We start from the raw sequence: 53,552 nt of genomic DNA, 5'->3' as shown, positions 1-53,552 counted from the left end.
CCGGTGCAGCACCGGGGCGGGCCGTCGTCGTGCGCGTGAGGGGGCGGGTCAGCGCTCCCGGTGCACCTTGTGCTGGGCCGCCTGGGCGCGGGGGCGGATGACCATCAGGTCGATGTTGACGTGCGAGGGGCGGGTGACCGCCCACTCGACGGTGTCGGCGACGTCGTCGGCGGTCAGGGGCTCGGCCACGCCCTCGTAGACCGCGGCGGCCTTGTCCTCGTCGCCCCGGTAGCGGTTCAGCGCGAACTCGTCCGTGCGGACCATGCCCGGGGCGATCTCGATCACCCGCACCGGGTGGCCGCACAGTTCGAGGCGGAGGGTGGCGGCGATGGCGTGGGTGCCGTGCTTGGCGGCCACGTAACCGCCGCCGCCCTCGTAGGCGATATGGCCCGCCGTGGAGGACAGCACGACGACGGTGCCGTCGCCGGAGGCGATCAGCGCGGGCAGCAGGGCCTGTGTGACATTGAGCACGCCCACCACATTGACCTCGTACATCGCCCGCCAGTCGGCCGGGTCGGCGGTCGCGACGGGTTCGGTGCCGAGGGCCCCGCCCGCGTTGTTGACGAGTACGTCACAGCGGTCCAGGGCGGCCGCGAAGGCGTCCACGGCGGCGCGGTCGGTGACATCCAGCGGGTATGCCTCGGCCTCGTGCCCGGCCTCGGTCAGCTCGGCGGCGAGGGCTTCGACGCGCTCCTTGCGGCGGGCGGCGAGGACGACACGGAATCCGGCGGCGGCGAGGCGGCGGGCGGTCGCGGCCCCGATCCCGCTGCTCGCACCGGTGACGACTGCGGTACGGGTGGTCATCGGCACTCCTGAGGCGACGTGTTGGGCGGGGTCCGCATAGGTGCGTTGTGTTTGTAATCCATACGCAGGATATGACGTACAGATTGGCCGCCAATCGGGGGACTGAAGATCGAAATCCGCTACGACGCCAGACGCCCGGGGAAGGGTGCACTGCGTCCGGCGCGCCGCCGGGCCGGAGCCTCCCTGTGCCAAGGAGTGAATACAGCCCATGACCCAGCACAAGAGATTTACCCAGATGCACCGTCGTGCCCTCCGACGTTGGGGTGTCGTATCGGCTGGCGCCATCGCCGCCGCGGCACTCGTGGCCGGTTCGCCGACGGCTGCCTGGGCGGCCGGCGCGACCCCCAGCCCCCACTCCGGGATGAGCAGCAACTGCGAGCAGGACCAAGAGGACCAGCACAACAAGCACGAGAACAAGCACGAGAACAAGCACGAGAACAAGCACGAGAACAAGGGCGAGCACGAGAACAAGGGCGAGCACGAGAACGGCCGCGAGCACGAGAAGAAGAACGAGCGCGAGAACAAGGAAGAGAACGGCGAGCACGACAACGGCCGTGAGCACGAGAACGGCGGGAAGTACGGCGGCGGCCAGGAGCGGAGCCTCGCGCAGCCCTCCGCCGACCAGGCCGTGGACGAGCAGTACGCCGCCGAGGGCGACGAGGGCTCCCAGGGCAACGACTACCGCTCGGTCCCCGGCGCCGAGCAGGCGTACGCCGCCATCGCCAAGTACACCGCCGGTATGGCGCAGCCGTACGGCGCGACCGAGTCCGAGGCCGCCACGGAGCCCCGCCACGAGGACCAGAAGCGTCAGGAGGAGAAGCGTCAGGAGGAGAAGCAGGAGGAGGAGAAGCAGGAGGAGGAGAAGCAGGAGGAGAAGCAGCAGGAAAAGAAGTGGGAGAAGAAGCAGGCCCGCCACGAGGAGGAGAACAAGGAGGACGAGAACAAGGAGGACGAGAACAAGGAAGAGCAGAAGCGCAGCGGCCCCGTGACGCTCGACGAGGCCGTTGAGATCGCCGAGTGTGAGGTCGGTGGCGAGGCCGTCAGCGCCGAGCTGGAAGACGAGTGCGACGAGGACGAGGCGCACAAGGGCGAGGAGTCCAAGAAGGACGAGGAGCGCAAGGGCAAGAACAACCACCACAAGGGCCCGCAGCTGCGGACCGGCGACAACAACAAGGGCAAGGACAAGGACCGGGAGCACAAGAACCGGGACCACAACAAGGGCGAGGACGAGGACGAGGACGAGAAGGGCAAGGACCACAACAAGGACCGTGAGCACAAGGAGTCGCGGCACGAGGAGTCCAAGAAGCAGGTCTGGGACGTCGACGTCAAGCGCGACCACGAGGTCTGGGAGGTCCTGATCGACCCGGACACCGGCTGCGTCCTGAGCGTGACCCGAGAGGCTGACTAAGCCGTCACCGGCCTCGCGGCGAATACATGATCACAGCTACGCCGACCAGGCAGAGCAGCGCTCCGGCCACATCGAATCGGTCGGGCCGGTAGCCGTCGGCGACCATGCCCCAGGCGAGCGAACCGGCGACGAAGACGCCCCCGTACGCCGCGAGGATGCGGCCGAACTCGGCGTCCGGCTGGAGCGTGGCCACGAACCCGTAGGCGCCCAGCGCGACGATTCCGGCGCCGACCCAAGCCCATCCCCTGTGCTCGCGCACCCCTTGCCAGACCAGCCAGGCACCTCCGATTTCGAAGAGGGCGGCCAGGCAGAACAAAGCAATGGAGCGTGCGATGAGCATAGGGGAAGGGTACGGGGGGTTGACCGGTGGCGGATCGGTCATTATCGATCAATAAGAAATATCGCTGGCTAACGGGCTAATTCTCCTGCTACAACTCGAATTGGGTTGGCGCTAGGGGGAGGGGCAGCCCGATGGCCGGTGGGAGCGGGGTCCACGTACACGGCGATGTCGAGGGACAGGTCGTCGTCGGTGATCGCAATGTCGTGATCAATGCCGAGCGCGGCTCCTCGGTGACCGTACGGAGCGAGCCGCCGCCCTTTGCCCGCCGCCGAGCCCGTCCCGCGGGGCGCGCCCTGCCGTACCGCATGCCCGAGCTGCTCGGCCGCGAGGGGGAGCTGGCGGCGCTGCGGCGCTGGCTGTCGCAGGGCCACCCGGTGCAGATCTACGGTCCGCCCGGCATCGGCAAGTCCCTACTGCTGCGCCGGTTCGCGGCCGACGCCGCGGCCCGCGGCCAGGACGTCGTGTATCTCCCGGCGGCCGGGGTGCCGGTCGACGACCTCGTCCAGGAGCTCTTCCAGGCGTGCTACGAGGCGCCCGACTACAAGCCCGCGCCGGCGGTGACACAGCAGCTGATGGCGTCGGTCCACGCCCTGGTCGCGGTCGACGACTTCCAAGGCTCGGCCGAGGATCTGACGGAGCTGGTGGCGGCCACGCCCGGATGCGATGTCCTGGTGGTCACCGCCGAGCGCCAGGAGTGGCAGGAGGGGCAGGAGGGACGGGCCCTGCGTCTGGACGGGCTGCTGGAGCAGCCCGCGCTCGCGCTGCTCACCGAGGAGCTGGGCCGCCCGCTGCGGGGCGATGAGCGGGCCGCGGCGGCCCAGCTGATCGCCACCGTACGGGGCCATCCCCTGACCCTGCTGCAGGCCGCCGCGGCCCTGCGTTCCGCGGGGGCGGGGCATATGGAGTCTGCGGGAGCCGCCGGTTCCGCCGGGCTCGCGGTGGACGAAGGGGCTCTTGCGGTCGGGGTGGCGGGTGGGCTCAGTGATGGGGCGGGCAAGCTGCTGCGCATTCTGTGCGCCGTCGAGCCCCTTCCGCTGTCCCCGGCGCTGCTGTCCGTGATCGCCGCCGGAATGGACCGGGCCGCCGCGGCGGAGTTGGAGGCGCTGCGTCTGGCTTCCTCGGAGGGCGGCGGCTTCCGGGCCACGGGGCGGCTCGCCCCGTTGGTCGCCGAGCGCACCGGGCCCGCGCAGGATCCGGCCGTGCTGGCCGCCGCGTTGGTGGGCTGGGCGCGCGGGGCCACCCGTCATGAGCTGGCTACCGAGTCCGCGGTGGTCCGCCGCGTCCTGGAGGCGGCCGCGCTCGCGGGCGGCCATGGAGCCGTTCGCGACCTCGCCCGCTTCACGGCTCCCGCCCTGGCCCGTTCGCTGCGCTGGGGCTCCTGGCGGCAGGTGCTGGGGCTTGGCGCGGGCGCGGCCCGCGCGCTGGGGGCCGCCGCCGATCTGGCGTACTTCACCCATGAGGAAGAGGCGCGCAGACGGGCGCTCGGGCTGGCGGTCGGGGTCGCGGCCGGGCTGTCCTTCGGCGCAGGTGCGGCGGCCGGACATCTGGGCGGCCCCGCCTCCGGCCACGCCGCGAGCCAGGCGGTGAGCCATGCCGTGGGCCATGGCTCGGCCGCGGCCGGGAAGTCGGGCTTAAGCTCGCTCGCGGCGAATCCGGTCGCCATCGGGACGGCGGCGGCCCTGCTGGTGGCGGGCGGCGTCTTTGTGGCGTTCGCGAGCGCGGGCGGTGAAAGCCCCCGCGCCGACCCCACCGCCCCCATCACGTCCTTCGACCCGACGCCCACCCTGACCCCGACCAGCGCACCCACGTCGAGCGCCAGTTCCACCACCGGCCTGCCGACCGCGACGACCGCCGTCCCGACGGCCACCACGGCCCCCGTCACCACCACTGGGCAGCCCACCTACGGCTCCGGCCAGTGCCCGCCCGTTCCGCTGGCCGTCGGTTCCTTCGGACCGGTGGCGGCGGGGGAGCAGGACAGCAAGAGCGTGACCTGGGACAGCTACTGGGAGTGCGACGACGCGAAGACCCTCGCCGTCAGCGACTCCGCCGCCTGGCGCGTCCGCGCGACCTCATGCCCCGCCACCCAGAAACCGGGCCCTCCGAGGTCCGCCTCCGGCCCCTGCGTCTTCGAGGTCGTGTTCAGCCCTCCCGCCTCGGCCGAGCCGGGCACCACGTACAGCGCGAAGGTCACCATGCTGGACGACTGGGGCCATGTGGCGATGACCCTGCCGCTCAGCGGCACCACCGCCACCGTCGGCCCCACGGGCCCAACTGGCCCAACCGGCCCCACTGGCCCCACGGACCCCTCCGGGGAGGGGCCCTCCACGCAGCCGTCCGAACCCAGCCCCGGTGTTTAGGCGACCCGGTGTTCAGGCGATCCGGTGTTGAGGCGATCCGTGTCTAGAGCCGCTTCGCGCTACGGAGCAGCTGGGCGTAGAAGCCGTTGCCGTCGATGCGCGAGGCGCCGCCCTTGTCGCCCATCGTGGGTCCGTTGACCTCCTTGCGGCTGGAGATGAACACCCGGTGGCCGTCGGTGTCCACGCCGAGATACAGCGCGACATGGTCCATGTGGTTGCCCGTGCGGTGGTCCATCTTGAAGAAGAGCAGATCGCCGGGTTGCAGCACATCGATGTTGGCCGGGCGCTGGTACCAGGGCGAGGGGCCCTGGAGCTTGATGATGTCCGCGCCCACCTTCGAGCGGGCCATGCCGTCGGCCGTGCGCGGCAGCCCGTCCCCGACGGTGTTCGAGGCCCGCAGCGGGTAGCGGGCGCGATAGCCCCACACCATGCGCATGAAGCCGGAGCAGTCCAGCGCGCGGTAGCGCTCCTTGCGCGGCGGCATCGTGGTGCCGTCGCGGAAGGTGTACGGGATGCCCAAGTAGTCGTAGAAGTCGTTCTGTTCCAGGCGGTCCACACCGTCCTGTTTGAACGGTCCGAAGACGGCGTCACCCGCGTACGGGATGCCCTCGTCGTCCTTTTTGAGCGGCGCGCCCTGGCTGTACTGGAAGGCGATCGCGAAGATGTCGTCCTCTTCGCTGCCGTAGCTCTGCTTGAACCAGTCCTTGAACCACTGCTCCTTCTCCGCCCCCTTGCGCCAGGGCTCGGGCATCAGCCGCACCCAGTCCTCGGTCACCACGCGGGAGGTGGTGTTGGCGGGTTCGGAGAAGGTGCGGCTGGGGCCCTTGAGGGTGGCGGTGCGGGCGCCGTCGGTGAAGGTGGCGAGCACCTGGCCCTTGGAGCCGCGCAGCACGGTGCGCTCCGGGTTCTTCAGCCGCTCCCAGGTCTTGGCCCCGGTGTCCTCCGCGCTGTTCTCCAGCTGCGGATTGTCCGTGACCTTCTGCACCGCGGGGGCTTTGGAGTCCTCCTCCTTCCGCAGCTCCACGGTCAGATAGGCGCTGGCGCCGAGCAGCGCGAGCACGGTCACGGCGTGCAGTGCGCCGCGTTTCTTCGAGGTCTTCTTGCCAGACATGGTCGGCTCCGGGTGTGGGGTCAGGAGGACGGCATGACGCCGAGCAGGATCCCGGCGGTGAGAACGACGTAAGCTCCGAGCGTCACCGACCCGGTGGCCAGCAGCGTGGGCCCCTTGGGCTGGCGCACCAGCTGGTAGGCGATCAGGCCGGGGACGATGAATCCGAGCGTCTGGTTGCTGTACATCAGCGGGAACTCGATGGTCAGCGCGATCATCACGGTGGCCTGGAGCAGTACGCCGGTGAGCACGACCGCCGCGAACAGCCGCTTGCCGTACAGGATCACAAAGCGCTGCAGCAGCAGGACGCACACATAGGTGAGGACGGTGACGCCGACGACCATCGCGGCGCGCTGAAGGTCCTCGACGAGGGTGAGCGCGAGCCAGCCCGGAGTGATCATGCCGCCGGGCGAGAGGTTGGTCGTCAGATAGCAGACGAGCGAGAACATGAGCCCGAGCGCGATACCGAGCGCGGCGATCTCTGGGGTGAGGACGGAGGGGATCAACGCGGCTCTCCTGAGCTGTGCCACTGCTGGTCTTCGGCGGGGGGCTGGGCTGCCGCGGCGGGCTGGTCCGCTGCGGGGGGCGGGTCTGCCATGAGGGGTGGGTCTGCCTTGAGGGGCTGGGGCGGCACTCGGGGCTCGAAGTAGCCGCGGGGGCTGTCCTGGCCGTCCCGGCCGTCCTGCGCCGCGGGCTGCCGCTGCCCGTACCGGGTCTCGTACGCCTCCGGGTACCGCTGGTAGGGGTCGATACGGGGCGCGTACAGCCGCATCGTGTCGACGTGTTCGGGCGGGGCGGGCAGAGCGGACGAGGCGGACGAGGCGGGCAGGGCGGGCAGCGCCGCCGCGGCCGGCGTGGCCGGTACGGTCGGTGCGGTCGCTACGAGGGGAGCGGCGGCCGGCCGGGTGCCCTCGGGGACAACAACGCCGTCGCCGGCGCCCGGCTCGTCGGGGGAGTCGTCGGCCGGGAGCTCGGCCAGATGTTCGAGCAGCAGTTCGCCCTGGCCGTGGATGTTGCCGATGGCGACCAGCGAGGAGTTGGGCCCGAGTATGCCGAGCATCTGCGCCATGAACTCCTCCGGGTCGCGCCGGTCGCCGCCGAGATCGACGGCGCGCGAGCGGTACGAGGCCGGGATGGCGTCGATGGCGGACTTGGCCGGGTGGCCGATCACAAAGACGTGCTCGGGGTCGAGGTCGGGGATGATCTCGCCCATCTGGCCGTTGCGTTCGACGCGGTCGGGGCGGCAGTTGATCACCACGTTGAGCGGGCGGTGGATCGCGCCGAGGTCGAGCAGCTGGTTGATGTTCATCAGCGTCGACTCGGGGTCGTTGGCCGCGAAGACGTTGGCGAAGCGCAGCCGCTTGCCCTCGTCGGTGCGGTAGCGCTCGACCGACAGCACACCGGGGTCCGGCGGCGCGTCGTACATGCCCTGCAGCGCCACCTTGCGCTCCACGCCGAGGAGTTCGGCGACGGTGAGCGCGATCGCCACGTTCTCCTTGAAGGTGAACCAGCTGAAGCCGCGCAGCTCCTCATCGCTGACCGTCTCCGGGTCCGCGTAGATCAGCCGGCAGTTCCGGGCGTCGGCCTCCTCCTGGAGGATGTGCAGACGCTCCTTCTCGGCGGTGACGCAGATCCCGTCCTCCGGCATGGAGCGGCACAGCGAGCGCGCCACATCGTCCAGGGTGGGGCCCATCTCGGCGAGGTGGTCCTCGCGGACGTTGCACAGCACGCCGATCGTGGAGCGGATCAGCTTGGACTGGTTGATCTCCTGGAGCGCCGGCATGACGGCCATGCACTCGATGACCAGCGCGTCCGGGCGGTACGCGGCGGCGCGCCGAACGATGCCGATCTGCTCGACGACGTTGGCGATGCCGAACTTGCGGTAGACCGGCTCCTCGGTGGCGTCGGGGTGGATGAACCGGGCGGCCGTACCGGTGGTCTTGGCGACGGTGACCAGTTCGCCGCCGCGCAGCGCGCCCGCGCACAGCCGGGTGATGGACGACTTGCCGCGGATGCCGTTGACCAGCACCCGGGTGGGGATGTTGTCCAGGTTGGCGAAGTGCCGCCGCTGCTCCACGACCCCGGCGACCAGCAGTATCGCGCTGCACACCATGAGCACGGTGTAAAGGAAGAGCACGGTTTTTCAGTTCCTTCCGGCGAGGGACCGGCTGCCGTCGCGCCCGCCGCGCTGCTGCTCCTGCAACTGCTGCCGGATGAGCTCCAGGCTGCGGACGACGGCGCCGACCTCGTCGTGGTGGCGCGGGAAGAGGACGGTACGCCGGTCGCCGTCCGCAAGCGCCTCGGCCTGGTCGGCGAGTGCGCGCAGCGGGCGGACGACCACGATGTGCAGCCAGCCCAGGCAGGCCGCCGCCGCGGTGAGGCCGAGCAGCCCGACCAGCACGGTGCGGTTCTGCAGGGTGTACGCGGGGATGTCGAGCCGGGACGCGGGCTGCCAGCTGACGACGCTCCAGTCGAGGACCTTCGCCGCGCCGCCGCCCGTCATCGGGGCCGCGGCCGCGATCCGTACGTCGTCGCCGCGCTGGACCTTGGCGTGTGCCTGCTTGCGGTCGACCAGCGGGGAGAGGTGACCGGGCATCTTCTCGAAGGCCAGGTAGCCGGAGTTCCCGGCGATGGTCCGGCCCTTGGCGTCGACCACCCGGACCTGGCCGAGGCCGTCGCGGCGCAGCAGCGCGTTGACGAAGTCGATGTCGAACTCGCCCACGACAGCGGCGCCCGCCTTCCCCTGGAGGGGGGCGGTGGCGCGGATGATGGGCTTCTTGCCGCCGTGCCCGGACACCTTCAGGGGCTGGTCGGCGGGGCGCTCACCGGAGGAGTGGTGCGGGTCGTGCCCGGCCCGGGCCAGCACCTCGCCGTCGCCGCTGACGACGTAGACGGACTCGTAGCGCGGGTGTTCCTCGATGGTGCGGTCCAGTACGGCCGTCATGTCGTCGGCCGAAGTGCGGTTGCCGATCAGGGCGGCGATGGCGGACAGGTCCGCGTGGCCCTCGTTGAGCGCCCGGCGCACCCGGTCGCTGATCGTCTCGGTGCGCGCCTTCTGGTCGGTGACCACCTGGGCCGGGATGTGTACGGAGGAGCTCGGGCGGTTGAGCAGCAGGGTCAGCGGGACCGACCAGGTCAGCAGCAGTACGGCGGAGACGGCGACCAGGGCGCGGGTGCCCAGGCGCCGGCCGCCGCGCGCGCCGTCCGTGCCCTGGGGGGAGCCGTCCGCACCCTCGGCGGACTCCGCGTGCAGCTGCTGCCGCAGCCGCTCCAGGGCGCGGCCGATACGGGCGGCCTCGCCGAACCGGGGCACGGTCACCGGGCGGGCCAGATCGCCGCGGGTGAGCCGGCGGCTCTCCAGGAACAGCCGGATCAGGGGGCGCTGGACGGTGCCGAGCAGCACCGCGATGGCCAGGGCGCCGATGACCAGCAGCGCGCCCGCGGCGGCCAGGCCGAAGGCCGGCCGGGCCAGTTGGGAGGCGCGCTCGGTGATGCCGACCTGGGTGACGATGCTCAGCCCGAGGCCGCTGGCCACCGTGGACTCGCCCGGCTCGGCGGCGGCGAGCGAGGCGTAGCCGGCGACGGTCCGCCGGTCGCCCGAGGCGTCGCCGGTGAAGCTGCCGCTGACGCCCGCGTAGCCGCCGGAGCCCGGCTCCTTGGAGCTGATGGGGTTCTGCCGGGACTTCTTGGCGGAGATGGTGGCGAAGTCCTTCAGCTCGCGCTGGGCCCGCTCGCTGTCGAGGGCCCCGTCGCTGCTGAGGATCGTGCCGGTCGAGTCCACGACGCCGATGCCCCGGCTCTCGCTCAGCCGCATCCCGGGCACCTTCAGATTGCTGGAGGCGATCAGGAGCTGCTGGGGCTGGCCCTTCCAGGAGAGCAGGGCGAGGGCGATCAGCCGGGTCTGGCCGTTCTGCAGCCGGACCAGCCGGGGCTTCAGGCCGTCCTTGCCGGAGAGTTTGGTGCGGTCGATCACGGTGAGCGGCACGGTCTCGCCGCGGGCGGCGAGCAGCTTGCCCGACCTGATCTCGATGACCGCGGTGCCGCTCCACTTCTGGTAGACGCTGCCCGTTTTGTCGAGGACGGCGTCGGGGGAGACGGGTTTGCCCTCGCTGAAGAGGATCGCGGTGCGGTCGAGGTCGGTGACCGACTCGTCGAGCGAGGCGCGCAGTGCGACGGCCCCGTCCTCGGCGAAGTGCTGCTGGGAGGTCAGTACGGCCTTCGGTACGAGGACGTTCTCGGTTTTACCGAAGGTGAGGGCGGTGATTCCCGCCAGGGAGAGGAGCAGAGCCGAGAGTACGGCTATAGGAGGACGAATGCCGCCTATCAGCGACATATCAGCCCGTCGGCGGATCTTTCGCCGCCGCTTCGGCGCCGAAGCGGCCACGGGGGCTCCTCTCTGGAAATACCTGGGAAAACCTGAAAATGCCTGGGGCGCCCGCGCGGCCCTCAGGGCGCGCGAATGCGCGGGCTCCGCAGGGTGCGCGGCCGCGCAAACACGCGCGACCCGTGAGGTTTGGATCGTCGGGCGGGGCTAAGGGTTGCATGAGGCGATGAAAATGTGAGTCAGATCGCTCGATCGTGATCGCCGCGGACCGGCGGCCGGAACCGGTTGCGCCGCTATCGTCCGTTTCATCATGAGAGCCGACTCCAGCATGAGAGCCGACCGCCCCCGTAAGACCACCCACGCCGCCCGGAAGGCCTCCTCCGTCGTTCGGAAGAGCGTCCTTCGGACTCTCTCCGTCGCCGCTCGGAAGAACCCCCTCGTCCTCGGCGCCGCGGCGCTCACCGCCGTGGCCGCCCTGCTGACGGCCGTCCTCGTCATACGCGCCGAAAGTGGCGAGGAGGGAAACTCCACCCCTACAGCGGGCATCGACCTGGAGCGCCGGATCACCGACTACACCGCCCGGTTCGGCGCGGACACCGGCTATCTGGAGCCCAGGCGCGCCGACCGGCAGGCCGTCGCCCGCGCCGTAGGGCTGCTGCTGGACGGCCACCGCGAACAGGCCGTGGCCCGCCTCGACGCCCTGGACTTCGACCTCCGCACGATCACCGACAGCGCCACCGGCCGGCGCTACGCCGAGATCGCCGACCGCACCGACGCCGGCCCCACGCCGCGCGGCTGGGGGCGCGTCTACATCGATCTCTCGGCCCCCGCGCGCTGGTCCGTCCAGATTCCGCACCCGGTGGCGGACGCCCGTACCGAACAGCTGGGCGTCGGCGTCCTGCGCGGCAGCCCCGGCGGCGTGCTCGTGCTCGCGGGCGCCCACCGCGACGCGGGCGTGGGAGACGCGGCCGACGTGGCGCACCGGCGCTACACCGTCTTCGCCGCGGTCTGCGCCGAACTCGCCGAGCGCGGACTCCCCGGCGTCCAGATCCACGGCTTCGCCGACGATTCGGCCCCCGACTACGACGTCATCGCCTCGACCGGCCGCGCCACCCGCGAAAGCCGCGCCGACGCCCGTACCCTCGCGAACGCCCTGCGCGCCCGGGACTTCGAGGTCTGCCGCGCCTGGGTCCGCTCCTGCCCCCTGGAGGGCCGCACCAACGAACAGGGCCGCGCCGCGGCGGCCCAGGACAGCACCTTCCTGCACATCGAATTCGCCAACGCGATCCGCACCGACCGCCGCGAGGCCGCCCGGGCCGTCGCGGCGGTGAACGTGGTGACCGCCCGCTGGGCGAAGCGGACACCCCACCCGGGCGCGACCGGCTGACCGGCCGCGCCCGGGTGGGGCTGCGCTATGCGGGCTGCGCTGTGCGGACGGGCGTTACGACGCCGTCCCCAATGCCTCCGCCGACTCGTCAGCCGACTCGTCCGGCCCCGCCGCCGCGGGCGCGCCCTGCGCGTCGGCTGCCTTCCGGCGCGGCAGGAAGGTGGCGAGAGCGAAGGCGAGGAGGGCGGCACCGGCGCCGATGGCCATGACCACCTTGAAGCCGTTCTCGGAGGTCAGGGCGTGGCCGTGGAAGTCGGTGGTCATCTGGGCCAGGATGACGCCGGAGACGGCGCTGGCGAACGAGGTGCCCAGGGAGCGCATCAGGGCGTTGAGGCTGTTGGCGGCCGCGGTCTCGGAAGCCGGGACGGCGCCCATGATCAGGGCGGGCAGCGCACCGTACGTGAAGCCGACGCCGCCGCCGATGATGCAGGACACCAGGACCAGGTGCCAGACCTCGGACATCAGCACGATGTTCAGCCCGTAGCCGGAGGCCACGATCAGCGCGCCGATCATCAGCGTCACCTTCGGCCCCTTGGCCTTGGTGATGCCCGCAGACACAGCGGACATGGCCATCATGACCAGGCCCTGCGGGGCCAGCACCAGGCCGACGGTGAGCATGGACTTGCCGAGGCCGTAGCCGGTCTGCTCGGGCAGCTGGAGCAGCTGCGGCAGGACCAGGGACATCGCGAACATCGAGAACCCGAGCGCGACCGAGGCGAGGTTGGTGAAGAGGACCTGGCGGCGGGCGGTGGTGCGCAGATCGACCAGCGGCTGCCGGGCGCGGAGCTCGTACGCTCCCCAAGAGAGCAGCACGACGACGGCGGCGGCGAACAGGCCGAGGGTGGTGGCGCTGGTCCAGCCCCAGTCGGCGCCCTTGGAGACGGCCAGCAGCAGGGACACCAGACCGGCCGACAGGCCGAGCGAGCCGACCAGGTCGAACCGGCCGCCGGTACGCACCTTCGACTCGGGTACGACCGTCGCGACGGCCGCGAGGGCGGCGGCCGCGAGGGCGGCCGAGGCCCAGAACAGGACGTGCCAGTCGTAGCGGTCGGCGATGAACGCGGCGGTGGGCAGGCCGAGGGCGCCGCCGACGCCGAGGGAAGCGCTCATCAGCGCGGTGGAGCCGGCCAGCCGCTCGGGCGGCAGCTCGTCGCGCATGATGCTGATGCCGAGCGGCACGACGGCGGCCGCCAGGCCTTGCAGGGTGCGCCCGACGATCATCGGGACCAGGGACTCGCTCAGCGCGCAGACGACCGATCCGGACACCAGCAGCACCAGGCTGAGCAGCAGCATGCGGCGCTTGCCGAACATATCGCCGAGGCGGCCGACGACCGGTGTGGCGACGGCGGCGGCGAGCAGCGTGGCGGTGACCGCCCAGGCGGCGTTCGACGGCGAGGCGTCGAGGTACTTCGGCAGCTCGGGGACGATCGGGATCACCAGGGTCTGCATCAGCGAGACCACGATCCCGGCGAGGGCCAGCACCGCCACCACGGCGTTCGGCCTCGGCGGGGCGGAACCCCCGGCGGCGGGTCGGGTGAGGGCGTCGGACATGGCGGGGCTCTCTTTCGAAGGGGTCAGGGGGCGACGGTGTCGCCGGGCCCGGCGGCGGGCAGGGGTCCCGGCCGCCGGGCCCGGGGATCGCGCCGATCCCCGTCCCCACGGGTTCGGCGCGTATCGGGACCCTCTCCGCTCTCGGTGGCCCCGGTCCGGGTGCCCACGGCGCCCTGTCGGGATGGATGCCGTGGGCTGACTTGCTTGACTCAGGCAAGCATGAAGGGGTTACTTGAGTCAAGCAACCTTTTGGACTTTACTTGACTTAGGCAATTAGCTGTTACGGTGGCCGCATGTCCACACCGCCATCGCCGCCATCACCGTCATCCGCGGGTGAACCCGTCTCGACGGACGTGATCGCGATCGAGCGCGCCCTGACGCGCATCACCTACCTGGCCGGCCGGGCCCGGCAGCATGAGCGGCTGATGGCCCTGGCCGGACTGTCCCTGGACCGGGCCGCCGTGGCGATCCTGCGGTTCATCGCCGAGAGCGAGCCGCTGCGCCCGGGGGTGCTGGCGGTCCGGCTGTCCGTGGAGGCGTCCCATGTCACCCGGCAGCTGGGGCAGTTGGAGCGGGCCGGCTATGTGATCCGTATCCCGGATCCGGACGACCGACGCGCCCAGCGCGTCCAGCTCACCGACGCCGGGCTGGCCGCGGTCGAGCGCATCCGGGAGGCCAGCCGCCGGGGCATGGCGATAGCGCTGGCGGAATGGTCGCCCGACGACCTGGGGCAGCTCGCCGGGCTCTTCCGCCGGCTGGCCGACGACTTCGTCATGCACGCCGAGTCGGACGTCGACATCCCGCCCTCGGCCTGACTCTGCCGCGCGGCGCCCGGGGAGCCGGGAGGGCCCGGAGGGGCCGGTGAGCCCGGTGATTCACAGCAGTGCCGGTGCGTGGAACTCCCCGAGTCCCGAGGTCCGGTCCCGGTCCAGCCAGTAGCGCCGAGGCTCGGCCAGCATGACATCGACGCTGACGGCGAGGATGCCGGAGATCTTGGCCAGTTCGTTGTCGATGAAGGCCGCCAGGGCCGAGCGGTCGGTGACCAGGCCGGTGCACAGGACGGACATGTCGCTGGCGACGTGGGCGGCGAGCCGGGTCTGGGGGAGCTGGTCGATGCGGTGCATGACCTCGGGGGTCTCGCCGGGGGCGACCCGCAGGCGCAGTATGAACGGGGTCTGGAAGCCGAGCCATTCCGATACGACCTCCAGGCGCGGCTTGACCCAGCACTCGTCGAGCACCCGGCGTACGACGCGGTGCGCGGTTGAGGGGGCGAGGCCCGCGGCCCGGGCGATGCTCGCGGAGGATGCCCGGCTGTCCCGCATCAGCTGGGCGACGACGGTGCGTTCGGCCTCGCTGAGGAGTTTTGCGGGGGGTGTCGCGGTCGCCGTGCCTTCCGGCCGGGCGCCGGTCAGCTTCAGCAGTTCGGCCCGTTCGGTGTCGGTCAGGAACTGCGGGTCCCAGGTGATGCCCCGGCGCAGGGTGCTGAGCGCGGGCAGGGCGTTGACCCGCCGGACGCCGGAGACCGAGAACATCCGGTCGATCGCCTCGCTGGTGGCCGCCTCGGAAGGGGCGTGGACGACGGCGTAGAGCGGGTAGTCCCCGGAGATCTGCGCCAGGAGCTGCAGATGGGGGAGTGTGCGGAGCCGGTCGAGGACGGCGAGCGGGGTCTCGCCGGTGATGTCCAGGAGTACGTGGACCGGCATCGCCGTGGAGTGCATGCCCCAGTCGGCCTGCCCGATCACGCGGACCATCCGGGCCTCGTGCAGCCGGTCGAAGCGGCGCTTGAGGGTGCTGGCGTCGGCGGACAGGATCGCGCCGATGTCGTCCCAGGTGGCCCGGGGCGCCAGGTGCAGTGCCCCGATGAGGCGCCGGTCGAGCTCGTCGAGCAGAGGGCGAGTCATGTTTCCCCACCTTAGGGCGCCCCTGAGGGTGCCGATTAATCCCAACGTTACATCCTGGGGATAGAGAATCTCTCACCTCGCTGTCATGATTCGCTGGAACGTCCCCGAATCGCACAAAGAGGTACCCATGAGTGCCACCGCGACCGAACCCCAGCCGACCGAGCCCCCCTCGAGAGTCCTGCGCGCCGCGTTCCGCGGTTTCGCGGCCATCGAGAAGGTCGGCAACAAACTGCCCAACCCCTTCTGGCTGTTCTGGATCCTCGCGGGGGTCGTCGCCGTCCTCAGCGCCGTGCTGGCGGCGGCCGATGTCAGCGCCGCGCACCCCGGGACGCACGAGACCATCAAGGTGCAGAGTCTGCTGAGCAAGGCAGGGGTCACGACGATGGTCGAGGGGGCCGTCGACAACTTCGCGACCTTCCCGCCGCTCGGCACGATCCTCATCGTGGGCTTCGGCATCGCCGTCGCCGAGGCGAGCGGGCTGTTCACGACCCTGCTGCGCCGCATGGTCGCCCGGGTGCCCGGCAAGTACCTGACCTTCGCGCTGTCGATGACGGCGATGGTCGCTCATGTCGCGGGCGACGCCGCATACGTCACCCTCATCCCGCTCGGGGCGCTCATCTACCGCGCGGCGGGCCGCAGCCCGGTGCTCGGCTGCATCGTCGCGTACGTCTCCATCTCCGCGGGCTACGACGCCTCGCCGTCCCTCACCACCACCGATGTCCTCCTGTCATCGATTTCCACCGCCGCCGCCCACACCATCGACCCGCACTACACCGTCACCCCGGTCGCGAACTACTTCTTCGCGCTCGCCTCCTCGGTCCTGGTCGCCCTGGTGATCACACTCGTCGTCGACAAGGTCATCGCCAAGCGCTCGGACCTGGACTCCGACGAGCCGGTCAGCGCCCTGAGCGCCGCCGAGCTGAAGGCGATCGAGGTCGCCCCGGAGCAGCGCCGTGCGCTGCGGGCGACCGGGCTGGTCGCGCTGGGCTTCGTCGCGGTCCTGGCGGTGGCCATGATCCCGGCGTCCTCACCGCTGCGCGGCCCCGGCGGCACCCTCATCGAATCCCCGGTGATCACGGGCATGTCGCTGGTGCTGTGCGTGTTCTTCTCCCTGCTCGGCTGGGTCTACGGCCGGATGACCGGCACTTTCCGCGCCGCCCGCGACATCGTCGACGCGCTGGTCGAGGGCACCCGCAGCTACGCCCCGATCCTCGTCCTGTTCTTCGCGATCTCCCAGTTCCTCGCGTATTTCAAGTGGACGAACATCGGCAACATCCTCGCCATCAAGGGCGCGGAGATGCTGAAGGACCTGGATCTGAGCGGCTGGACCGTGCTGGTCGGCATCGCCGTGCTGATCACCTTCATGAACCTCGTCATCACCAGCGGCTCCGCACTGTGGGCCCTGGCCGCCCCCGTCCTCGTACCCATGCTGATGCTCGTCGGGATCGAGCCCGAGACGACCCAGGCTGTCTACCGCGTCGCCGACTCGGTCACCAACTGCGTCACCCCGATGAGCCCGTACTTCGCGATGGCCCTCGGTTTCATCCAGCAGCACCGCAAGTCCGCCGGCATCGGCACCCTGGCCTCCTTCACCATCCCGATCGCCGCGGTCGTATGGGTCGCCTGGGTCGCGTTCTTCGTGGCCTGGTACCTGCTGGGCCTGCCCTTCGGCGTCAGCTGACCCCAGCCCCTTAACCAACAACGCCCGACAACGTCCGCCCATCGACCGACAACGCCACCCCCCACACCGTCGTACGAGAGATACGAGAAAGCCGATCATGACCGCATCGCACGCTGCCGCCGCCCTCACCGCCCGGGCCCAGGAGGTCTCGTCGGAGATCGTCACCGACATCCTGACCCTCGTCCACCAGGAGACCAGCAGCTACGACCTCCCCGGCCTCGCGGCGGGTCTGGACGTCCTGCGCGAACTGACCATCCGCCGGCTCGGGCAGCCCGACCACGAACACCGCTACCCCGGCGGTGAGTGCGGAGACACCCTCACCCTGACCTACAACGGCACCGGCGCCGGCCCCGGGCACGTCGCGCTCGTCGGCCACTACGACACCGTATGGCCGACCGGCACGCTCGCCGGATGGAAGCAGCCGGAGCCGGACGGCGACGGGGACGGTCGGGAGAAGCTCAGCGGGCCCGGCATCTTCGACATGAAGACGGGGCTGGCCCAAGGCATCTGGGCCCTGAAGCTCGCCCGGGAGAGCGGTGTGCCCGTCCCCACCGTCACGTTCCTCTTCAACGGCGACGAGGAGATCGGCTCCCTCTCCTCCCGTCCGGTGATCGAGGAGGTCGCGTGGAAGGCCGATGTGACGCTGGTGCTGGAGCCCACCGCGCACGGCGCGGTCAAGACCGCCCGCAAGGGTTCCGGGATCTTCCAGGTCATCGCCACCGGCGTCGAGGCGCACGCCGGGCTCGCGCCCCAGGACGGGGCGAGCGCGATCACCGCGCTGTCCGAGTTCGTCCTCGCCGCCGCGGCCGTGGCCGCCCCCGAGCGGGGTACGACGGTCAACACCGGGCTCATCAAGGGCGGCAGCGCCACCAATGTCGTCGCCGGCCGGGCCACCGCGGGCATCGACATCCGGGTGACCACCCAGGAGGAACAGGACCGCGTCGACGCCGAGTTCGACGCCATCGAGGTCGGCGACCCCCGCGTGAACATCGAGATCGTCCGGGACTGGAACCGGCCGCCGATGACCCTCAACACCGCCTCCGCCCCGCTCCTCGACCTCGCCCGTGAGGTCGCCCGCGCACAGGGCCGCGAACTGTCCGACACCGCGGTCGGCGGTGCCAGCGACGCCAACTTCGTCTCCGCCCTCGGACTGCCGGTGCTGTGCGGCATGGGCGCGGTCGGAGACGGCGCCCACGCCCAGGGCGAATTCATCTACCCCGACACCGTGCCCGCCCAGACGGCGCTGGTCGCAGGGCTGCTGGGACGGCTGGCGCGGCCGCGGCGGGGCTGAGCGCGCCCGACAACGCGTGCGGGGTTCCCTGAAAGGCACAATCACTCCGCACGCGGATCCCAGCGGAACCGCCGGACGGCCACCGCCGCACCGGCCACCCCCCCCACAGCAGCAGGACGCCGTAGGGCCGCCAGGGGAGGCCGGTGTGGTCCGTGGTGAAGGCGCGGAGCAGTGCGTCGTTGAACGGCTTGACCGGCAGCGCACCGGCGATGCCGTTCAGCAGGGCGGAGTGGATCGGCATATACGTGCCCGAGATGAACACGAGCGGGAACAGCACGAACTGCACGACCGACGGCGCCGCCTCCGCGTTGCGGACCAGCGAGGCCACCGCGACTCCGAGGGTGCAGAAAGCTGCCGCGCCGAGCACCAGGGACACCGCGAGCGCGGGCCACTGCGGGGCGGCGGGCAGCGGTACGCCGTAGAGCGTGCCGACCGCCGTGATGAGCAGGACGTGCACGGCACACTGCGCGCCGGACCCTGCTCCGACGGCGGGTTCAGCGTCGAGGCGGCGCTGCCCGCCTTCGTACCGACCGCGGAATCGTTCGCCCCGGCCGCGGAATCGGCGGGGTGAGCGTGGTCGCCACTGGGAAGTCCACCGCTCCGTCGCCGCTGTGAACGCTCATGCCATCTACGGGCGGGCGCTCAGGTTTGCCAGGTAGTCGTCTAGGAGCTCGACTTGCCGCTGTGGCGGGAACGCCGCCGGGTCGAACAGGGCCTGGACCACCAGGCCGAGGATGAAGGACGAGGCGCCGGCCGCGATGTGCGCGGGGTCGCCCGGGGGCAGTTCGCCGAGCTCTTGGGCTGCGGCCACCCGCTCGCTCAGCCTGTCGCGGCTTTGGGCGTACTTGCGGGCGTAGTCGGTGCTCAGGGCGGGGTCGGAGAGCGCGGCGTCCCAGGAGGAGACCCAGATGCGGTTGCTGTCGGTGGCCGCGGGAGTCAGCGGCAGGATGTCGAGCAGTGCGGCCCTGAGGGCGGCCAGACCTTTGCCCGCCGGGCGGCGGGGGCGCGAGACGGTGCGCTCTTCGAGCAGGTCGAGCGCGTACTCCACCAAGGCGTGTTTGGTGGGGAAGTAGTGCGTGAGCAGGCCGGTGGTCGCACCGAGTTCGGCGGCGACGGCGCGCAGGGTCAGGCCGGCGAAGCCGCGTGTGGCCATCACTTTCCAGACGGCTTCGGAGACGTCGCGTCGGCGGGCCTCGTGGTCTCCCTTGGTGCGTGGCATGCCGCCACGGTACATTGCCGTAACACTTGTTATGTGAATGAGGAGGCCGCTCATGTTCTCGCTGCCGCTTGGCGACGGTGCTCGCCTCGGTCCGCTGGAGGTCTGGCATGCCGAGGAGTTCGCCGACCATCTGGACCGGGCTCGCGAGCACATTCGCCCCTGGGTCGGGCCCACGTTCGTCACCGACGACGTGGACGGTGCGCGGGCCACGCTCAAGCGGTACGCCAAGGCCCAGGCCGACGACGGCGCCCGGATGTACGGCATCTGGCGGGACGGCGCGCTGGCCGGCGGCGTGATGTTCACCGTTTTCGATGCCGCTTTCGGTGGGTGCGAGATCGGCTGCTGGCTGGAGCCGTCCGCCGAGGGCCACGGGCTGGTCACGCAGGCGTGCGGCGCCTTGGTGGACTGGGCGTTCACCTCCCGGGGGCTGCACCGGGCCGAGTGGCACTGCCGGGCCGACAACGACCGAAGCTCGGCGGTGGCCAAGCGGCTCGGCATGACGCTGGAGGGCGTGCGACGCGAGGCATGGCCGTACGAGGGTGTGCGCTACGACAAGCAGATCTGGGCGGTCCTCGCTCCCGAATGGCGAGCCCTGAACCGGTGAGGCCGACCGGCGGCGGCTCAGCGGGAGCCGGGGCGCGGGGCGGAGAGGGTTTCCCGCAGCAGGGAGTACGGCGGGTCGGCGATGAGGTAGAAGTGGTTCCCTGGAACGCCGACCTCCTGGACGGGCAGCGTGCTCAGCGCGCTCCATGGGCGGAGGTCCGCGTCGTCGTCCTGGTCGCCGACGATGGTGGTGACCGGGCAGGTGAGCAACGGCTCGGGCGCCATGGTGTAGCGGTGGATCATGCGGCTGTCGGCGATCAGATACGGAATGACCAGCTCCTGGAAGATCGGGTCGGCCGCCATCTCCGCGTCGGTGCCGCCCATCCTGACCAGGTCCTCGAGCAGCCGGTCGGGGTCTTCGTCGGCGACGAGGCCGGTGGGCAGCGGGGCGTCACGGGAGCCCGAAGCGAACAGGCGCTCGATGTGGATGCCCCGGCCCTGCAGCGCGCGGGCCGTCTCCAGGGCCACGGGAGCGCCCATGCTGTGGCCGAAGAAGGCGAGGGGGAGATCCGCCAGCGGTTCGAGCGCGTCGGCGATGTCGGCGGCGAGCTGGACGAGGTCGTGCGGGGGGTCCTCGTCGAGCCGGTCGGCGCGCCCCGGGTACTGGACGGCGTGCACCTCCACCTCGGTCAGCGACTGACCCCAGGAGCGGAAGAAGGCGGCCGACCCCCCGAGGTGCGCGAAGCACACCAGACGTATCCGCGCTTCGGGCCGGGCCGTGTCGCGCACCAGCCAGCGCGAGGTGTACGACGTCATGGGCGGATCCCCTTCCGTGCGCGCTGCTGACGGAGCCTGGCCGTACGGGCCTTGCGGGCGGCCTCGGCCGAGGAGGACGGCGCGGTGTCCTCCCCGTGCTCGCGACTGGCGCGGATGAGCGTGGCCTGTGCTGTCACGGTGGTTTCCTGGAACAGGGAGACGACCGACGGCCGCAGTCCGCAGTGCTTCTCCAGCGCGTCCTGCAACTTGAACATGGCCAGCGAATTGCCGCCGAAATCGAAGAAGTTGACGTCCAGCGGCACCGTGGCCACACCGAGCACGTCCGTCCAGGCGGCGGCCACCTGGGCGGTGAGCGGATCGTCGCTGAGGGGCGCGGCCGACGGGCGGGCGGCGGGCGGTTCCGCGGCGAGCGTCCGCAAGCGTGCGCGGTCGAGTTTGCCGTTGAGGTTGCGCGGCAGTTCCGGCAGGACCCGCAGCTCGCCGGGCACCATCGCGGGGGGCAGCTGCTCCGCGAGGGCACGGCGCAGCGCGACCGGGTCCACACCCTCCCGCGAGGCGACGAAGCCGATCAGCCCCGTTCCCTGCGCGTCGGGCAGCACGACCGCCTCCTGGACTCCTTCCAGCGGGCGCAGAGACGACTCGACCGCACCGAGTTCCACGCGGTGGCCGCGGACCTTGACCTGGTCGTCCTTGCGGCCGATGAAGTCCAGCCGGCCGTCCGTGTTCCGGCACACGAGGTCACCGGTCCGGTACATGCGCGCGCCGGGCCCGGCGGCGAAGGGGTCGTCGAGGAAGACCGCCGCCGTGGCCTCCGGACGGCCGAAGTAGCCGCGTGTGACCCCGGCGCCGCTGATGAACAACTCGCCCTCCGCGCCCGGCGGTACGGGCTGGAGCTCGTCGTCGAGGACGTAGAGCCGGGCGCCTGGGACCGGGCCGCCGATGCTGACCGGTTCGACGCCGGTGAAGCGGTGGAAGGTGGCCCATACGGTGGTCTCGGTCGGGCCGTACTCGTTGACCAGGTCGGCCACGGAGGAGTGGGCCGCAGCGGAGTGGACCGCGAAGTGCCGGTCGACCAGTGGCTGCGGCAGGGCCTCGCCCGCCACGATCACCTGCCGCAGGGAGGCCAGCGGAGCTGTCCCGGCGCGTTCGGCGGCGTCGAGCAGCAGCCCGTACAGGGTGGGCACGCACAGCGTACGGGTCACGCGGTGGCGGCTGACGAGGGAGACCAGCCGGTCGGCGTCGCGCAGTTCGTCCGCGGACGCCACGACCAGGCAGCCGCCCGCCTGGAGCGTCCCCCAGATCCCGGCGACCGACGAGTCGAAGGCCAGCGGTGACACCAGGAGGAAGGTCGGGGTCTCCGGGTCCGGGTAGACCATGAGGCGGGCCCGGGTCGAAGCGGCGAGATTGCGGTGCTCGACGATGACGCCCTTGGGCTCGCCCGTACTGCCCGAGGTGTAGATGAGATACGCCGGATCCGCCGGGCCGGCCGCGGCGGCGAAGGAGCCGGAGGCCGCGGCGTCCGGCTCCTCGCCGGGGACGTCCGAGACCGTCACGACGGGCAGGTGGGAACCGGGCGCCCGATGCCGTGTGTGTGCCGTCGTCACGACGGCTGCCACCCGCGCGTCGTGGAGGATCGTGGCGACCCGGGCGTCCGGCTGGGCGAGATCGACGGGCACATAGGCGGCCCCCGCGCCGAGGACGCCGAGCACGGACGCGATCATCGCGGCGGAGGGCTCGGCGAGGAGGGCGACCCGGTCACCGGCGCCCACCCCGGCCGCGGCGAGGCGGTGGGACAACTGCCGGGACCAGGAGATCAACTCACCGTAGGTGACGGCGATATCGCCGCAGCGCACGGCGACCGCCGTGGGACGGTCGGCGGCCAGGCGGGCCACTGCTTCGTGCGCGGGAACGAACGCGTCTTCGGGCAGTGGTTCGCCGGTTACCGAGGCCGTCCACTCCGGTATCGCTCCGTCACTGTCTTTCGGTCTGGACGGAGAGGATTTCATGTGTAGTAATCCGGACATGAGAAAAACTCCCCAAAGCTGTCAGTTCGCTTATTACTCGGTCCGGATTCGAGAAGGAAAGTGCGGTCTCCGCTGTCGCGCGTGACCGCGGCATGGTGGTGTGATCATAGGAGGGCGGATTGATCTACGCAATGGATCAGTACGAGCGGTTCGGCTTTCGCGGAGTTCAATTCGTTCAACGTCGCAAGCCCTGCTCGTCCGCCTCGCCCTGGATCCGGCGGACCACCGCGATATGGCCGTTCAGCGTCCGCTTGGCCAGCATTTCGCGCACGGGGACACGGATGTCGAACTCGCTGTTCACCCTGCGGATGAGCCGGGTGATCAGCAGGGAGTCGCCGCCCTGGGCGAAGAAGTCGGCGTCCGCCGGGACGTTGTCACGGCCGAGCAGTTCCGCCCAGAGCCGTGTCACTCCCTCCGCCGGGTCGACCGGGGCCTGGCTCTCGGGTTCCCGCTCCTCGCTCCGCTGCTCCGGCAACGGCGCGAGAACCGGAGCCGGGGAGCGGCCGGGGTCCGTCGCGGGCGGGGCGAGCGCTTCCGGGGCCACCGAGCGCGGCCCGGCGAAGGGGTAGCCGGGCAGCCTGGTCCTGCGGCCATCGCCCGTCAGCCCGTCCGGCGTGATCGGCTGCCCCAGGGTCCACAGGGCGCCGACACCGCCGAGCGCGGTCGACCCCGGTGCGTCCCTGCCCTGGTCCAGGGCGACCACGGGGAAACCGGCCGCCTCCGCCAGTGGAGAGAGGGGACGCCCCGGACCGATCTCCACGGCCAGGGCGCCCGGCAGGTGTTCGGCCAGCGAGTCGAGGGCGGCGCCGAACAGCACGGACTGCCGGACCTGCGTGACGAACATGTCGCGCGGGAGGGCGGTACCGGCCGCGACGACCCGACCGGACACATTGAGCGCGATCGGAAGGTTCGACGGCCGGAGTTCGATCCGCGCCATCGCGTGGGTGAGCGCGGGCAGGGCGGGCTCGATCAGCCGGGAGTGGCCCGCGTGGGTGTAGCGCAGGCGCCGTACGAAGAAGGTGTCGCCGATCCGCCGCAGGTATTCCTCCACCTCCTTGACCGGCCCGCCCAGCACACAGGAGTCCGGGCCGTTGACCGCGGCCACGTCGAGGGCGAGACCCCACTCCTCGGCGAGTGCGAGGGCCCGCTTCACATCCGCCCCGATGGCCAGCATGGCGCCCTCCGGGCAGTCCTGCATGGCCGCGCCGCGCGCCGCTGTGAACGCGGCCGCGTCCTTCAGGTCGAAGACTCCGGCGAGCGCGGCCGCGGTGATCTCGCCGGAACTGTGTCCGCACACCGCGGCCGGCCGGACCCCCAGGTCCAGCAGTGCGGTCGCCGCCGCGTGGCCGACGGCGAAGAGAGCCGGCTGCGCCAGTGCCGGCCGGTTCAGCTCGGCGGCGGGGAAGGCGGGGTCGAACACCGCCTGCCGGATCCGCTCCGCGAGCGGGGCGGCGAAAGCCGCGAGGCACCGGTCGAGCGCCTGGCGGAACCCGGGGAGAGCGGTGAAGGGCTCGGCCATGGCCGGGCGTTGAGTGCCGCCGCCGGGAAAGAGAAAGACCACCGGGGCGGGGCCCGTCACCGGCGCGGTGCCCCGGGACGCCCCGGACCGGCCGGCGAGGCGCTCCGCGACCTCGGCGCTCGTCCGGCCGGTGACCGCGAGGCGTTCGCCCAGGGCCAGGCGGCCGCCCGCCAGCGTGTCGCAGACCTCGCCGAGATCCGGGCCGTGGGTCCTGAGGTGGGTGACCAGACCGTCGGCCACGCGGTCGAGTGCCTGGGGATCCGCCGCGGACAGGAGCACCAGGCGCTCGCGCGGCGCCTGTCCCTCGGGGGCGGAGGCAGGGGCAGGGGCAGCCGGTTCGCGCGGCGGTGCCTGCTCGATCACGACATGCGCGTTGGTGCCGCCGATCCCGAACGCGCTGACCCCGGCACGCCGTGGGCGCTCCCCGGTCCAGGGGACGGCCTCGGTGGGCAGGTACAGGGGGCAGTCCTCGGTCTCCAGCAGGGGGTTGCGCGCGGTGAACCCCGCGACGGGCGGGATCACCCCGCTGCGCACCACGAGCAGGGCTCTGATCAGCGCGGCGACTCCTGCGGCGGCATCCAGGTGGCCGATGCTGGCCTTCAGAGCGCCCACCGCCACACTGCCCTGCCGGGCGCCCGCCCTGCGCAGCGCGGCGCCGGCCGCCGTCCACTCGATCGGGTCTCCGATCCGGGTGCCGGTGCCGTGGGCCTCCAGATAGCCGATGGACCCGCCGTCGACCTCGGCCGCGCTCAGCGCCGCGGCGATGACCCGCTCCTGCCCCGTGGCGGACGGCGCGTAGTAACCGGCCTTCGCGTTCCCGTCGTTGTTGATCGCGGTGCCCAGGATGACGCCGTACGGCACGGGATCGTCCTCGGTGATGTCCGACAGCCGGCGCAGCACCACGGCACCCGCGCCGGACCCGGCGATCACCCCGTCCGCATGCCGGTCGAACGGCCGGCACGCACCCGTGGCGGACAGCACGCCGCCCGGCTGGTGCAGATGACCCGCCTGGGGGTAGCCGAACCCGGCGCCCACCACCAGGGCCTGGTCGCAGTCTCCGCTGAGCAGCCCCTGCACCGCCAGGTGCACGCCCACCAGCGAGGAGGAGCAGGCCGTCTGCACGGCGAAGGCCGGTCCGTTCAGACCGAGTTTGTAGGCCACGCGGCTCGCCATGAAGTCCGGCTCGCTGCCGTGGATCAGATCGTCGAGCAGGCCCGGATCGACGCTTCCGCGGCGGACCATCGCGCGCATGTACTCGCTGCCGGTCATGGACGCGTAGACGCTGGTCACCCGTGTTTCGTCGCGGACCGGAGCCCCCGCGTCCTCCAGGGCGTTCCAGGCCACCTCCAGCATCCAGCGGTGCTGAGGGTCCATCAGTTCGGCCTCGCGCCGGCGGATCTGGAAGAAGTCGTGGTCGAAGCGGTCCCAGCCGTCGAGATGACCCCGTACGGGCACATAGTCCGGGTCTGCGGCCAACGCGGTGGGCACTCCGGCCGCGATCAGCTCCTCCCGCGTGTATCTCCTGCTGTGCACGCTCCCGCGGAGCTGGGAATCCCACCAGTCGTCGATTCCACGGGGCCCGGGGAACCGCGCTGCCATACCGATGACCGCGATGTCCAAGGAGCGATCCCGACTCGTCACAAGGTCCCCCATCATGCGGTTGGAAACGGGTATTCCGTCTGATGCAGCGCTGGTGTCGCGCTGATGTAGCGCTGATCTCGCGCTGATGTCGCGTGAAATGACAACGGTCGTCGACAGTAGCCGGGGTCGGGTTTCTCGGGCCCCTGCGATCATGGCACAGCCCAACGTCCCGGAACGAGGGATCGGCCGCGGTCACATTCATGACGAAGTCAGGCTCAACCCCTTTTATGAAAGGAAAAGGAGGCTGGCAGGAAACGATCAGACATGGCAACGTCGTACGCGCCTGATGATGTGCTCGCAAACCCTCGTCGTCCGGGATCGCGAAGGGAGTCGACGTGTTGCGGTCGAATGCCGCGTGGGCTGCAGAACTCGCTGGGGAATCACCAGGAGAAGGACTGCATGACGTCTTCGCCGCACAGGCGCGCGCTCAGCCGCGGCACACAGCCCTGATCGCCCGGGACGCCCGGGTTTCGTACGGTGAACTGGATGCCCGCGCCGAGCGGATGGCCGGCCGGCTGTCCGCCGCCGGTGTCGAGCAGGGTCATCTCGTACCGATCCTGCTGCCCCGCTCCGTCGACCTGGTCGTCACGCTGCTGGCCGTTCTCAAACTCGGCGCCGCGTACGCGCTGCTCGATCCCGACTGGCCGCGGACCCGTCTGGACGCGGTGGTCGAACAGCTCCGGCCGCCGCTCGTCGTCGCCCGGCCGGGTGCGGTGGCGGAGCTGCCCGCGCCGCTGTGGACACCGGCCGAGGACGGTACGGGGGAGGACGGTACGGGGGAGGGCCCCGCCCGCGCCGCGGTGGCGGTACGGGACTCCGACGCGTGCTGTGTGTTCTTCACCTCGGGCACCACCGGACGGCCCAAAGGAGTGATCACCCCGCACCGGGCGACGGCACGGCTCTTCCGGGCGGGTACCTTCGCGCGTTTCGACCGGGATACGGTCATTCCCCTCGCGGCGGCGCTGCCGTGGGACGCCTTCTCCCTCGAACTCTGGGCCGCGCTGTACCACGGCGGCACCTGCGTCCTGACCGGCGAGCCGTTTCTGACGGCCGAGGCCCTGCGCGCGATGGTCGCCGACCACGGGGTGAACACGGTGTGGCTGACCAGCAGCCTGTTCAACCTGATGGTCGATGAGGACCTGACGGCGCTGAGCGGCCTGTCCCAGGTCATGATCGGCGGGGAACGCCTGTCCGTGCGGCACGTCGGCCGCTTCCTCGACCGGTTCCCCGACACGGCCCTGATCAACGGCTATGGCCCGGTCGAGAGCACGGTGTTCACCACCACGCACCGCGTCACCGCCGCGGACTGCGCCCGCTCCGGTGGCATCCCGCTGGGGCGGCCGGTGCCCGGCACCTCCGTTTTCGTCCTCCAGGGCAGCCGCCGCTGCGCGGCCGGGGAGCCGGGGGAGATCTGCGTCGCGGGCGACGGCCTGGCCCACGGCTACCTCGGTGAACCGGCCCTGACTGCCGAGAAGTTCCGGGAAGTCGACATCGACGGCGAGCGGGTCCGGCTGTACCGCACCGGGGACCTGGGCGCCCGGGACGAGAACGGGACCGTCGAGTTCCGCGGGCGGATCGACCGGCAGGTGAAGATCCGGGGCAACCGCGTCGAACCGGCCGAGGTGGAGCGGCAGATCGAGCGCCTGGTCCCGTACGTCGCCGACTGCCGGGTGGTCCCCCGGTGGAATGAACTCGGCGGCGCCTTCGAACTGGTGGCTTTCTGCGTGCCGGACCGGACCGGTGGCGGCGCACCGCCGGACACACCGGCGATCCTCGCCCGCCATCTGCCCGCCTACCAGCGCCCCGTCGACGTCGTCTTCGTCGACTCCTTCCCGCTGACCGGGAGCGGCAAGCTGGACGATCGGGCCCTGCTGGCGAGCGTGCCCAAGGCGCCCGTCGAGAGCCACCACGGCCCCGTCGGCGACCCGCTCGTCAGCCTGGTGGCCGAGGCGTTCGCGGCCGTGCTGGGCCGCCGGGCGGTGCCACCGGACACGTCCTTCTTCGAGCTGGGAGGCTCCTCGCTGCAGGCCGCCCGTGCCTGCACCCGGATCGGCAAGCGGGCGGGGCGGCCGGTTCCGCTGTCGATCCTGTACGAGCACGCGTCGGCCGAACGCCTCGGATCCTGGCTGCGGTCGGCGCGGGGCACGGACGCCGTACCGCCGCCGACCGGTGACATCCCGCTGACCCCCATGGAGCTGGTGTTCCTCACCCGCCATCTGACGGCGCCGCAGGACCGGTCCGGATACTGCCTGATGACGTGGCAGCTGCACGGCCGGCTCGACCAGGATGCCCTGGAGGCGGCCGTCGCCGCCGTCCACGAGCGGCACCAGGTGCTGCGCACGGCCTTCCGGGTGGATCCCCGGCCTCATGCCGAGGTCACCGACATCTGTGCCCCGCCCCTGGAGCTGCTGGACGCCCAGCCGACCGTCGACGAGGCGGTCGGCGCGCTGCGGCGGCTCTTCGCGGAGCCCTTGGAACCCCAGGACGCCGACCTGTGGCGCACCGCGCTGGTGCCGGTGACCGGGACGCGGGGCTGGCTGTTCGGTCTTGTGGTCCACCACATCGGCTTCGACGGCCGGTCGGAGTCCGTCCTGGCGCGCGACCTGTCCGACGCCTATGCCGGACGTGAGCCGCGAACCGCCCCGCCCACCCTGGCCGAGCGGGCCCGGCTGACGACGGCGGCGATTGCCGTGACGGACTTGGCGGGGCGGACGGAGCGGGTCCGGGAGGAGTTCCGGGACGTACCCGAGGTCCACTGGCCCGAAGGGCCCGGCCCCGGCCCCGGCCTCGATCCGGGGGCGACCGGGACGGGACACCTGGACGTGTCCGTTCCCGCGGCCGTGACGGCGCGCCTCGACGCACGGGGCGCCGCACTCGGCGTGAGCCGGTTCGTGGTGCTCCTGTCGGCCTGGGCGGACATCATGGCCGAGGCATGCGGGCAGCGGGACTTCGCGGTGGGCCTGCCCGTCGCCGAGCGCACCGTACCGGAGCTGGAGCAGGCCATCGGCTGCCTGATCAACATGGTGCCGGTCCGCCTGCGCGGCGCCGCGGTGGGCGGTGGCGAGGACGGTATCCGGGAGACCGGCCGACTGGTCCACCGGGCCTTCAGCCGTAGCGATGTCCCCTTCACGGCCGTCGCGCAGGGAGCGCAGGGAGTGGGGACGACGACGCCCGGCCGGCCCCCGGTGTTCCAGTGCCTTTTCGCCCTCCAGGACAACGCTCCGCCCCGGCTCGATCTGCCCGGTGTCGTCGCCGCGTATCTGCGCCAGCCGTACGCCGCCCTTCCCTTGGAGCTGCACCTCGAGGTGTGGCCGGACGAAAACAGCGCCGGCGCGCTCGATGTGGTGCTCTCGTTCCGGCGTGACGCCGTCGCCGAGGCCACCGCGCTGAAGCTGCTCGAGGGTTTCCATGACCGTCTTGCCCTGATCGCCGCGGGAGCTGCGTCATGACCGACATCACCTTCACCCCTGCCGACGTCGTCGACCCGGAGCTGCACGCCTCCGGCGAGGTGCACCGGCTGTGGCGCTGGATGAGACAGCACGCCCCGGTCCACTGGCACGAACCGGGCGATTTGCCGGGCTTCTGGTCGCTCACCCGGTACGACGACATACGGCAGGTGTACCAGAACCCGGCCGTCTTCAGCTCGGCGCAGGGCGTCCTGCTGCGGCCGACGGATCTGGGGGAGGACCCCGGCAGCGGTCTGACCATGGCCCTGACCGATCCGCCCAGGCACCGTGCCCTGCGTGAGCAGGTGGCCGACCGGTTCAGCGAACGGTGCGCCCGTTCCCTGGCGGGCGAGATGCGCGCCGAGATCCGCTCGGTGGTGACGCGCGCTGTCGAGTCGGGCAGCTGCGATGTGGTCCACGACATCGGAGCCCGGCTCTCCAGCCACAACATCGGCAGGCTGCTCGGTGTGGCGCCGGAGGACCGCGAGCGGCTGCTGACCTGGACCACGGAGGCGTTCGAGTCCGGCAAACCCCTCACCAGCCACCTGGAGCTGATGCGCTGTTTCATCGACATGATGTACGCGCGGATGGAGAAGCCCGCGGACGACGCGATGGGCATGTTGGTCGACAACGAGGTGCAGGGCGAGCTGTTGACGGAGACCGAGATCCTGCTGAGCTGCGAGAACCTGGTCGGAGCCGCGGAGAACGCGGGTCTGTCGATGGCCTCGGGGATCCTCGCCCTCGCCGCACATCCGCAGGCGTGGCAGCGGCTCGTACGGGAGCGGGACGGCGAACTCGTCAGGACCGCGGCGGAGGAGGTGCTGCGGTGGACGAGCAGCGCCACGCACAGCATGCGGACGGCCACGGCGGACACGGTCGTCCAGGACCGGCGCATCGCAGCCGGGGACCGGGTCGTGCTGTGGATCCCCTCGGCCAACCGGGACGAGTCGGTGTTCCCGGAACCCGAGCGATTCGACCTCGGCCGGCAGCCCAACCGCCATCTGGCCCTGGGCACGGGAGAGCACGTCTGTATCGGGAGCACCATGGCCCGCCATCAGATGCGGATGCTCCTGGAGACACTTGCGGAACTGGTCGCCGCCATCGAACCGGCCGGAGACGTGGAGCCACTGCGTTCGATCGCGGTGAACGGACCGGCGCACGCCGCCGTGCGCCTCGTCCCCCGATGAATGAGCCATAATCGCCCGCCGTAACCGGCGGCGGTAAATCCCGAGCCTATACCGCAAACGGACTTGAAGTGTTATTGTCGGAGTCTCGCGAATACCCCGTGGGTGTCGCCCGCGTCTGAGCTCCAGTAAGCAAGTCATCTGATTTTAGAACGTGAATTATCCGAAATTGGGGACTCCAGGTGAAGACCGCCTTTTTTATCGAGAGCAACATGTTGGACTACGGCCCCGAAGGCATGCGGCTCACCAAGGAAAAGGGTTATCGAACTCATTTCGTCGCCCGCGATCCGTCGGAGTACGCGAAGTTCTCTCCGAGTCCGGTCAGCATTGCCGATGCCCACAGCGTGGTCGACACCCATGACCTGGTGAAGCTCATGCATTTCTTCACCGACCACGCGCCGGACGCCGTGATCGCGTTCGACGACTACCGGCTGGTGCAGGCAGCCGTGATCGCGGAGCGGCTCGGCCTGCCACATGCCCCGGTGGACGGCTTGCTCAACTGTCACTTCAAGGACCGTTCCCGCAGCTTGACCAAGGGCATTGGACGCTCCGTGGCGGCCGTACGGGTGTCGCTGGACGAGCCGGGCGACGCGTCTCCACTCGGGTACCCGTGTGTGGTGAAACCTGTGGACGACGCCGGCAGCGCCGGGGTCCGGGTCTGTTCGTCCGACGACGAGTACCGCGCGGCTCTGCGTACCATCGCCGCCCACCAGGTCAACGCCCGCGGCTACCGCCGCGCACAGTACGCCCTGGTGGAAGAGTTCATCGACGGACCGGAATTCACGGCCGAGCTGATATGGGACGACCGCACCGACGGCTGGCGGTTCCTCGGATTCACCAAGAAGTTGATGGCCGAGCTCCCCTTCCGGGTCGAGCTCGGGGCCATGTTTCCGTACCATTTCGGGACGGCCGAGGAGGACGCTGGCATCGTGCGGGTGGTCGTCGACTGGCTCGCCGCGGTGGGACACCGCCGGGGAGCCGCCCATGTCGAGTTCAAGATCGTCGATGGCGTGCCGGCGCTGATCGAGATCAATCCGAGGCTGGGCGGGGACCAGATCCGGGAGCTGATGCGGCTCACCATCGGGGATGATGTCATCGACTTGTATACGCGGCTGTATCTGGGCCTTCCCCCCGGCGAACCGGTCGGCGACGTCCGCGGCGGCTATGCGACAAGCCTCTATCTGACGCCCCGGCGCACCGGACTGATCACGTCCGTGACGCCCCCGCCCGAACTGCCTGCCGGAATCCTCCGCGCCACCTTCACCTCGGGACCCATGCAGAACAACGGAGTGGTCGACAACGGCGATCGCCTCGGCCATGTCATCTCCTGGGCCGATGAATTCGATGCCTCGCTGGCCGTCGCAGAGGCATACCTTTCCCGGGTGGAGGTCGAGTACGCCTGACTCGGGGTGAATGGGCTCGGGGTGAATGGGCTCGGGGTGAGTGGGAAACCGCCGAAAAATCGGACGGGCAAGGAATTAGCTGAGGGGGATTCTTGCTGCATGACTCTATTGTGGACTGTATCGGCAGCACCCCGATGGTCCACTTGAGACGCCTTTTCCCGACGGGACCGCAGGTATTCGCTAAACTCGAAATGCTCAATCCTGCGGGAAGTGTCAAGGACCGTACCGCGCGGCACATCATCGAGACCGGAATGCGCGAGGGCCTGTTGCGTCCCGGGGCGCATATCGTCGAGAGCACTTCCGGAAATTTCGGTGTCGCGCTGGCCATGATGTCCCGGATCCATGGCCTGCGCCTCACCCTGGTGGTCGATCCGCACATCACATCCAGCAACCATGCGATTCTGAAAAGCTACGGTGCGCAGGTTGAGATGGTTGACGGTGCGGCAGCCGGAGGCAGCTACTTGCCCGCGCGTATCGCGCGGGTGAAGGACATACTGGCCGCGGATCCCGCGGCAGTCTGGATCAACCAGTACGCCAACTCCCTGGGGCCTGAAGCGCATTACCGGAGCACCGCGGAGGAAATAGCCGAGGATCTGCCGGGCGACCCTGACTATCTGGTCGTCGCGGTGAGCACAACCGGCACGTTGAACGGCCTGGCACGCCGGCTGAAGGAGCGCTACGAAGGGCTCCAGGTGGTCGCCGTGGATGCCGTCGGATCGGTGGTGTTCGGCAATCCTCCCGGACCGCGCCGACTTCCCGGGATCGGCTCGGGCCGGGTGCCCGAGCTGCTCGACGAGAGCCTGGTCGACCGTGTCGTCGAGGTGACGGACGAGGAATCGATCGAGGCCTGCCATGACTTGTTGTCCAAAGAGGCGATTTTCGCCGGCGGGTCCTCCGGATCGGTCATCGCAGCCATCCGGAAAATCGTCCCTTCCCTAGGCCCCGAATCCTCCGTCGTCACCCTCTTCCCCGATCGAGGAGACCGGTACATCGACCTGGTCTACGGCGCGGCAACGTCCGAGGGCCTGCTCGCCGGGACATCGGCCGAAGAAGGCGAGTCCCTGGTCGGCGCGAAGGTGGGTTCATGACCGCCCCGACGTGCCGGCGACATGGTGGCCGACACGGAGTCCTCGGCCGGAGCCGGACATCGAAGAAACCGGAGGCGAAGTGATGACTGACCAGACTGCCGCTCGGGCTGACGGGCTGCGCCCTCCGCGCAGCCTCATCTCCCTGCACGACCTGACACCTGAGGAGTTGCGGACGCTCGTCCGTCGCTCCTGCGCCTGGTACGAGAACAGACGCCCCAAGGAGCGCCCTCTGCAGGATCTTGTGGTGGGCACGCTGTTCAGCCACACCTCGACGCGTACCCGGACGGCTTTCACCAGCGGTGCGATACGGCTCGGCGGTACCGTCATCGCCTACGGGCCGAACGACCTGCAACTCGCCACGGGTGAGTCGCTGTCGGACACCGGCCGCATCCTGGGGGGAATGCTCGACGCCCTGGTGGTGCGGAGTCCTGTCGGTGAGGATGATCTGCGCGAGCTCGCCGACGCAGCCTCGATACCCGTCATCAACGCGATGGTGCGCGAAGAACACCCGACCCAGGGCCTCACGGACATCGCCCTCCTCTCCCATCGCTTCGGTTCGCTGCAGGGGCTCCATCTCGTCTATTTCGGCGAGGGGAACAACACGGCCGCGGCCCTTGCGCACGGCCTGGCACTGGTCCCCGGAGCCGCCCTGACCCTGGCGACGCCCGCCGGGTACGGGCTCGACCCCGCGGTCCTCGTCCGAGCCCAGCAGACGGCGAAGGAGTGGGGCAGCAAGGTCGTCGAGGTGCACCGGGTCGACGATATCGACGGCGACGCGGACGTCGTCTACACGACCCAATGGCAGACCACCGGGACCAGCAAGAGTGATCCGGACTGGCGGACGGCATTCACGCCGTTCGCCGTCGACGAGCGTCTGATGGCGCGGTGGCCGGATGCCTTGTTCATGCACGACCTGCCGGCCCGCCGGGGCGAGGAAGTCACGAGTGGGGTACTCGACGGGCCCCGGTCGCTGGCCTGGGACCAGGCGCAGATGAAGATGGCCAGTGCGATGGCCGTACTTGATTGGTGCCTGACCTAGCGCCGCATCAAACAACGTCCGGGCGCGTCGCACTCACCGCTTGAGCCGCTTACGCACCCGCCTGATCCTGGGGGGACCCATGCCACTCGCCGCCCTGAGACGCGTCGCCCGGGAAACCGTCTCCGGCCTGCCCCGGGAGTTCTGGTGGCTGTGGACGAGCACCCTCGTGAACCGGCTCGGCGCCTTCGTCGCCACGTTCATGGCCCTCTACCTCACGCTCGACCGCGGGTATTCGGCTTCGTACGCCGGTCTCGTCGCCTCCCTGCACGGGCTCGGCGGGGTCGTGTCCGCGCTGGGGAGTGGGGTGATGGCCGACCGGCTCGGCAGGCGGCCCACCCTTCTCATCGCCCAGTCCGCCACCGCCGGCTCCATCGCGCTGCTCGGCTTCATGCGCGACCCCGTGGCCATCGCCGCCGTCGCCTTCCTCGTCGGCATGGCCTCCAACGCCTCCCGGCCCGCCATGCAGGCGATGATCGCCGACATCGTCAGGCCCCAGGACCGGGTGCGGGCTTTCTCGCTGCACTTCTGGGCCGTCAACCTCGGCTTCGCCTTCGCCTCAATGGCCGCTGGGTTCATCGCCGAGTCCAGCTATCTCGCCGGGTTCCTCATCGAGGCGGGGATGACGCTGGCGTGCGCGGTCGTCGTCCTCCTCAAGGTGCCCGAGTCCCGGCCCATGCCCAAGGCCGAACAGACAGAGGACGGAGTCAGCCTCGGGACCGTGCTGCGGGACGGGCGGTACATGGCCGCCGTCGGACTGTCCTTCGTCCTCGCCGTCCTCTTCCAGCAGGGCAACGTCGGACTCCCGATCGCCATGGGCCGCGCCGGGTTCACGCCCGCCGACTACGGCCTGGTCATCGCCGTCAACGGCGTCCTGATCGTCGTCCTGCAGATCCCGATCACGCGCTTCATCGAGCACCGCGATCCGCGCGCATTGATGATCGTCTGCTCGCTCCTCGCGGGGTACGGTTTCGGACTCACCGCCTTCGCCGGGTCGGTCGGCGTCTTCGCGCTCACCGTCTGCGTGTGGACGCTCGCCGAGATCGGCTCCACGCCGACGCAGAGCGTGCTCCTCGTCCGGCTCTCACCCGCTCAGGGGCGTGGACGCTACCAAGGCATGAACACTCTGGCGTGGTCGGCCGCCGCCCTGATCGCCCCGCTCATGTCCGGCACGGTCATCGACCAATTCGGCCCGGAGTGGCTGTGGGGGTTGTGCGCGGTCGTGGGGACCTTGGCAGGGATCGGGTACGGCGTCCTCATGCGGCGACTGCCGGAGGAATCCACGCCGGCCGCGGCGGTTCCGGACGAGGCCGGGCCGGAGGTTCGTACGGCCTGAGAGCCGGGCCCGACGCCCGCCCGGGAATCTCACGGATGCGTCCGCATCCGCTGCGTCCGCATTCGCGCAAGGTCAGGGCCACACCAGGCAATACGGCTGATGTCCCGCCTCATGCAGCCGGTGCGAGAAGTCCTGCCATTCGTGCAGCAGCCGGTAGACCGTGAAGGCGTCGCGGGGGCCGCCGCGGTCGGGGACGGTGGACCAGATGAAGGCGGCGGCGCCGACGGCCTCCTCGCCGACGCCGCGGAGCGGGTCGACGGCGGTCATGGGGAGCTTGACCACGGCGTAGTCGGGGTGGAGGACGATGAGTTCGAGCGGGGGCACCTTGTGGAGGGGGACGCCTTCGATGCCGGTGAGCACCATCGCGGCCACCGTCTCCGGCTTGATCTTGGTGAACATGCCATGGCCGAGCTCATCGCCGCCGAGCTCCTCGGGGCGCATGGAGATGGGGACCCGGGCCGCGGTCGCGCCGTCGGGCGCGCCGAAGTACTTGTACGTCACCCCCATACGCCCGCTCCCGCTTCTGCGCGCGCCGCTTGCGTCGTCCCCGCGGCGCCTATGGCGTCCAGGGCGGGCGCGCTCGGGACCTCGATCGTCGGTCCCTTCACCCAGTTCGCCACCGCGATGCATATCTCCACCCGACCACTCGCGGCACCTGCCGCGCAACCCGATCATCGTGTCAGAGACCTCCCCCGCGCCAGTCGTGTGAAACGCCCGGCGGCAGTTCTTAGTCACCCTCTGACAACATGGCATGCGTGAGCTATCCGTACGCAGCACCAGTTTCGCAGACGCTTTTCGACCGCGCGGCCGTCGTGACGCCTGGCGGCGTGAATTCTCCGGTGCGGGCGTTCCGCGCCGTGGGTGGTACGCCCCGCTTCATGGTGTCCGGTACCGGTCCGTACCTCACCGATGCCGACGGACGGGAGTACGTCGACCTCGTCTGCTCGTGGGGGCCGATGATCCTCGGCCATGCGCACCCCGAGGTGACGGCGGCGGTGCAGGCGGCCGTGGTGCGGGGGACCTCGTTCGGGACGCCGGGGGAGGGGGAGGTCGCGCTCGCCGAGGAGATCGTGGCGCGGGTCGGGCCCGTGGACCAGGTGCGCCTGGTCTCCTCCGGGACCGAGGCGACGATGTCGGCGATCCGGCTGGCGCGCGGGTTCACCGGGCGGGCGAAGGTGATCAAGTTCGCGGGCTGCTACCACGGGCATGTGGACGCGCTGCTCGCCGCGGCGGGGTCCGGGGTGGCCACCTTCGGGCTGCCGGACACGCCGGGGGTGACGGGCGCGCAGGCCGGGGAGACCGTGGTGCTGCCGTACAACGACCTGGACGCGGTACGGGCGGCCTTCGCCGCGCACCCGGACGACATCGCGTGTGTGATCACCGAGGCGTCGCCGGGCAACATGGGCGTGGTGCCGCCGCTGCCGGGGTTCAACGCGGGGCTGAAGGAGCTGTGCGCCGAGCACGGCGCGCTGTACATCTCCGACGAGGTCATGACCGGCTTCCGGGTCTCGAAGGCCGGCTGGTACGGGATCGACGGTGTGGAGCCCGACCTGATGACCTTCGGCAAGGTCATGGGCGGCGGCTTCCCGGCCGCGGCGTTCGGCGGGCGCGCCGACGTCATGGCGCGGCTCGCCCCGGCCGGCCCGGTCTACCAGGCGGGCACCCTGTCCGGGAACCCGGTCGCGACCGCGGCGGGCCTGGCGCAGCTGCGGCTGCTGGACGAGGCGGCGTACGCGGCGGTGGACGCGGCGTCCGTGCGGCTGCGGGCGCTGGTGACGGAGGCGCTGGCCAAGGAGGGGGTCGAGCACCGGGTGCAGGCCGCCGGAAACATGTTCTCGGTGTTCTTCACCGGGGACGAGGTCACCGACTACGAGAAGGCCAGGGCGCAGCAGGCGTACCGGTTCACGGCCTTCTTCCACTCGATGCTGTCCCAGGGCGTCTACCTTCCGCCGTCCGCCTTCGAGTCGTGGTTCGTGTCCACGACGCACGACGAGCGGGCGCTGGAGCGGGTGGCGGAGGCTTTGCCGGGGGCGGCGCGGGCCGCCGCCGAGGCGACTGAATGATGGGCCCTATAACCCTTATGACAAACATGACAAACAGCGACAACGACATCACCGTCGTGCATGTGATGCGGCACGGCGAGGTGGAGAACCCCACGGGTGTGCTGTACGGGCGGCTGCCCGGCTACCACCTCTCGGACCTCGGCCGACAGATGGCCGACCGGGTCGCCGAGCACCTGGCCGAGCGTGACATCACCCATGTCGTGGCCTCGCCGCTGGAGCGGGCGCAGGAGACGGCGGCGCCGATCGCCAAGGCGCACGGTCTGGATGTGGGGACCGACCGGCGGCTGGTCGAGGCGGCGAACGTCTTCCAGGGGAAGACGTTCGGCGTGGGCGACGGCGCGCTGCGCCGGCCGGCCAACTGGAAGTATCTGACCAACCCCTTTCGCCCCTCCTGGGGCGAGCCCTACATCGACCAGGTCGTGCGGATGATGGCGGCCATCGGGGTGGCGCGGGACGCCGCGCGCGGGCATGAGGCGGTCTGCGTCAGCCATCAGCTGCCGATCTGGATCGTGCGCAGCTTCGTGGAGCGGCGGCGGCTGTGGCACGACCCGCGCAAGCGGCAGTGCACCCTGGCCAGCCTCACCAGCTTCACCTACCGCGGCGACAACATCGTCTCGGTCGGCTACAGCGAGCCGGCGCGCGATCTGGTCCCGGCGCATCTGCTCGCGGGCGCCAGGCCCGTGAAGGGGGCCTCCAAGGGCTACGGCGCATGACCGGCGGCGGTCCTCCAAGGGCTACAGCTCATGACCGGCCGCGTATGACCGGCGTGTTCACGGCCGATATGTAATGGAACGGAAACAGCGCGTCGACGTTTCGATTCGGTGGCGCTGATTCGGAACCTCGGTATTCGCATCGCCATCTCAACGGGCGTCCGCAGGACCTGGCGGACACCGGACGCCGGTTACGGCGAGAGCGAATTGAGGACACGATGCGGGAGATCAGCCGGAGGGGGATTCTCGGTCTGGGAGCAGGGGCGGCGGCGTCGCTGGCCGTCGCCGGCTGCTCCTCCTCGTCGGGGTCCGGATTCACCCCCAAGCCGGGCAGGACGACGCAGGCGCGGCCGAAGCCGATCGGCGACGGCTCCACCGCGCACACCGGGAAGCAGCCGAACCAGCCGTCCGCGCCGGAGCGGCTGGAGCCGGGCCAGAAGCCGCCGCAGTTCGTGGTCTTCTCCTGGGACGGGGCGGGAGAGGTCGGCAACGGCCTCTTCCCGCGGTTCCGCAAGCTCGCCAAGGACCATGGCGCGGCCATGACCTTCTTCCTCTCCGGTATCTACTGCCTGCCGGAGTCGAAGAAGAGGCTGTACCAGCCGCCGAACAACCCGGTCGGCGCCTCCGACATCGGCTATCTCACTGATGATCACGTCCGGATGACCCTGCAGAACGTGCGCGAGGCATGGCTGGAAGGCCATGAGATAGGCACCCACTTCAACGGCCACTTCTGCGCCGGAAGCGGCTCGGTCGGCAACTGGACGCCCGCCCAGTGGCGGTCGGAGATCGACCAGGCCGTGTCGTTCGTCACAAAGTGGCGGACGAACACCGGCTTCAAGGACCTCGAGCCGCTGCCCTTCGACTACAGCAAGGAGCTCGTCGGCGGCCGCACCCCGTGTCTGCTCGGCCAGGACAACCTGCTGCCGACCGCCAAGGAGCTGGGCTGGCGCTATGACGCGAGCTCGCCCGGCGGGCGTCAGGTGTGGCCGACGAAGAAGCTGGGCATCTGGGACTTCCCGCTGCAGCAAATACCCTTCCCCGGGCATTCCTTCGAGGTCCTGTCGATGGACTACAACATCCTGGCCAACCAGTCCCGGAATTCGACGAATGCCCCGCCGGCCAACTACCCGGCCTGGCGCGAGCAGGCGACCCAGTCGTACATCTCCGGATTCCAGCGGGCCTACGAGAGCAACCGCGCCCCCTTCTTCATCGGCAATCACTTCGAAAAGTGGAACGGCGGCATTTACATGGACGCCGTCGAAGCGGCGATCAAGCACATCGCCGACGAAAAGCACAAGGACGTCCGGCTGGTGTCCTTCCGGCAGCTCACGGACTGGATGGACGCCCAGGACCCCAAGGTCCTCCAGCATCTGCAGGGGTTCGACGTGGGCCAGCAGTGGAGCGCCGCCGCCTGAGTCCGAGACGGTGCTGAGGGGGGTGCCGAAGATCCGCGAAAGGCGCATGCGAAACTTTTCACATGAGTGCCCGCCGCGCCCCTCGGCGCCTCGCGATCCGCCCTCGCGCAACCGTCATGGCCACCGGCGCCGCGGTAGCCGCGCTGACCCTGTCCGCCTGTGGAGCGGGTGGCACCTCGGGCGGCTCCAGCGACACCAAGTTCATCCAGGGCAAGGGCGGCGTGGACACCGTCGCCAAGAGCGACCGCAAGCACGCCCCCGAACTGACCGGTAAGACCCTCGACGGCGACAAGCTCGATCTCGCCGACTACAAGGGCAAGATCGTCGTGGTCAACGTCTGGGGCTCGTGGTGCACGCCGTGCCGGGCCGAGGCGCCCAACCTCGTCAAGGTCGCGAAGGACACCGAGGCCGACGGGGTGCAGTTCGTGGGGATCAACACCCGTGACCCGGACCCCGCCAACGCGATTCAGTTCGAGAAGGAATTCAAGGTCGACTATCCGAGCCTGTACGACCCGATCGGCAAGCTCATGCTGCGCTTCCCCAAGGGCAGCCTCAATCCTCAGGCCATCCCCACGACCATCGTCCTGGACCGGGAAGGCCGGATCGCGGCGCGCGCGCTCACCCCGCTCAGCGAGGAGAGCCTGCGCGAGATGCTCAAGCCGCTGATCGAGGAGAAGTGACGCCGTGAGCATCCTGGCCGCGGCCGTCCCCGGCGCCAATGAGACCGTCCTGAACGGGGCGCTGCTGCTGGCGCTGCCGGTCGCCATCTTCGGCGGCCTGGTCTCCTTCTTCTCTCCTTGCGTCCTGCCGCTGGTGCCCGGCTATATGTCGTATGTCACGGGCGTCACCGGTACGGATCTGGCTGAGGCCAAGCGCGGCCGGATGCTGGCCGGCGCCTCCCTCTTCGTACTCGGCTTCACCGCCGTCTTCGTCTCCGCCGGCGCGCTCTTCGGCAACTTCGGCTGGACGCTCCAGGAGCACAAGGAAACCCTCTCCAAGGTGCTCGGGGTCATCACGATCGTCATGGGCCTCGCCTTCATGGGGATGCTGAAGGGCTTCGGGCAGCGGGAGTTCCGCTTCCATATGAAGCCCGGGATGGGCCTGGTGGGCGCGCCGCTGCTGGGCGCCCTGTTCGGCGTGGGCTGGACCCCCTGCCTGGGCCCCACGCTCTCCGCCGTCAACGTCCTGGCGATGCAACAGGCGAGCGCGGGGCGCGGGGCCCTGCTGATGGTCGCCTACTGCCTCGGGCTCGGACTGCCGTTCATCGCCGTGGCCATCGCCTACCGGAGGATGCTCGGCGCCTTCAGCTGGGTCAAGCGGCACTACGTCTGGGTGATGCGGATCGGCGGCGGCATGATGGTCGCCCTCGGGGTGCTGCTCCTCACAGGTGTCTGGGACAGCATGATGGGCGACATGCAGGCCTGGGCCTTGCGCTTCAACGTTGGGATCTGATCGATGTCCACCACCGATACCGACACCGCCACCGGCAGCAGCGAACCCCCCGGCAAGGCCGCCGAGCCCGCCGAGCCCGCCGAGCCCGCCGAGCCCGCCGACGAGCGTGACCTCGGCGCGGCGGGGGCACAGCTGTCCACGGCTCCCGCCGAGGAGATCGGCGTCCCCTCGATGGGGCCGATCGGCTGGGCCCGGTGGTTCTGGCGGCAGCTGACCTCGATGCGAGTGGCGCTGCTGCTGCTCTTCCTGCTGTCGCTCGGTGCGATCCCCGGCTCGCTGGTCCCGCAGACGGGCATCGACCCGGTCAAGGTGGAGAACTTCAAGGAGCGGCATGAAACGCTCGCGCCGGTCTACGAGAAGCTGGGGCTCTTCCACGTCTACAGCTCGGTGTGGTTCTCCGCGATCTACATCCTCCTGTTCGTCTCGCTGATCGGCTGCATCATCCCGCGCACCTGGCAGTTCATCGGCCAGCTGCGCAGCCGTCCGCCGGGCGCCCCGCGCCGGCTGACCCGGCTGCCCGCGTACACCACCTGGCGGACCGAAGCAGAGCCGGAGCGGGTGCTGGAGACCGCCCGGCGGATCATGAAGCGGCGCCGCTTCCGGACCCATACGGTCGGCGGCGCGGTGGCCTCCGAGAAGGGCTATCTGCGCGAGGCCGGCAACCTCCTGTTCCATATCGCGCTGATCGTGATGCTGGTGGCCTTTGCCGTCGGGCAGCTGTACAAGGCCGAGGGCGGCAAGCTGATCGTCGAGGGCGACGGGTTCGCCAACAATCTGACGCAGTACGACGACTTCAAATCCGGCACCCTCTTCGACAAGAACGACCTCGCTCCCTTCGGTTTCCAACTGGACCGCTTCACGGCGACCTATGAGCGCAGCGGCCCCCAGAAGCGCACCCCCCGCACCTTCCGCGCCGATGTCACCTACTGGGAGGGTGCGGACGGCAAGGAGCACAAGACCTCGATCAAGGTCAATGAGCCCCTGGAGATCGCGGGTTCCAAGGTCTATCTGCTCGGCCACGGCTACGCCCCGGTCGTCACGGTGCGCGACGGGCAGGGCAAGGTCGCGTTCCGCGGGGCGGTGGCCTCGCTGCCGTTCGACGCGGTCAACCTCACCGAGAACGTAGTGATCAAGGTCCCGGACTACCGCGACAAGAACAACAAGAAGGACCAGCTCGGCGTCCAGGGCCAGTTCGTGCCGACCCTCGACCTGAGCACGGGCACGATGTTCTCCCAGTTCCCAGCGCTGGACAATCCGGCGCTGATCCTGACCGCCTACCACGGCAGCCTGGGCGTGGACGGCGGGATCCCGCAGAACGTCTACCAGCTCGACACCTCGCGGATGAAGCAGTTCAAGAAGTCCGACGGGTCGGCCTTCGCGGACGTGCTCAAGGTGGGCGACACCATGAAGCTGCCGAACGGGGCCGGGACCCTCAAGTTCGAGGGCATCAAGACCTGGGCCACCTTCCAGATCTCCCACCAGCCGGGCACCGGCTACGCGCTCGTGGGCGCCGTCGCCGCCCTGATCGGCCTCGCTGCCTCCCTGTTCATCCAGCGCCGCCGGGTGTGGGTCCGCGCGGTGACCGGAGACGACGGTGTCACCGTCGTCGAGATGGCGGGGCTCGGGCGCAGCGAGTCCGCCAAGCTTCCCGAAGAACTCGCCGACCTCGCCGTGGCCCTGCAGTCCGAGGCCCCGCCCGCGCCGGAGCCGGAGCCGAATCCGGATATCGACACCGCACAACCCGCAGATCCTGCCGAAGGAGCGCGCGCGTGAACCTCGCTGCCGAAACCAACGAGACGCTGGCCAATTACAGCAATGTGCTGATCTATTCGGCCATGGCGGTCTACACCCTCGCCTTCCTCGCCCATATCGCCGAGTGGGTGTTCGGCAGTCGCAGCGCCGTCGGCCGCACCGCCGCCGCCATCACCGCGAGCTCCGCCGCCTCAGCCCCCACAGCCTCGTCCAGGGCCTCTGTGCGGGGCGCCCAGGGCGGCGGCACCGCCGTCCTCGAACGCCCCAAGATCGTCACCCGCTCTGCCGCGGGCACCCGTGACGTCCCCGACGGGCCGGGCGCCGCGGGCGGCACCGAACAGGGCGATCTGTACGGCCGGATCGCCGTCGGCCTCACCGTGCTCGCCTTCCTGATGCACGTCGGCGCCGTGCTCACCCGCGCCCTGTCCGTACAGCGCGCCCCCTGGGGCAACATGTACGAGTTCTCCACGACCTTCGCCATGGTCGCGGTCGGCGCGTATCTCACCCTCCTCGCGCTGAAGAAGAATGTCCGCTGGATCGGGCTCCCCCTCGTCACCACGGTCCTCCTCGATCTCGGTCTCGCTGTCTCTGTCTTGTACACCGCCAGCGCCCAGTTGGTTCCCGCCCTCCACTCGTACTGGCTGTGGATCCACGTCAGCTGCGCGATCATCTCCGGCGCCTGCCTCTACCTCGGCGCTGTCGCCACGCTGCTCTACCTCTTCCGCGACCGGTACGAGGAGAAGCTGGCCAAGGGTGAGGAGCCCGGCCGCTTCGCGTCCGTCCTGGAGCGGCTGCCCGCGGCCGGCAGCCTCGACAAGTTCGCGTACCGCATCAACGCCACGATCTTCCCGCTGTGGACCTTCACGATCATCGCGGGCGCGATCTGGGCCGAGGCCGCCTGGGGCCGCTACTGGGGCTGGGACCCCAAGGAGGTCTGGTCCTTCATCACCTGGGTCGCCTACGCCACCTATCTGCACGCCCGCGCCACCGCCGGCTGGAAGGGCCGCAAGGCCGCCTACCTCGCGCTGATCGCGTTCGGCTGCTACCTCTTCAACTACTACGGCGTGAACATCTTCATCAGCGGCAAGCACTCCTACGCCGACGTCTGAACCGCAGGAGTCTGAATTGTCGCCCGCAGGGCCGGTTCGTGTGACCCAGGTCACGGGAACCGGCCCTCGTCGTTCGGACAGTCCCCCGTCGTGGAGAAGAATCTTCGAGCCCGTATCAGAGACGGGGATCCCGAAGCCTTCGGGGAGCTCTTCGACGCCTGTGCGCGCTCCGTCTACAACCATGTCTACCGCCTGACGGGGGACTGGTCGACGGCGGCTGACCTTCCTCGAAGCGTCTCTGATCGGCTTGGGTTTCCCGGGTCGTCCTGGGTGATCCGGGGCGACGTCGGGTGGTTGGCTCGTGTTGGTGTGCCATCGGGGGTTGGAGTCCCGCGGGTGTGAGCCGGTTGTGACCGCCTGGTGCGGCCGGTGCCGATCGTGTTCGGTTCCTGCTGTCGACGCCGCTGGATGCAGGGGGCACCTCCCAGCGGTAGCTGGGGGAGGGTCTGGCGCGGTGGAGGCCGCCCTGCCGGACGCTTTCCGAGCCGGTGTGGACCCGGCCGGGGCAGGCTGCATCGATATGCGGCTCCGCCGCGTGTCCACGTCGCTTCCCGGGCGCGGGGCGTTTGGTTCATGGGAGCCGTGGAGTCCGCTCCCTGTTTTGTTGGCAGGCCGACGCGGTATGGAGATTCGCGGCCAGGACTGCACCGTAGCGCCATAGCCCTCACCGGCAACAGCTCCACCGGACATCCCACCCGATCGCATGAACATATCGAACAGGTGATCCAGGAGATGCGGCGTCGCCCGCCCAGGAACACCCAGGATCCTCAGGCCATTCGAACGGCTACCACACCCTGGCGGCCGCGCGGGAGGATCGACCCGGCAGCTGGCAGCCCTGGCTGCTCGGCATCGCCACCAACACCGTCCGCAACGCCCGGCGCGCTGCCCGCCGCCACGCCGCCGTCAACCGGCTGCCGCGCTGGGAGGCCGTCCGCGACATCGCCGAGACGTCGCCTCCCGCATCGCTCGCCGTGGTCGGCGGGCTCGCGGTGACGGGAACGGACGACGGCGACGGCCTGCGGGTCGGCCCGGACGGCACGGCCACGTACGCCTTCGCGCCGCGGGTCAACGGGGACACCGAGGACAACGCGCCCGAAGTGCTGGCCCGCATCGAGACCGTGGCGGAGAAGTCGTCGGCGTCGTCGGCGGCGGAGTGGAAGGGCGGCGGGGGTATCCGCGACGACCAGTACGTGTACATCGACAGCAAGGTGGCCTTCGAGACCCAGGTGAACGGCAGCCCCCCCAAGCTCGACCCGCTGCACCGCCGCGAGGTCTGGCTGTCGGTGGACGGCTCCCGCAACGGGCTGCTGCGCGAGCCCGGCCGGCCGGAGAACAAGGCCCAGCCCCTGGACCCCGAACCCGCCCCGGGCAAGCGTGGCTACGACAGGTCGACCAGTTACCGCCATCTCCAGACCCTCCCCACCGATCCCGGCGCGATGCGGAAGTGGATCTACGCGACGGTGGAGCAGACCCGGGACCCTGAGCGGTCGCTGGACCAGGACGCGTTCGTGCTCGTCGGCGATCTCATCCGCGAATCGCTGATGCCGCCGAAGGTGAGCGTCGCGCTCTACCGCGCGGCGGCGGAGATCCCCGGTGTGGTCGTCGTGCCCGACGCCGTGGACGCCGCCGGGCGGCACGGGGTCGCCGTCGCACGGGTCGACTCCGGCCGCTCCGCCATCCGCGAGGAGCTGATCTTCAACCAGAAGACGGGCGAGTACCTGGGCGAGCGCAGCGTCGCGCTCGAGGACGCCAACGGCCACAAGGCCGGACAGGTCACCGGCACCGCCGCGATCCTGGACCGGGCGGTCGTGGACAAGCTCGACCAGCGCCCGCAGTGACGGCGTGACACAAAGAGCACGCCACCCGGCCCGCTGAGACGCGCAGGGGCGTACGGGCCCACCAGCCCGTACGCCCCTGCGCGTGGCCCTTGGAGGTTTACTCCTTCGCGTCCCCCGAACCTTCCTCGTTCTTGCGGCGCAGCTCCTCCTCGCGGCGGCGCAGGTCCGCCTCCCAGTCCTTGAGGAGTTCCTCGTCGTCCGTCTTGTTCTCCTCGTGGAGGGACTTGAGGAATTCGGGGTTGTCGTCCGGGGCCACCCACTGCTTCTGTGGCCCGGCCGCGGAACGGCTGCCGCCGCCCGCGCCCCCGCCCGCGACCGCGGCCCGGTTCTTGCCCGCCACCAGCCAGGCGATCGGGCCGATCAGCACCTCGCCGAAGAGCAGCACGATGATCACCCAGACCACCTTGGGCAGGTGGCGCACTTCCTCTTCGGGGGTGTTGAGGCAGTCGATGAAGGCGTAGATCCACAGCGCCAGGATGAGCAGGAAGGGCAGATACCTGAGCATGATGGCCGGTCCCCGGGGAATGATGGTGGGCCGCACGTGGGCCCCATGACGGCTCCAGGGTAGTCCGTACCGGATACTGGAACGCATGGCTTATGACGATCTTCGCTCCTTTCTGCGGGCGCTTGACCGCGAGGGAGACCTCAGGCGCATCAAGGCCGAAGTCGATCCGTATCTGGAGATCGGGGAGATCGTCGACCGGGTGAACAAGTCGGGCGGTCCGGCGCTGCTCTTCGAGAACGTCAAGGGCTCGGCCATGCCGCTGGCGATGAACGTGTACGGCACCGATCGCCGCCTGCTCAAGGCCCTTGGGCTCGCCTCGTACGACGAGATCGGCGAGAAGATCGGCGGGCTGGTCAAGCCGGAGCTGCCGCACGGCTTCGGCGGGCTGCGCGAGGCGTTCGGGAAGCTCGGCGCCGTGGCGCATGTGCCGCCGAAGAAGGTGAAGGACGCGCCCGTGCAGGAGGTGGTGCTCACGGGCGACGACGTCGACCTGGAGGCGCTGCCCGCGCTGTTCACCTGGCCCGAGGACGGCGGGTCATTCTTCAACCTCGGCCTGACCCACACCAAGCACCCCGAGACCGGGGCCCGGAACCTGGGCCTGTACCGGCTGCAGCGCCATGACCGCCGCACCATCGGGATGCACTGGCAGATCCACAAGGACAGCCGCAACCACTACCAAGTGGCGGCCAGGCGCGGCGAGAAGCTGCCGGTGGCGATCGCCTTCGGCGCGCCGCCTGCCGTGACGTACGCCGCGACGGCCCCGCTGCCCGGCGATATCGACGAATACCTCCTCGCGGGCTTCGTCCAGGGCAAGCGGGTCGAGATGGTCGACTGCAAGACGGTGCCCCTTCAGGTCCCGGCCCACGCCGAGGTGGTCATCGAGGGCTGGCTGGAGCCCGGGAAGATGCTGCCCGAGGGGCCGTTCGGCGACCACACCGGCTTCTACACCCCGCAGGAGCCCTTCCCGGCGCTCACCATCGACTGTGTGACGATGCGGCAGCGCCCGCTGCTCCAGTCGATCGTGGTGGGCCGTCCGCCGACCGAGGACGGGCCGCTGGGGCGGGCGACGGAGCGGTTCTTCCTCCCGCTGCTCAAGATCATCATCCCGGACATCGTGGACTACCACCTCCCGGAGTCGGGCGGCTTCCACAACTGTGCGATCGTCTCCATCGAGAAGAAGTACCCGAAACACGCACAGAAGGTGATGCACGCCATTTGGGGTGCGCACATGATGTCGCTGACCAAGCTGATCGTCGTGGTCGACGCCGACTGCGACGTCCACGACCTGCACGAGGTGTCCTGGCGGGCGCTGGGCAACACCGACTACGCCCGCGACCTGACCGTCGCCGAGGGTCCGGTCGACCATCTCGACCACGCCTCGTACCAGCAGTTCTGGGGTGGCAAGGCGGGCATCGACGCCACGGCGAAGTGGCCCGAGGAGGGCTATACGCGCGACGGCGGCTGGCCGCGGATGGTCGAGTCCGACGCCGAGACGGCCGATCGGGTGACACGGCGATGGAAGGAGTACGGGCTGTGACAGGCGCGGCGAGAACGGAGGCGGGCGGCGCGGGCACGCCCCTTGCCGGGGTGGCCCGATGAGCGCCGACTCCGCGACCCCCGGCATCCTCGGCCCCGAATCCGCGCCGCCCGGCCGCGTCCGCGCCTTTCTGCGGCTGGTGATGATCGAGCACTCGGTCTTCGCGCTGCCCTTCGCCTACATCGCCTCGCTGACCGCGATGCAGCTGTGGGACGGCACGGTCCACTGGCTGCGGCTGCTGCTGGTGACGGTCGCCATGGTGGGGCTGCGCACCTTCGCCATGGCCTGCAACCGGATCATCGACCGGGAGATCGACGCCCGCAATCCGCGCACCGCGGGGCGCGAGCTGGTCACCGGCGCCGTGCCGGTGCGCTCCGCCTGGATCGGCGCCCTGGTCGCGCTCGCCGTCTTCCTCGGCGCGGCCGCGCTGCTGAACCCGCTGTGTCTGGCCCTGGCGCCGGTCGCGGTGGTCCCGATGGTGGTCTATCCGTACGGGAAGCGTTTTACGAACTTCCCGCACGCCATCCTCGGCCTCGCCCAGGCGATGGGCCCGGTCGGGGCGTGGATCGCGATCACGGGGGAGTGGTCCTGGGACGCGGTGATCCTCGGCCTCGCGGTCGGCATCTGGATCGGCGGCTTCGATCTGATCTACGCCTGCCAGGACGTGGCCGCCGACCGGGCCCACGGGGTGAAGTCGGTGCCGGCCCGCTTCGGTATCGCGGGGTCGCTGTACGGGGCGCGCGTCTGTCACGTCGTCACCACGCTGCTGCTGGGCTGGTACGGGCTGGCCACCGACGCAGGGTTCTTCTTCTGGCTCGGGCTGGTGATCGTGGCGGCGGCCTTCTGGTACGAGCACTCGGTCGTGCGGCCCGGCGATCTGTCCCGGCTGAACCGCGCCTTCTTCACCGTCAACGGCTTCGTCGGCATCGCGCTGTTCTGCTGTGCGCTGCTCGACCTGCTGGTGCGGGGGCTGAGCCCATGAGGCCCGTTGGTTAGGCTCGTCGTGTGGAGCCGCCGCACGAGCCGTACAGGCCGCACAGACAGCCGTACGGACCGCACGAAGAAGTGAGCCGGCGCCGGCCCTGGGTGGTCGGTGTCTCCGGCGCGTCCGGGACGCCGTACGCCGCCTCCGTACTGCGCGCGCTGCTGTCCGCGGGGGAGGCCGTCGACCTGGTGGTCAGCCGGGCCTCGCGGCTGACGCTGCTGGACGAGACGGGCATCTCCTTCCGGGACGCGCACTGGCGCCAGGACCTCGGCCGCTGGCTGGCGCGCGGCGCGGACGGCACGCCCGACGCGTTCGAACCGCGGGTGCGGACGGCGGACGTACGCCACTGGGCGGCCGGGGACCTGGCCGCGGGCCCGTCCTCCGGCAGCTACGACGTCAAGGGGATGCTGATCGTCCCGGCGAGCACCGCGTGTGTGGCGGGGGTGGCGCTCGGCCTGTCCAAGGACCTGCTGCAGCGGTCGGCGAGCGTCAGCCTCAAGGAGCGGCGCCCGCTCGTGGTCGCGGTGCGGGAGGCGCCGCTGAGCGGACAGACCCTCAGACACCTGGTCGCGCTGGACGAGGCGGGCGCGGTCGTGGTGCCCGCGTCGCCCGCGTTCTACGCGGGGGCGACTCATATCCAGGATCTGGTGGACTTCGTGGCGGGGCGGGTGCTGGACGCGGCGGGGGTGCCGCACAAGCTGTACCGCCGCTGGGAGGGGGAACTCCGGGGAGGGGCCGGGGACGAGTAGCGGGGGCCGTACCGCCACGGCGCTTCGCCGAAGTGGCCCGCCCGCGCGGCCCGCCCGCACAGGCCGCAGGGCCTTTAGGTTCTAGAAGGCGAGACGCCCTCTATACCTTGGTTTATGCGTGTAAACTTGCTGTATCTCTGAATAATGGAAGGCGCACGGCATATGGACGCGGTGGACAGACAGCTCATCCAGGCCCTGCGGGAGAACGGGAGGGCGTCGTACGCGGAGCTCGGCCGGCTCGTCGGTCTTTCCGGACCCAGCGTCACGGACCGGATCAACCGCCTGGAGGCGGCCGGGGTGATCACCGGCTACCGCGCGACCGTCGATGCCGCGTCCCTGGGCCTCGGGGTGACCGCCCTCATCGGCATTCAGCTCTCCGACGCCGTCGACCACGAGGAGGTGGCGGGGCGGCTGCGCGAGCTGGCCGAGATCGAGGACTGCTGGTTCATCGCGGGCGACGATTCGTACATGCTCAAGGTGCGCGCTTCGGATGTGGACGGGCTCGAGCGGACCATCCGGCGGCTGTCCGCGACCAAGGGCGTCGCCCGTACGCGTACCACGATCGTGCTGTCCACGAAGTGGGAGGACCGGGTCGGCGAATTGCCCGACGACGTCAAGGCGTAGTCTCAGGAAGGCCACTTAAAGCAAAGGCCTACATAAGCAGACGTATTGCAGACGTATGGGAGGCGGCCGCATGACTGCGTCTATCCAAGATGCGGGTCTCAAGCGCGAACTGGAAGAGAAGGTCCGCGCCGGAGAGCGGCTGTCACGCGAGGACGGCATCGCGCTGTATGAAAGCGATGACCTGGCCTGGCTCGGCGGGCTGGCCCATGAGGTGCGCACCCGCAAGAACGGTGACGTGGTTCACTTCAACGTCAACCGCCACCTCAACATGACCAATGTGTGCACCGCCTCGTGTGCGTACTGCTCCTTCCAGCGCAAGCCGGGCGAGAAGGACGCGTACACCATGCGCATCGAGGAGGCCGTCCGCCTCGCCAAGGCGATGGAGAACGAGAACCTCACCGAGCTGCACATCGTCAACGGTCTGCACCCCACCCTCCCCTGGCGCTACTACCCGCGGTCGCTGAAGGCGCTCAAAGAGGCCCTTCCGCAGGTGTCCCTGAAGGCCTTCACCGCCACCGAGATCCACCACTTCGAGAAGATCTCCGGGCTGCCGGCCTCGGAAATCCTCGACGAGCTGATCGACGCCGGTCTGGAGTCGCTGACCGGCGGCGGCGCGGAGATCTTCGACTGGGAGGTCCGGCAGCACATCGTCGACCACGAGACCCACTGGGAGGACTGGTCGCGCATCCACCGGCTGGCGCACGAAAAGGGCCTCAAGACCCCGTGCACCATGCTGTACGGGCATGTCGAGGAGCCCCGGCACCGGGTGGACCATGTGCTGCGGCTGCGTGAGCTCCAGGACGAGACCGGCGGGTTCCAGGTCTTCATCCCGCTGCGCTACCAGCACGACTTCGTGGACATGAAGGACGGCAAGGTCCGCAACCGGCTGCAGGCCAGGACCACCATGGCCACCGGCGCGGAGGCGCTGAAGACCTTCGCGGTCTCGCGGCTGCTGTTCGACAACGTCCCCCATGTGAAGGTCTTCTGGGTGATGCACGGCGTACGGACCGCCCAGCTCGCGCTCAACCACGGCGCGGACGACATGGACGGCTCGGTCGTCGAGTACAAGATCACCCACGATGCCGACAACTACGGCACGCCGAACAAGCTGACCCGGGACGATCTGCTGGAGCTGATCCGGGACGCGGGCTTCCGCCCGGTGGAGCGGAACACCCGCTACGAGATCATCCGCGAGTACGAGGGGCCGGACCCGGCCCGGCGCGAGGCGCCGCAGCCCATGCGCGCCTGACGCCGAGCCGACCGGTAGGCGGCCTACCAGGGGCTGGTCCCGGATCTCAGGGTCGTCGCGGAGGCCTTGGGGCCTCCGTGATTCACTGGATGGGCAGGACTTCCCAGCAGAAAGAAGACGGCCGTGCCTTTCAAGCCGAGCGCGACGTTCCGCTACACCGCCATGCGCCTGGGGATCTTCGCGGGCTCCTTCCTGGTGATGTGGGCCCTGGTGTACTTCCGGGTGGTGCCCGCCGGGCTCGGCGGCTCCAACCTCTTCTGGGTCGCGCTGCTGGCCCTGGTCGTCTCGGCGCCGCTGAGCTTCGTCCTGCTGCGCAAGCAGCGCGACGACATGGCGGTGCAGGTCTCGGAGCGGGTGGACCGCGCCAAGGCGCGGCTCGCGGCGAACCAGAGTCAGGAAGACGGCGTCTGAGCCACACCTCCGCCCCGGCTCTTCCGTACGGCTTCTGCTTGTAACCCTCCTCACACCTCTTCGGCGTCCCGTCTTCCAGCTCCCGCTGGCAGACGGGACGTTGTTCGTTCGCACTGCTGTGTGTAAAAGCCTGGCTATGGGGAACTCAAAGTCAGGGTGTTAGTGTTCTTGTCATGACGACTGCAGCCGCGCCCCGATTCCCCATGAGCGTCCCGCTCGTGGCGCGCCTGCACATCGATCTCTGCCGCTGCCGGTCGGCGGCCTGTCGCCGCCGCTGACCGCTTCTTAACGCCCCAGCGGCCGGAGACCGTACGGACTCCTGGCTCACCCCCGTCCGCTACCTCGTCCCCTGACTTTTCCTGCCTTTCCCCGCTTTTCCCTGCCTTCGGAGCGTGTCCGTTGTCATCCGTCCCCGACGCGTCGTCCACGTCGTCCCCCATACGCCTGCCCAAGGTGCCGTTCTGGGCGCAGATCCTGCTGGGCCTGGTGCTCGGCGTGGTGCTCGGCTGGGTCGCCCGCAGCGGTGACGTCGACTGGCTGGTCACCACCCTCGACAAGATCGGCTCGATCTTCGTCCAGCTGCTGAAGCTCGCCGTCGCGCCGCTCGTCTTCTTCGCGATCCTGATCTCGATCACCAACCTGCGGAACGTCAACAACGCCGCGCGCCTCGCGACCCGCACCCTGCTGTGGTTCATGGCGACCTCGCTGATCGCGGTCGCCATCGGCCTGACGATCGGCCTGGTCACCAACCCCGGCTCCGGCACCGGCCTGACCCCGCAGGACGGCGCCAAGCCCGACCACGCGGGCTCCTGGCTGGACTTCCTCACCGGCATCATCCCGACCGACGTCATCACGCCGTTCACCGAGCTGAACGTCCTGCAGATCGTCTTCATGGCCGCCGTCGCGGGCATCGCCGCCCTCCAGCTCGGTGAGAAGGCCCAGCCGATCCTCACTCTCAGCCAGGCCATCCTGGAGCTGCTGCAGAAGGCCCTGTGGTGGGTCATCCGCCTTGCCCCGCTGGGCACCCTCGGCCTCATCGGCTACGCCATCGCCGAGTACGGCTGGGACCTCATCGGCAAGTACGCCACCTTCACCGCCGACATCTACGTCGGCTGCGCCCTGGTGATGTTCGGCGTCTACCCGACGCTGCTGGCCACGGTCGCCAAGGTCAACCCGCTGCACTTCTTCAAGGGCGCCTGGCCCGCGATCCAGCTCGCCTTCGTCTCCCGCTCCTCGGTCGGCACCATGCCGGTCACCCAGAAGGTCACCGAGCGCCTGGGCGTCCCCAAGGAGTACGCCTCCTTCGCGGTGCCCTTCGGGTCGACGACGAAGATGGACGGCTGCGCCTCGATCTACCCGGCCATCGCCGCGATCTTCATCGCCCAGATCTTCGATGTGCACCTCGGCGTCGGCGACTACCTGCTGATCGCCTTCGTCTCGGTCATCGGCTCGGCCGCCACGGCCGGCCTGACCGGCGCCACCGTCATGCTGACCCTGACCCTGTCCACGCTGGGCCTCCCGCTGGAGGGCGTCGGCCTCCTCATGGCCATCGACCCGATCCTGGACATGATGCGCACCGCGACCAACGTCGCAGGCCAGGCCCTGATCCCGGTCCTCGTCTCGGCCCGCGAGAAGATCCTCGACCGCCACGCCTACGAGCACGCCTCCGCGTCCCCCCTGGACGACGCGGACACGGCCGGCGACCGCCAGGTGGTTCCGGCCGCGGCGTAGCAGCCGCCCGTTCCCGACCCGCCCGTTCCCGACGTCGCCCCGCTCTCGGCCGAG

At 70.1% G+C, this 53,552-nt stretch carries 43 protein-coding genes and 1 pseudogene; 29 read left to right on the top strand and 15 right to left on the bottom strand.

Going from position 1 to position 53,552, the window contains the following annotated elements; all coding sequences use genetic code 11:
* Nucleotides 1-48: 48 nt before the first annotated feature.
* The gene (locus tag ACWDSL_RS20440) at nucleotides 49-804 is read right to left on the bottom strand and encodes an SDR family NAD(P)-dependent oxidoreductase (protein WP_450487279.1); all 756 of its coding nucleotides are present in this window, start codon (nucleotides 802-804) and stop codon (nucleotides 49-51) included.
* Nucleotides 805-1,012: 208 nt separating this feature from the next.
* Here ACWDSL_RS20440 and ACWDSL_RS20435 point away from each other — a divergent pair, with 208 nt between their 5' ends.
* Nucleotides 1,013-2,212, top strand: a complete 1,200-nt coding sequence (locus ACWDSL_RS20435; protein WP_450487278.1) for a hypothetical protein — start codon at nucleotides 1,013-1,015, stop codon at nucleotides 2,210-2,212.
* A gap of 4 nt (nucleotides 2,213-2,216) precedes the next feature.
* On the opposite strand, the gene ACWDSL_RS20430 is transcribed toward ACWDSL_RS20435, so the two are convergent.
* The gene (locus tag ACWDSL_RS20430) at nucleotides 2,217-2,552 is read right to left on the bottom strand and encodes a YnfA family protein (protein ID WP_450487276.1); all 336 of its coding nucleotides are present in this window, start codon (nucleotides 2,550-2,552) and stop codon (nucleotides 2,217-2,219) included.
* Between the two features lie 131 nt (nucleotides 2,553-2,683).
* Between ACWDSL_RS20430 and ACWDSL_RS20425 the strand changes: the two genes are divergently transcribed.
* Nucleotides 2,684-4,909 carry a hypothetical protein gene (locus ACWDSL_RS20425; protein WP_450487274.1) on the top strand — a complete coding sequence of 742 codons (2,226 nt, stop codon included), beginning with the start codon at nucleotides 2,684-2,686 and terminating at the stop codon, nucleotides 4,907-4,909.
* Nucleotides 4,910-4,952: 43 nt separating this feature from the next.
* Here ACWDSL_RS20425 and ACWDSL_RS20420 read toward each other — a convergent pair whose 3' ends face one another.
* From ACWDSL_RS20420 to ACWDSL_RS20405, 4 genes are read right to left on the bottom strand one after another with little or no spacing between them, the layout of a single operon-like run.
* Nucleotides 4,953-6,020, bottom strand: coding sequence for an NlpC/P60 family protein (locus ACWDSL_RS20420; protein ID WP_450487272.1), 1,068 nt, complete (start codon nucleotides 6,018-6,020; stop codon nucleotides 4,953-4,955).
* Between the two features lie 20 nt (nucleotides 6,021-6,040).
* Nucleotides 6,041-6,523: a poly-gamma-glutamate biosynthesis protein PgsC/CapC gene (locus tag ACWDSL_RS20415; RefSeq protein WP_353592193.1), complete on the bottom strand. Its 483-nt coding sequence runs from the start codon at nucleotides 6,521-6,523 to the stop codon at nucleotides 6,041-6,043.
* A complete protein-coding gene (gene pgsB / locus ACWDSL_RS20410) occupies nucleotides 6,520-8,154 on the bottom strand; it encodes a poly-gamma-glutamate synthase PgsB (protein WP_450487270.1) in 1,635 nt (544 codons plus the stop codon). The genes ACWDSL_RS20415 and pgsB overlap by 4 nt, the downstream gene beginning before the upstream one ends.
* 6 nt (nucleotides 8,155-8,160) lie before the next feature.
* The gene (locus ACWDSL_RS20405) at nucleotides 8,161-10,350 is read right to left on the bottom strand and encodes a HAMP domain-containing protein (protein ID WP_450487285.1); all 2,190 of its coding nucleotides are present in this window, start codon (nucleotides 10,348-10,350) and stop codon (nucleotides 8,161-8,163) included.
* Nucleotides 10,351-10,651: 301 nt separating this feature from the next.
* Here ACWDSL_RS20405 and ACWDSL_RS20400 point away from each other — a divergent pair, with 301 nt between their 5' ends.
* Nucleotides 10,652-11,728 carry a hypothetical protein gene (locus tag ACWDSL_RS20400; protein ID WP_450487268.1) on the top strand — a complete coding sequence of 359 codons (1,077 nt, stop codon included), beginning with the start codon at nucleotides 10,652-10,654 and terminating at the stop codon, nucleotides 11,726-11,728.
* 54 nt (nucleotides 11,729-11,782) lie between these two features.
* Here the strand turns inward: ACWDSL_RS20400 and ACWDSL_RS20395 are convergent, their stop codons facing one another.
* Nucleotides 11,783-13,279 (bottom strand): MFS transporter, encoded by a 1,497-nt coding sequence (locus tag ACWDSL_RS20395; RefSeq protein ID WP_450487266.1) that lies wholly within the window; start codon nucleotides 13,277-13,279, stop codon nucleotides 11,783-11,785.
* A 293-nt stretch (nucleotides 13,280-13,572) separates the two neighbouring features.
* Here ACWDSL_RS20395 and ACWDSL_RS20390 point away from each other — a divergent pair, with 293 nt between their 5' ends.
* Nucleotides 13,573-14,094: a MarR family winged helix-turn-helix transcriptional regulator gene (locus tag ACWDSL_RS20390; protein WP_450487264.1), complete on the top strand. Its 522-nt coding sequence runs from the start codon at nucleotides 13,573-13,575 to the stop codon at nucleotides 14,092-14,094.
* Nucleotides 14,095-14,154: 60 nt separating this feature from the next.
* Here ACWDSL_RS20390 and ACWDSL_RS20385 read toward each other — a convergent pair whose 3' ends face one another.
* Entirely contained in the window at nucleotides 14,155-15,180 is a 1,026-nt protein-coding gene (locus ACWDSL_RS20385; RefSeq protein WP_450487262.1) for an AsnC family transcriptional regulator, read from the bottom strand.
* Between the two features lie 127 nt (nucleotides 15,181-15,307).
* Between ACWDSL_RS20385 and ACWDSL_RS20380 the strand changes: the two genes are divergently transcribed.
* Both ACWDSL_RS20380 and ACWDSL_RS20375 read left to right on the top strand, forming a co-directional pair.
* The gene (locus ACWDSL_RS20380) at nucleotides 15,308-16,861 is read left to right on the top strand and encodes an AbgT family transporter (protein WP_450487260.1); all 1,554 of its coding nucleotides are present in this window, start codon (nucleotides 15,308-15,310) and stop codon (nucleotides 16,859-16,861) included.
* A gap of 97 nt (nucleotides 16,862-16,958) precedes the next feature.
* Nucleotides 16,959-18,152: a M20 family metallopeptidase gene (locus ACWDSL_RS20375; protein WP_450487258.1), complete on the top strand. Its 1,194-nt coding sequence runs from the start codon at nucleotides 16,959-16,961 to the stop codon at nucleotides 18,150-18,152.
* On the opposite strand, the gene ACWDSL_RS20370 is transcribed toward ACWDSL_RS20375, so the two are convergent.
* Nucleotides 18,070-18,609, bottom strand: a complete 540-nt coding sequence (locus tag ACWDSL_RS20370; RefSeq protein WP_450487256.1) for an ABC transporter permease — start codon at nucleotides 18,607-18,609, stop codon at nucleotides 18,070-18,072. The two genes, ACWDSL_RS20375 and ACWDSL_RS20370, sit on opposite strands and share 83 nt — an antisense overlap.
* Nucleotides 18,610-18,780: 171 nt before the next feature.
* Nucleotides 18,781-19,371: a TetR/AcrR family transcriptional regulator gene (locus tag ACWDSL_RS20365; protein WP_450487254.1), complete on the bottom strand. Its 591-nt coding sequence runs from the start codon at nucleotides 19,369-19,371 to the stop codon at nucleotides 18,781-18,783.
* A 52-nt stretch (nucleotides 19,372-19,423) separates the two neighbouring features.
* Between ACWDSL_RS20365 and ACWDSL_RS20360 the strand changes: the two genes are divergently transcribed.
* Entirely contained in the window at nucleotides 19,424-19,975 is a 552-nt protein-coding gene (locus tag ACWDSL_RS20360) for a GNAT family N-acetyltransferase (protein WP_450487252.1), read from the top strand.
* A 17-nt stretch (nucleotides 19,976-19,992) separates the two neighbouring features.
* Here ACWDSL_RS20360 and ACWDSL_RS20355 read toward each other — a convergent pair whose 3' ends face one another.
* The 3 genes from ACWDSL_RS20355 to ACWDSL_RS20345 form a co-directional block, all read right to left on the bottom strand.
* Complete coding sequence (locus ACWDSL_RS20355; protein ID WP_450487250.1) at nucleotides 19,993-20,730, bottom strand: thioesterase II family protein; 738 nt, start codon at nucleotides 20,728-20,730, stop codon at nucleotides 19,993-19,995.
* Entirely contained in the window at nucleotides 20,727-22,583 is a 1,857-nt protein-coding gene (locus ACWDSL_RS20350) for a non-ribosomal peptide synthetase (protein ID WP_450487248.1), read from the bottom strand. Before ACWDSL_RS20350 ends, ACWDSL_RS20355 begins: the two co-directional genes overlap by 4 nt.
* Nucleotides 22,584-22,890: 307 nt before the next feature.
* Nucleotides 22,891-25,887: a type I polyketide synthase gene (locus ACWDSL_RS20345; RefSeq protein ID WP_450487283.1), complete on the bottom strand. Its 2,997-nt coding sequence runs from the start codon at nucleotides 25,885-25,887 to the stop codon at nucleotides 22,891-22,893.
* A gap of 323 nt (nucleotides 25,888-26,210) precedes the next feature.
* Between ACWDSL_RS20345 and ACWDSL_RS20340 the strand changes: the two genes are divergently transcribed.
* The 6 genes from ACWDSL_RS20340 (at nucleotide 26,211) to ACWDSL_RS20315 (ending at nucleotide 35,368) form a co-directional block, all read left to right on the top strand.
* Complete coding sequence (locus ACWDSL_RS20340; protein ID WP_450487246.1) at nucleotides 26,211-29,324, top strand: amino acid adenylation domain-containing protein; 3,114 nt, start codon at nucleotides 26,211-26,213, stop codon at nucleotides 29,322-29,324.
* Nucleotides 29,321-30,508 carry a cytochrome P450 gene (locus ACWDSL_RS20335; protein WP_450487244.1) on the top strand — a complete coding sequence of 396 codons (1,188 nt, stop codon included), beginning with the start codon at nucleotides 29,321-29,323 and terminating at the stop codon, nucleotides 30,506-30,508. The genes ACWDSL_RS20340 and ACWDSL_RS20335 overlap by 4 nt, the downstream gene beginning before the upstream one ends.
* Before the next feature lie 209 nt (nucleotides 30,509-30,717).
* Nucleotides 30,718-31,908 carry an ATP-grasp domain-containing protein gene (locus ACWDSL_RS20330; RefSeq protein ID WP_450487242.1) on the top strand — a complete coding sequence of 397 codons (1,191 nt, stop codon included), beginning with the start codon at nucleotides 30,718-30,720 and terminating at the stop codon, nucleotides 31,906-31,908.
* A gap of 92 nt (nucleotides 31,909-32,000) precedes the next feature.
* Nucleotides 32,001-32,996 carry a 2,3-diaminopropionate biosynthesis protein SbnA gene (gene sbnA, locus ACWDSL_RS20325; protein WP_450487240.1) on the top strand — a complete coding sequence of 332 codons (996 nt, stop codon included), beginning with the start codon at nucleotides 32,001-32,003 and terminating at the stop codon, nucleotides 32,994-32,996.
* Between the two features lie 82 nt (nucleotides 32,997-33,078).
* A complete protein-coding gene (locus ACWDSL_RS20320) occupies nucleotides 33,079-34,035 on the top strand; it encodes an ornithine carbamoyltransferase (protein ID WP_450487238.1) in 957 nt (318 codons plus the stop codon).
* 79 nt (nucleotides 34,036-34,114) lie between these two features.
* Nucleotides 34,115-35,368, top strand: a complete 1,254-nt coding sequence (locus tag ACWDSL_RS20315) for an MDR family MFS transporter (RefSeq protein WP_450487237.1) — start codon at nucleotides 34,115-34,117, stop codon at nucleotides 35,366-35,368.
* Between the two features lie 72 nt (nucleotides 35,369-35,440).
* On the opposite strand, the gene ACWDSL_RS20310 is transcribed toward ACWDSL_RS20315, so the two are convergent.
* On the bottom strand, nucleotides 35,441-35,998 hold the full coding sequence (locus ACWDSL_RS20310) for a hypothetical protein (protein WP_450487235.1): 558 nt from the start codon (nucleotides 35,996-35,998) through the stop codon (nucleotides 35,441-35,443).
* 116 nt (nucleotides 35,999-36,114) lie between these two features.
* On the opposite strand from ACWDSL_RS20310, the gene hemL reads away from it, so the two are divergent.
* The 9 genes and pseudogenes from hemL (at nucleotide 36,115) to ACWDSL_RS20265 (ending at nucleotide 45,707) form a co-directional block, all read left to right on the top strand.
* Nucleotides 36,115-37,431: a glutamate-1-semialdehyde 2,1-aminomutase gene (gene hemL, locus ACWDSL_RS20305; RefSeq protein WP_450487233.1), complete on the top strand. Its 1,317-nt coding sequence runs from the start codon at nucleotides 36,115-36,117 to the stop codon at nucleotides 37,429-37,431.
* A gap of 26 nt (nucleotides 37,432-37,457) precedes the next feature.
* Nucleotides 37,458-38,144, top strand: coding sequence for a histidine phosphatase family protein (locus ACWDSL_RS20300; protein WP_450487231.1), 687 nt, complete (start codon nucleotides 37,458-37,460; stop codon nucleotides 38,142-38,144).
* A 215-nt stretch (nucleotides 38,145-38,359) separates the two neighbouring features.
* On the top strand, nucleotides 38,360-39,556 hold the full coding sequence (locus tag ACWDSL_RS20295) for a hypothetical protein (RefSeq protein ID WP_450487229.1): 1,197 nt from the start codon (nucleotides 38,360-38,362) through the stop codon (nucleotides 39,554-39,556).
* Nucleotides 39,557-39,618: 62 nt separating this feature from the next.
* Nucleotides 39,619-40,236 (top strand): TlpA family protein disulfide reductase, encoded by a 618-nt coding sequence (locus tag ACWDSL_RS20290; protein WP_450487227.1) that lies wholly within the window; start codon nucleotides 39,619-39,621, stop codon nucleotides 40,234-40,236.
* 4 nt (nucleotides 40,237-40,240) lie between these two features.
* Nucleotides 40,241-41,008 carry a cytochrome c biogenesis CcdA family protein gene (locus ACWDSL_RS20285; protein WP_450487225.1) on the top strand — a complete coding sequence of 256 codons (768 nt, stop codon included), beginning with the start codon at nucleotides 40,241-40,243 and terminating at the stop codon, nucleotides 41,006-41,008.
* Nucleotides 41,009-41,011: 3 nt separating this feature from the next.
* A complete protein-coding gene (gene resB, locus ACWDSL_RS20280; protein ID WP_450487223.1) occupies nucleotides 41,012-42,781 on the top strand; it encodes a cytochrome c biogenesis protein ResB in 1,770 nt (589 codons plus the stop codon).
* On the top strand, nucleotides 42,778-43,869 hold the full coding sequence (ccsB, locus tag ACWDSL_RS20275) for a c-type cytochrome biogenesis protein CcsB (protein ID WP_450487221.1): 1,092 nt from the start codon (nucleotides 42,778-42,780) through the stop codon (nucleotides 43,867-43,869). Before resB ends, ccsB begins: the two co-directional genes overlap by 4 nt.
* 90 nt (nucleotides 43,870-43,959) lie before the next feature.
* Nucleotides 43,960-44,094, top strand: a pseudogene (locus ACWDSL_RS20270) (RNA polymerase sigma factor); the annotation flags it as partial.
* Between the two features lie 569 nt (nucleotides 44,095-44,663).
* On the top strand, nucleotides 44,664-45,707 hold the full coding sequence (locus tag ACWDSL_RS20265) for a CU044_5270 family protein (RefSeq protein ID WP_450487281.1): 1,044 nt from the start codon (nucleotides 44,664-44,666) through the stop codon (nucleotides 45,705-45,707).
* A gap of 97 nt (nucleotides 45,708-45,804) precedes the next feature.
* Here ACWDSL_RS20265 and ACWDSL_RS20260 read toward each other — a convergent pair whose 3' ends face one another.
* Nucleotides 45,805-46,212 carry a PLD nuclease N-terminal domain-containing protein gene (locus ACWDSL_RS20260; RefSeq protein WP_450487220.1) on the bottom strand — a complete coding sequence of 136 codons (408 nt, stop codon included), beginning with the start codon at nucleotides 46,210-46,212 and terminating at the stop codon, nucleotides 45,805-45,807.
* Nucleotides 46,213-46,297: 85 nt separating this feature from the next.
* Between ACWDSL_RS20260 and ACWDSL_RS20255 the strand changes: the two genes are divergently transcribed.
* From ACWDSL_RS20255 to ACWDSL_RS20225, 7 genes are all read left to right on the top strand, one after another.
* Nucleotides 46,298-47,749: a menaquinone biosynthesis decarboxylase gene (locus ACWDSL_RS20255; RefSeq protein ID WP_450487218.1), complete on the top strand. Its 1,452-nt coding sequence runs from the start codon at nucleotides 46,298-46,300 to the stop codon at nucleotides 47,747-47,749.
* 58 nt (nucleotides 47,750-47,807) lie between these two features.
* Complete coding sequence (gene mqnP / locus ACWDSL_RS20250) at nucleotides 47,808-48,731, top strand: menaquinone biosynthesis prenyltransferase MqnP (RefSeq protein ID WP_450487216.1); 924 nt, start codon at nucleotides 47,808-47,810, stop codon at nucleotides 48,729-48,731.
* 23 nt (nucleotides 48,732-48,754) lie between these two features.
* The gene (locus tag ACWDSL_RS20245) at nucleotides 48,755-49,483 is read left to right on the top strand and encodes a UbiX family flavin prenyltransferase (protein ID WP_450487214.1); all 729 of its coding nucleotides are present in this window, start codon (nucleotides 48,755-48,757) and stop codon (nucleotides 49,481-49,483) included.
* A 162-nt stretch (nucleotides 49,484-49,645) separates the two neighbouring features.
* Nucleotides 49,646-50,107: an Lrp/AsnC family transcriptional regulator gene (locus tag ACWDSL_RS20240; protein ID WP_450487212.1), complete on the top strand. Its 462-nt coding sequence runs from the start codon at nucleotides 49,646-49,648 to the stop codon at nucleotides 50,105-50,107.
* Nucleotides 50,108-50,177: 70 nt separating this feature from the next.
* Nucleotides 50,178-51,356, top strand: a complete 1,179-nt coding sequence (gene mqnE, locus ACWDSL_RS20235; protein ID WP_089509785.1) for an aminofutalosine synthase MqnE — start codon at nucleotides 50,178-50,180, stop codon at nucleotides 51,354-51,356.
* A gap of 123 nt (nucleotides 51,357-51,479) precedes the next feature.
* Entirely contained in the window at nucleotides 51,480-51,767 is a 288-nt protein-coding gene (locus ACWDSL_RS20230; protein ID WP_450487210.1) for a DUF4229 domain-containing protein, read from the top strand.
* Between the two features lie 399 nt (nucleotides 51,768-52,166).
* A complete protein-coding gene (locus ACWDSL_RS20225) occupies nucleotides 52,167-53,498 on the top strand; it encodes a dicarboxylate/amino acid:cation symporter (protein WP_450487208.1) in 1,332 nt (443 codons plus the stop codon).
* Nucleotides 53,499-53,552: the final 54 nt, after the last annotated feature.

The sequence above is a fragment of the Streptomyces sp. NPDC000941 genome (assembly GCF_053599555.1).
This window is presented reverse-complemented; position numbering and strand designations above follow the sequence as displayed.

Excerpts from the sequence above, each read along its gene's own strand:
- ACWDSL_RS20440 (WP_450487279.1), bottom strand. The coding sequence starts at position 804 with ATGACCACCCGTACCGCAGTCGTCACCGGTGCGAGCAGCGGGATCGGG.
- ACWDSL_RS20435 (WP_450487278.1), top strand. The coding sequence starts at position 1,013 with ATGACCCAGCACAAGAGATTTACCCAGATGCACCGTCGTGCCCTCCGA.
- ACWDSL_RS20430 (WP_450487276.1), bottom strand. The coding sequence starts at position 2,552 with ATGCTCATCGCACGCTCCATTGCTTTGTTCTGCCTGGCCGCCCTCTTC.
- ACWDSL_RS20425 (WP_450487274.1), top strand. The coding sequence starts at position 2,684 with ATGGCCGGTGGGAGCGGGGTCCACGTACACGGCGATGTCGAGGGACAG.
- ACWDSL_RS20420 (WP_450487272.1), bottom strand. The coding sequence starts at position 6,020 with ATGTCTGGCAAGAAGACCTCGAAGAAACGCGGCGCACTGCACGCCGTG.
- ACWDSL_RS20405 (WP_450487285.1), bottom strand. The coding sequence starts at position 10,350 with ATGTCGCTGATAGGCGGCATTCGTCCTCCTATAGCCGTACTCTCGGCT.
- ACWDSL_RS20400 (WP_450487268.1), top strand. The coding sequence starts at position 10,652 with ATGAGAGCCGACTCCAGCATGAGAGCCGACCGCCCCCGTAAGACCACC.
- ACWDSL_RS20395 (WP_450487266.1), bottom strand. The coding sequence starts at position 13,279 with ATGTCCGACGCCCTCACCCGACCCGCCGCCGGGGGTTCCGCCCCGCCG.
- ACWDSL_RS20390 (WP_450487264.1), top strand. The coding sequence starts at position 13,573 with ATGTCCACACCGCCATCGCCGCCATCACCGTCATCCGCGGGTGAACCC.
- ACWDSL_RS20385 (WP_450487262.1), bottom strand. The coding sequence starts at position 15,180 with ATGACTCGCCCTCTGCTCGACGAGCTCGACCGGCGCCTCATCGGGGCA.
- ACWDSL_RS20380 (WP_450487260.1), top strand. The coding sequence starts at position 15,308 with ATGAGTGCCACCGCGACCGAACCCCAGCCGACCGAGCCCCCCTCGAGA.
- ACWDSL_RS20375 (WP_450487258.1), top strand. The coding sequence starts at position 16,959 with ATGACCGCATCGCACGCTGCCGCCGCCCTCACCGCCCGGGCCCAGGAG.
- ACWDSL_RS20365 (WP_450487254.1), bottom strand. The coding sequence starts at position 19,371 with ATGCCACGCACCAAGGGAGACCACGAGGCCCGCCGACGCGACGTCTCC.
- ACWDSL_RS20360 (WP_450487252.1), top strand. The coding sequence starts at position 19,424 with ATGTTCTCGCTGCCGCTTGGCGACGGTGCTCGCCTCGGTCCGCTGGAG.
- ACWDSL_RS20355 (WP_450487250.1), bottom strand. The coding sequence starts at position 20,730 with ATGACGTCGTACACCTCGCGCTGGCTGGTGCGCGACACGGCCCGGCCC.
- ACWDSL_RS20345 (WP_450487283.1), bottom strand. The coding sequence starts at position 25,887 with ATGGGGGACCTTGTGACGAGTCGGGATCGCTCCTTGGACATCGCGGTC.
- ACWDSL_RS20335 (WP_450487244.1), top strand. The coding sequence starts at position 29,321 with ATGACCGACATCACCTTCACCCCTGCCGACGTCGTCGACCCGGAGCTG.
- ACWDSL_RS20330 (WP_450487242.1), top strand. The coding sequence starts at position 30,718 with ATGTTGGACTACGGCCCCGAAGGCATGCGGCTCACCAAGGAAAAGGGT.
- ACWDSL_RS20320 (WP_450487238.1), top strand. The coding sequence starts at position 33,079 with ATGACTGACCAGACTGCCGCTCGGGCTGACGGGCTGCGCCCTCCGCGC.
- ACWDSL_RS20315 (WP_450487237.1), top strand. The coding sequence starts at position 34,115 with ATGCCACTCGCCGCCCTGAGACGCGTCGCCCGGGAAACCGTCTCCGGC.
- ACWDSL_RS20310 (WP_450487235.1), bottom strand. The coding sequence starts at position 35,998 with ATGCATCGCGGTGGCGAACTGGGTGAAGGGACCGACGATCGAGGTCCC.
- hemL (WP_450487233.1), top strand. The coding sequence starts at position 36,115 with ATGGCATGCGTGAGCTATCCGTACGCAGCACCAGTTTCGCAGACGCTT.
- ACWDSL_RS20300 (WP_450487231.1), top strand. The coding sequence starts at position 37,458 with ATGACAAACAGCGACAACGACATCACCGTCGTGCATGTGATGCGGCAC.
- ACWDSL_RS20295 (WP_450487229.1), top strand. The coding sequence starts at position 38,360 with ATGCGGGAGATCAGCCGGAGGGGGATTCTCGGTCTGGGAGCAGGGGCG.
- ACWDSL_RS20290 (WP_450487227.1), top strand. The coding sequence starts at position 39,619 with ATGAGTGCCCGCCGCGCCCCTCGGCGCCTCGCGATCCGCCCTCGCGCA.
- resB (WP_450487223.1), top strand. The coding sequence starts at position 41,012 with ATGTCCACCACCGATACCGACACCGCCACCGGCAGCAGCGAACCCCCC.
- ACWDSL_RS20260 (WP_450487220.1), bottom strand. The coding sequence starts at position 46,212 with ATGCTCAGGTATCTGCCCTTCCTGCTCATCCTGGCGCTGTGGATCTAC.
- ACWDSL_RS20255 (WP_450487218.1), top strand. The coding sequence starts at position 46,298 with ATGGCTTATGACGATCTTCGCTCCTTTCTGCGGGCGCTTGACCGCGAG.
- mqnP (WP_450487216.1), top strand. The coding sequence starts at position 47,808 with ATGAGCGCCGACTCCGCGACCCCCGGCATCCTCGGCCCCGAATCCGCG.
- ACWDSL_RS20240 (WP_450487212.1), top strand. The coding sequence starts at position 49,646 with ATGGACGCGGTGGACAGACAGCTCATCCAGGCCCTGCGGGAGAACGGG.
- mqnE (WP_089509785.1), top strand. The coding sequence starts at position 50,178 with ATGACTGCGTCTATCCAAGATGCGGGTCTCAAGCGCGAACTGGAAGAG.